This window comes from Runella salmonicolor, assembly GCF_024158025.1.
In the GTDB taxonomy this organism is placed as follows: Bacteria; Bacteroidota; Bacteroidia; order Cytophagales; family Spirosomataceae; genus Runella; species Runella salmonicolor.
This window is the reverse complement of sequence record NZ_JAMZEL010000005.1, coordinates 228,941-286,611: the sequence shown is the minus strand read 5'-3', so window position 1 is coordinate 286,611 and position 57,671 is coordinate 228,941. Positions and strand designations below refer to the sequence as shown.

45 protein-coding genes and 1 riboswitch (2 of these 46 running past the window's edge) are annotated in these 57,671 nt (G+C 44.3%); of the genes, 30 read left to right on the top strand and 15 right to left on the bottom strand.

Annotated features, from left to right (window positions below; translation table 11 throughout):
- Window positions 1-735, top strand: the final stretch of a protein-coding gene (locus tag NCI00_RS14640; protein WP_253528721.1) for a radical SAM protein. 1,332 nt of this gene lie to the left of the window's left edge; only the last 735 of its 2,067 coding nucleotides appear in the window; its start codon lies beyond the left edge, outside the window; it ends in the stop codon at window positions 733-735.
- 57 nt (window positions 736-792) lie between these two features.
- On the opposite strand, the gene NCI00_RS14635 is transcribed toward NCI00_RS14640, so the two are convergent.
- A complete protein-coding gene (locus NCI00_RS14635; protein ID WP_253528719.1) occupies window positions 793-924 on the bottom strand; it encodes a hypothetical protein in 132 nt (43 codons plus the stop codon).
- A gap of 196 nt (window positions 925-1,120) precedes the next feature.
- Between NCI00_RS14635 and NCI00_RS14630 the strand changes: the two genes are divergently transcribed.
- On the top strand, window positions 1,121-2,353 hold the full coding sequence (locus tag NCI00_RS14630; protein WP_253528716.1) for an IS256 family transposase: 1,233 nt from the start codon (window positions 1,121-1,123) through the stop codon (window positions 2,351-2,353).
- A gap of 226 nt (window positions 2,354-2,579) precedes the next feature.
- Window positions 2,580-8,045 carry an alpha-2-macroglobulin family protein gene (locus tag NCI00_RS14625; protein WP_253528938.1) on the top strand — a complete coding sequence of 1,822 codons (5,466 nt, stop codon included), beginning with the start codon at window positions 2,580-2,582 and terminating at the stop codon, window positions 8,043-8,045.
- A 44-nt stretch (window positions 8,046-8,089) separates the two neighbouring features.
- Here the strand turns inward: NCI00_RS14625 and NCI00_RS14620 are convergent, their stop codons facing one another.
- The gene (locus NCI00_RS14620) at window positions 8,090-9,559 is read right to left on the bottom strand and encodes a M20/M25/M40 family metallo-hydrolase (RefSeq protein ID WP_253528713.1); all 1,470 of its coding nucleotides are present in this window, start codon (window positions 9,557-9,559) and stop codon (window positions 8,090-8,092) included.
- 87 nt (window positions 9,560-9,646) lie between these two features.
- Complete coding sequence (locus tag NCI00_RS14615) at window positions 9,647-10,930, bottom strand: DUF2851 family protein (protein WP_253528710.1); 1,284 nt, start codon at window positions 10,928-10,930, stop codon at window positions 9,647-9,649.
- Between the two features lie 607 nt (window positions 10,931-11,537).
- Between NCI00_RS14615 and NCI00_RS14610 the strand changes: the two genes are divergently transcribed.
- The 3 genes from NCI00_RS14610 to NCI00_RS14600 all read left to right on the top strand — a co-directional run bounded on the left by NCI00_RS14610 (window position 11,538) and on the right by NCI00_RS14600 (window position 17,595).
- On the top strand, window positions 11,538-11,999 hold the full coding sequence (locus tag NCI00_RS14610) for a hypothetical protein (protein ID WP_253528709.1): 462 nt from the start codon (window positions 11,538-11,540) through the stop codon (window positions 11,997-11,999).
- A gap of 216 nt (window positions 12,000-12,215) precedes the next feature.
- The gene (locus NCI00_RS14605; RefSeq protein WP_253528708.1) at window positions 12,216-12,443 is read left to right on the top strand and encodes a T9SS type A sorting domain-containing protein; all 228 of its coding nucleotides are present in this window, start codon (window positions 12,216-12,218) and stop codon (window positions 12,441-12,443) included.
- A 169-nt stretch (window positions 12,444-12,612) separates the two neighbouring features.
- Complete coding sequence (locus tag NCI00_RS14600) at window positions 12,613-17,595, top strand: hypothetical protein (protein ID WP_253528707.1); 4,983 nt, start codon at window positions 12,613-12,615, stop codon at window positions 17,593-17,595.
- 257 nt (window positions 17,596-17,852) lie between these two features.
- Here NCI00_RS14600 and NCI00_RS14595 read toward each other — a convergent pair whose 3' ends face one another.
- The gene (locus NCI00_RS14595) at window positions 17,853-19,178 is read right to left on the bottom strand and encodes an Nramp family divalent metal transporter (protein ID WP_253528706.1); all 1,326 of its coding nucleotides are present in this window, start codon (window positions 19,176-19,178) and stop codon (window positions 17,853-17,855) included.
- A gap of 285 nt (window positions 19,179-19,463) precedes the next feature.
- On the opposite strand from NCI00_RS14595, the gene NCI00_RS14590 reads away from it, so the two are divergent.
- From NCI00_RS14590 to NCI00_RS14570, 5 genes are all read left to right on the top strand, one after another.
- The gene (locus tag NCI00_RS14590; RefSeq protein WP_253528705.1) at window positions 19,464-20,117 is read left to right on the top strand and encodes a metal-dependent transcriptional regulator; all 654 of its coding nucleotides are present in this window, start codon (window positions 19,464-19,466) and stop codon (window positions 20,115-20,117) included.
- A gap of 92 nt (window positions 20,118-20,209) precedes the next feature.
- On the top strand, window positions 20,210-21,232 hold the full coding sequence (gene hemE / locus NCI00_RS14585; RefSeq protein ID WP_253528702.1) for a uroporphyrinogen decarboxylase: 1,023 nt from the start codon (window positions 20,210-20,212) through the stop codon (window positions 21,230-21,232).
- 19 nt (window positions 21,233-21,251) lie between these two features.
- Window positions 21,252-22,514 (top strand): glycosyltransferase family protein, encoded by a 1,263-nt coding sequence (locus tag NCI00_RS14580; RefSeq protein ID WP_253528699.1) that lies wholly within the window; start codon window positions 21,252-21,254, stop codon window positions 22,512-22,514.
- On the top strand, window positions 22,487-23,275 hold the full coding sequence (locus tag NCI00_RS14575; RefSeq protein ID WP_253528698.1) for a polyprenol monophosphomannose synthase: 789 nt from the start codon (window positions 22,487-22,489) through the stop codon (window positions 23,273-23,275). The genes NCI00_RS14580 and NCI00_RS14575 overlap by 28 nt, the downstream gene beginning before the upstream one ends.
- Before the next feature lie 168 nt (window positions 23,276-23,443).
- Window positions 23,444-23,983 carry a YceI family protein gene (locus tag NCI00_RS14570; RefSeq protein WP_114464061.1) on the top strand — a complete coding sequence of 180 codons (540 nt, stop codon included), beginning with the start codon at window positions 23,444-23,446 and terminating at the stop codon, window positions 23,981-23,983.
- A 78-nt stretch (window positions 23,984-24,061) separates the two neighbouring features.
- On the opposite strand, the gene NCI00_RS14565 is transcribed toward NCI00_RS14570, so the two are convergent.
- From NCI00_RS14565 to NCI00_RS14550, 4 genes are all read right to left on the bottom strand, one after another.
- On the bottom strand, window positions 24,062-25,090 hold the full coding sequence (locus NCI00_RS14565) for a lytic transglycosylase domain-containing protein (protein WP_253528695.1): 1,029 nt from the start codon (window positions 25,088-25,090) through the stop codon (window positions 24,062-24,064).
- Window positions 25,091-25,432: 342 nt separating this feature from the next.
- Entirely contained in the window at window positions 25,433-26,923 is a 1,491-nt protein-coding gene (locus NCI00_RS14560; RefSeq protein WP_253528692.1) for a GH3 auxin-responsive promoter family protein, read from the bottom strand.
- 145 nt (window positions 26,924-27,068) lie between these two features.
- Entirely contained in the window at window positions 27,069-29,540 is a 2,472-nt protein-coding gene (locus tag NCI00_RS14555) for an OmpA family protein (RefSeq protein WP_253528689.1), read from the bottom strand.
- Window positions 29,541-29,603: 63 nt separating this feature from the next.
- Window positions 29,604-31,928, bottom strand: a complete 2,325-nt coding sequence (locus NCI00_RS14550; RefSeq protein ID WP_253528687.1) for a T9SS type B sorting domain-containing protein — start codon at window positions 31,926-31,928, stop codon at window positions 29,604-29,606.
- Window positions 31,929-32,075: 147 nt separating this feature from the next.
- On the opposite strand from NCI00_RS14550, the gene NCI00_RS14545 reads away from it, so the two are divergent.
- The 11 genes from NCI00_RS14545 (at window position 32,076) to NCI00_RS14490 (ending at window position 44,203) form a co-directional block, all read left to right on the top strand.
- On the top strand, window positions 32,076-32,903 hold the full coding sequence (locus NCI00_RS14545) for an SDR family oxidoreductase (protein WP_253528684.1): 828 nt from the start codon (window positions 32,076-32,078) through the stop codon (window positions 32,901-32,903).
- 462 nt (window positions 32,904-33,365) lie between these two features.
- Window positions 33,366-34,199 carry a MotA/TolQ/ExbB proton channel family protein gene (locus tag NCI00_RS14540; RefSeq protein WP_166556505.1) on the top strand — a complete coding sequence of 278 codons (834 nt, stop codon included), beginning with the start codon at window positions 33,366-33,368 and terminating at the stop codon, window positions 34,197-34,199.
- A gap of 104 nt (window positions 34,200-34,303) precedes the next feature.
- Window positions 34,304-34,930 carry an ExbD/TolR family protein gene (locus NCI00_RS14535; RefSeq protein WP_166556506.1) on the top strand — a complete coding sequence of 209 codons (627 nt, stop codon included), beginning with the start codon at window positions 34,304-34,306 and terminating at the stop codon, window positions 34,928-34,930.
- Between the two features lie 33 nt (window positions 34,931-34,963).
- Entirely contained in the window at window positions 34,964-35,533 is a 570-nt protein-coding gene (locus NCI00_RS14530; protein WP_253528682.1) for an ExbD/TolR family protein, read from the top strand.
- Window positions 35,534-35,570: 37 nt separating this feature from the next.
- A complete protein-coding gene (locus NCI00_RS14525; protein ID WP_253528680.1) occupies window positions 35,571-36,398 on the top strand; it encodes an energy transducer TonB in 828 nt (275 codons plus the stop codon).
- Window positions 36,399-36,566: 168 nt separating this feature from the next.
- Window positions 36,567-37,538: a PstS family phosphate ABC transporter substrate-binding protein gene (locus tag NCI00_RS14520; RefSeq protein WP_256498259.1), complete on the top strand. Its 972-nt coding sequence runs from the start codon at window positions 36,567-36,569 to the stop codon at window positions 37,536-37,538.
- Between the two features lie 97 nt (window positions 37,539-37,635).
- Window positions 37,636-39,396, top strand: coding sequence for a tetratricopeptide repeat protein (locus NCI00_RS14515; protein ID WP_253528676.1), 1,761 nt, complete (start codon window positions 37,636-37,638; stop codon window positions 39,394-39,396).
- Window positions 39,397-39,783: 387 nt separating this feature from the next.
- Window positions 39,784-41,199, top strand: coding sequence for a BatD family protein (locus NCI00_RS14505; RefSeq protein ID WP_253528675.1), 1,416 nt, complete (start codon window positions 39,784-39,786; stop codon window positions 41,197-41,199).
- On the top strand, window positions 41,199-42,281 hold the full coding sequence (gene aroC / locus NCI00_RS14500) for a chorismate synthase (protein ID WP_166556513.1): 1,083 nt from the start codon (window positions 41,199-41,201) through the stop codon (window positions 42,279-42,281). The genes NCI00_RS14505 and aroC overlap by 1 nt, the downstream gene beginning before the upstream one ends.
- A 56-nt stretch (window positions 42,282-42,337) precedes the next feature.
- Entirely contained in the window at window positions 42,338-43,465 is a 1,128-nt protein-coding gene (gene dnaN / locus NCI00_RS14495) for a DNA polymerase III subunit beta (protein WP_114067936.1), read from the top strand.
- A gap of 75 nt (window positions 43,466-43,540) precedes the next feature.
- Window positions 43,541-44,203 (top strand): TVP38/TMEM64 family protein, encoded by a 663-nt coding sequence (locus tag NCI00_RS14490; protein ID WP_253528674.1) that lies wholly within the window; start codon window positions 43,541-43,543, stop codon window positions 44,201-44,203.
- Window positions 44,204-44,244: 41 nt separating this feature from the next.
- Here the strand turns inward: NCI00_RS14490 and NCI00_RS14485 are convergent, their stop codons facing one another.
- Together NCI00_RS14485 and ggt are read right to left on the bottom strand one after the other, a co-directional pair.
- On the bottom strand, window positions 44,245-45,006 hold the full coding sequence (locus NCI00_RS14485; RefSeq protein ID WP_253528673.1) for an alpha/beta fold hydrolase: 762 nt from the start codon (window positions 45,004-45,006) through the stop codon (window positions 44,245-44,247).
- 9 nt (window positions 45,007-45,015) lie between these two features.
- Window positions 45,016-46,773 carry a gamma-glutamyltransferase gene (gene ggt, locus NCI00_RS14480; protein WP_253528672.1) on the bottom strand — a complete coding sequence of 586 codons (1,758 nt, stop codon included), beginning with the start codon at window positions 46,771-46,773 and terminating at the stop codon, window positions 45,016-45,018.
- A 104-nt stretch (window positions 46,774-46,877) separates the two neighbouring features.
- On the opposite strand from ggt, the gene NCI00_RS14475 reads away from it, so the two are divergent.
- Window positions 46,878-47,369: a hypothetical protein gene (locus NCI00_RS14475; RefSeq protein WP_114464089.1), complete on the top strand. Its 492-nt coding sequence runs from the start codon at window positions 46,878-46,880 to the stop codon at window positions 47,367-47,369.
- Window positions 47,370-47,372: 3 nt separating this feature from the next.
- On the opposite strand, the gene NCI00_RS14470 is transcribed toward NCI00_RS14475, so the two are convergent.
- A complete protein-coding gene (locus NCI00_RS14470) occupies window positions 47,373-48,131 on the bottom strand; it encodes an NUDIX hydrolase (protein ID WP_114067932.1) in 759 nt (252 codons plus the stop codon).
- A 217-nt stretch (window positions 48,132-48,348) separates the two neighbouring features.
- Here NCI00_RS14470 and NCI00_RS14465 point away from each other — a divergent pair, with 217 nt between their 5' ends.
- Together NCI00_RS14465 and NCI00_RS14460 are read left to right on the top strand one after the other, a co-directional pair.
- Window positions 48,349-49,038, top strand: coding sequence for a MotA/TolQ/ExbB proton channel family protein (locus NCI00_RS14465; protein WP_114067931.1), 690 nt, complete (start codon window positions 48,349-48,351; stop codon window positions 49,036-49,038).
- Window positions 49,039-49,068: 30 nt separating this feature from the next.
- Window positions 49,069-49,461, top strand: coding sequence for an ExbD/TolR family protein (locus NCI00_RS14460; RefSeq protein ID WP_114067930.1), 393 nt, complete (start codon window positions 49,069-49,071; stop codon window positions 49,459-49,461).
- Between the two features lie 80 nt (window positions 49,462-49,541).
- On the opposite strand, the gene NCI00_RS14455 is transcribed toward NCI00_RS14460, so the two are convergent.
- On the bottom strand, window positions 49,542-50,090 hold the full coding sequence (locus NCI00_RS14455) for a hypothetical protein (RefSeq protein ID WP_253528671.1): 549 nt from the start codon (window positions 50,088-50,090) through the stop codon (window positions 49,542-49,544).
- A 1-nt stretch (window position 50,091) separates the two neighbouring features.
- Entirely contained in the window at window positions 50,092-50,451 is a 360-nt protein-coding gene (locus NCI00_RS14450; protein WP_253528670.1) for a DUF4296 domain-containing protein, read from the bottom strand.
- Window positions 50,452-50,495: 44 nt separating this feature from the next.
- On the opposite strand from NCI00_RS14450, the gene NCI00_RS14445 reads away from it, so the two are divergent.
- The 4 genes from NCI00_RS14445 to NCI00_RS14430 all read left to right on the top strand — a co-directional run bounded on the left by NCI00_RS14445 (window position 50,496) and on the right by NCI00_RS14430 (window position 55,413).
- Window positions 50,496-51,365, top strand: a complete 870-nt coding sequence (locus tag NCI00_RS14445) for a DUF58 domain-containing protein (RefSeq protein WP_253528669.1) — start codon at window positions 50,496-50,498, stop codon at window positions 51,363-51,365.
- 65 nt (window positions 51,366-51,430) lie between these two features.
- Window positions 51,431-52,159: a sulfite exporter TauE/SafE family protein gene (locus NCI00_RS14440; RefSeq protein WP_310586775.1), complete on the top strand. Its 729-nt coding sequence runs from the start codon at window positions 51,431-51,433 to the stop codon at window positions 52,157-52,159.
- Window positions 52,160-52,184: 25 nt separating this feature from the next.
- Entirely contained in the window at window positions 52,185-52,793 is a 609-nt protein-coding gene (locus NCI00_RS14435; protein WP_253528667.1) for a phosphatase PAP2 family protein, read from the top strand.
- A gap of 64 nt (window positions 52,794-52,857) precedes the next feature.
- Window positions 52,858-52,954: riboswitch (TPP riboswitch) on the top strand.
- On the top strand, window positions 52,945-55,413 hold the full coding sequence (locus tag NCI00_RS14430) for a TonB-dependent receptor (RefSeq protein ID WP_253528666.1): 2,469 nt from the start codon (window positions 52,945-52,947) through the stop codon (window positions 55,411-55,413). Its footprint overlaps the riboswitch before it by 10 nt.
- A gap of 83 nt (window positions 55,414-55,496) precedes the next feature.
- On the opposite strand, the gene NCI00_RS14425 is transcribed toward NCI00_RS14430, so the two are convergent.
- Together NCI00_RS14425 and NCI00_RS14420 are read right to left on the bottom strand one after the other, a co-directional pair.
- A complete protein-coding gene (locus NCI00_RS14425) occupies window positions 55,497-56,420 on the bottom strand; it encodes a sugar phosphate isomerase/epimerase family protein (RefSeq protein WP_253528665.1) in 924 nt (307 codons plus the stop codon).
- Window positions 56,421-56,547: 127 nt separating this feature from the next.
- Window positions 56,548-57,114: a hypothetical protein gene (locus NCI00_RS14420; protein WP_114463325.1), complete on the bottom strand. Its 567-nt coding sequence runs from the start codon at window positions 57,112-57,114 to the stop codon at window positions 56,548-56,550.
- Between the two features lie 252 nt (window positions 57,115-57,366).
- On the opposite strand from NCI00_RS14420, the gene NCI00_RS14415 reads away from it, so the two are divergent.
- On the top strand, window positions 57,367-57,671 hold the start of the coding sequence (locus NCI00_RS14415) for an NADH-quinone oxidoreductase subunit D (protein WP_253528664.1). The gene runs 916 nt beyond the window's last position; 305 of the gene's 1,221 nt are visible here — the first part of the coding sequence; its start codon is at window positions 57,367-57,369; its stop codon lies beyond the right edge, outside the window.

Here is a 57,671-nt window from a genome sequence, read left to right as displayed (position 1 = left end):
TCGAATTATATACTTTACAACTTTCAAGATAAGCCCGAAGACCTATATGAGAGGCTGAAAATTAATGTAGAGTTATGTAAGGAACTTGATATTGCCATTTTTTCATTCCCAATGAAGTATATACCTTTGTTTGGAGAAGAAGCAAAACATAGGGAGTTTACAGGAACTCACTGGAATAAAAAGTACATTAGAGCAATACAATCAATCCTTAATGTGACCAAAGGAATCGTAGCTCCTGCTAATAAGAATGAAAAAACCTCCTTTTTTGAGGCAGCATTTGGAAAGAATTTAGAGGAGTTTTTTGAAATACTTTATATGCCGGAAACTTATATTGTTTACCGCTATGATTTTAGGGATGATGATAAAATTGGCTATACCCCTGTTTGGAAAAATGAATATCAAGATTTAAAAACTAACTACCCTGAAGAATGGGAATTAGCAAAAAAAATCATTCACGATAGTAAATTTACAGAAGAGATTATTGGTGATACTCCCTTAACTCCACGGGTAAAACATTTTTTAAGGCATTATACTATTCCAAGAGGGAGTATAGAGCGGAGTGATACCGCATACCAAAAATTAAAAGCTAAATATGACAAATTGATAAAAGAAGATCAATTTATTGATTTGACTTTGACGTATGATTTTGAAACTTCTAATGTAAGGAGGCTCTTTAAATCAACTTCTATACGCTCTCGTAAAGTTGATAAATTGGCTATCTCAAGTCATTTATAGGGAATATTTTGCAGAAAAGAGCTCTAAGCCGCCAAATAAAAGGGCGGCTCTCTTTTTTTATCGCAACAGCAACCGCTCCAAGCCCTCGCGGTACAGTTCTCCAATCGGCACATTTCCTTTGGTCAAAGTGAGTTGATGGCGCTCTATTTTCTGAATGGACTCAATCGCAACAATGAACGATTTGTGCACGCGGGTAAATATAAGGAGGATGATGCAAATCAAAAACAACCCAATGAAGCCTGAAAATAAAGGTGGCAAACACCCTGAATGACGTGGCGTAAAGGTACAGACGGCAGGATGGAGCGGGTTTACAGGCCGCCAAGAGAGTATTCACCAAACTGTGTCAGTAAAGTCAAATTCATAACTTTACACAAACGACACAAACATGCAAAACGACTCGTTCGATTATGAGAGTTTCAAGCAGGAAGCTTTGAAGGAACTCTATGCAGGCAAGCCTTTAATGGGCGAGAATGGTATTTTCACTCCTTTATTAAAACACTTTCTGGAAGCTACTCTTCAAGGTGAGTTAGATACTCATTTACGTGAAGAACAGGCTAAATCCAATTCCAACCGTAGGAATGGAAGCGGTAAAAAGCAGGTACGCAGTAGCATGGGCAAATTCGACTTGGAAACACCTCGCGACCGAGCCGGTAGCTATGAGCCAATCATCGTCCCCAAACGTCAAACGGTTTTAACGGATCAGTTAGAATCAAAGATCATTTCTATGTATGGCCGCGGGATGAGCTATTCGGATATTTCAGGTCATTTACAGGAACTCTATGGATTCAGTCTGTCCGCAGGAGAATTGAGCAGTATAACCGACAGAATATTGCCTGTTTTGAAAGAGTGGCAAAATCGCCCTTTATACAGTGTTTATGTGGCTTTTTGGTTAGATGCCATGTACTATAAGGTGAGACTGGACGGCAGCAAAGTAGTCACTCGGGTTTTATACAGTGTAATTGGCTTGAACTTACATGGAAAGAAAGCAGTTTTAGGTATTTATCTCTCAGAAAGTGAAGGTGCTAAGTTTTGGCTATCGGTTTTACAGGACCTCAAACAACGTGGTGTAGAAGATGTACTTTTTGCCTGTGTGGATGGTCTAAAAGGATTTCCGGAGGCAATTCAAACGGTCTTCCCTCAGAGCTTGGTTCAGTTGTGTGTCGTGCATCAGATTCGTTACGCACTGAGACTGATTCCCGATAAAAATGTCAAGGAGTTTATGGTCGACTTAAAGGCTGTTTATCAGGCTTCTAATCTCAAGACAGCCGAAGACAACTTATTAATCCTTGAAGAAAAGTGGGGAAAAATCTATCCGCAAGCAGTTGGTACATGGACCAATAATTGGGTTAATATTTCAACGTTTTTTGACTATTCGGAGCCTATTCGTAAACTCATTTACACGACCAATACCATTGAGTCGTATCACCGAAATATTCGTAAATTTACTAAAACAAAGGCGGCCTTTACTTCAGACAATGCCTTATTGAAATTGGCCTTCTTAGCCATCCAAAACATGGAAAAAATCTGGAATAAGGCCACCTTTAATTGGAAATCTATTTTATCTGAATTGTTGATTACATTTGGTGATAGAATTCAGATTGACAAACTCGAAAATTAACTACTGACACAGTTCAGTGAACACTCTCGCCGCCAAATAAATGGGAAATTCTTTTGTTGTTTTGTGATAACAATTTCCCGTACTTTTAGCGTTAATACGCTTAAATTCTAAACCTCTCACCCTAATGAGCTCCCTGTTTAACAGTTGCTTCCAAGCCTTCTTTTTATCCCTGAAAGGGTCTAAAAGCAGTTTTTTTCAGAATGACAAAGATACTTATCGTCCTAAAATGAAATTTGTTCGTCTTTCTCTTTTTACGCTTCTCTTTTCCACACTTTTCTTCACACAATGTGGAAAACTCAACGAAATTCGGGTGGTGGGGCGAAATTTTGAGGATGAGATCAATCTGGCCCAAAATCTGGTTTTTACGTTCAACAAAGACATTGTTCCCGAATCGGAACTGAACAGTTGGGAGTCGACCAAATTTGTGGAATTTATCCCTGCCGTGGCGGGGAAATTTAAGTGGACCGCGCCCAACGAACTGATCTTTTCGCCCGCAAGCGGCTTTGAGCCCGCCACCGAATACCGCGCTGAACTGAGCAAAGAGCTGGCGAAGAAAACCATTGAAAAACGATACGACGTCTCGGGTGAAGAAATCGAATTTCATACGCCATATCTCCAACTCACCGACGCCGAAACCTACTGGACCAAATCGCGCGAAACGGGCAAAGCTTTGGCCAAAGCCAAACTGCATTTCAACTACGCCGTCAATGGGAGCGACGTAGGCGGAAAATTGAAGGTAAAAAGTGAGGAGAAAGCACTTAGCTCCTCCATTACGCAATCGCAAACTTCGGAGGCCGTTACGGTTTCGTTGACTGATGCCGCTGCTGATAAAAACGAGCAACCGCTGGAAGTGTCGGTCGAAAAAGGATTGAAAGTGCCCAATACCGCATATACCAGCAAAGAAGATATTACGCTCTCTGGCACGATTCCGTCAGCCACGACCCTCGAAGTAAAAGAGGTAAAAACGGGTTTTGAGAACAACCAGGGCATGGTGCGCGTCGTGACCACGCAGGAACTCCAAAATGTGGATTTGTCGACTTTTTATACCATTCAGCCCGCTGTACAAACTAAGGCTGAACTGACGGAAAATGGTTTTATCATTCGGGGAGATTTTAATGAAACGGATACGTACGTAATGACCCTCACCGACCAAGTGAAAGGCGTTTTGGGGGCGAATTTAGAAGAAGTGGTTAGTAAAGACCTGTTCTTTGGCATGATGCCGGCAAGCATTGCATTTGCCAATAAAAAAGCGGTGTATCTGTCGTCCAAAGGCGCGCGCAACGTGGGGGTGCAAATTGTGAACGTGCCTAAAGTTCAGGTAAAAATTGCCAAGATTTATGAAAATAATATTTTACAGTACCTGCGAAATAATCGTTATGAAGAATACGGCTACTTGGGCGGCGACGACAATTGGGGGCCTACGGGTGCGTATAATTATCAGGAGGATGACAACCAATCTTACAGCGACCTAATTGTCGACAAAACCGTTGAGACAGATAACCTGCCCAAAGTCAAAGGTGTTTCGGCGCTCAATCTGGGCTTGCCAGATGCGCCCAATGCTTTTCGTGGAATTTATCTGGTGAGCGTGCAGTCGAAAGATGAGCAATACCAACGCGCCAATAAATTGGTGTCATTGTCGGATATTGGGTTGATTGCGAAGCAGGGAAAGGATGAACTATGGGTATTCGCCAATTCCATCAAAACCGCCGAGCCATTAGATAAGCTAGAAATTAGCCTTATTTCTTCCAATAACCAAACGGTGTTGACAGGAAAGACCGACAATAAAGGCGTGGTTAAGTTTGAAAAATTATCGGAAAAAGCCCCCAATTTTTCCATCGCGATGGTCGTGGCTCACAGCGGTGAAGCCCAAAGTCGCGATGCTGATTTTAATTATCTCCTTCTGGAAGATACGCAGGTTGAAACGTCGCGTTTTGAAGTGGAGGGTAAGCGCGACAATAATTCGGGTTTTGAAGCTTTTATCTACGGCGACCGCGATATTTATCGCCCTGGCGAGACGGTTCACTTCAATACCGTGGTGCGTCAACAAAACTGGAAAAGTGTGGGGGAGGTGCCGCTGAAAATTAAAGTGCTGCTACCCAACGGAAAAGAACTCAAAACTTATCGCGTAACGACCAACGGAGAAGGTGCGGTAGAAACTTCTTTGTTACTCGACAAAGCCGCCGTGACGGGTGGCTACAGCGTGGAAGTATACAACGCAAACGAGGTGTTGCTGGCTTCTAAAAAGCTCAATATTGAGGAATTTATGCCCGACCGCATCAAGGTAGATGCCAAAACCAATCAGGAATTTTACCAAACAGGCCAAACCATTACGCTCAACGCGACGGCGCTCAACCTATTTGGGCCGCCCGCGTCGGGGCGTAATTATGAAATGGAGTTTTCGCTCAAGCGCAAAGCATTCTTTGCCGCCAATTACAAAGACTACATTTTCGACATGCCCGACAACGCCGTTAAATTTGAAAATGTACTGCGACAGGGCGTGACCGATGATAATGGATTAGCGAAAGAAGCATTTCCACTCCCTGCCGAATACAAGGATTTGGGGGTATTAGAAGGAAAAATTTACGTGACGGTTTTTGACGAAACGGGGCGCCCCGTCAACCGTCTCAAGCGCTTTGATGTGTTTACGCAGGAGGTTTTTTACGGGGTAAAAATGGCCGATAACTACGTGGGGCTTAATGCGCCCGTGCCTATTGGATTGGTGGCAGTCGATAAGGATGGCAAGCCCAAAGCAACGGCGCAGGCGCAAGTAGAGGTGATTCGCATGGACTACCAGACGGTGGTGGAAAAACAAAATGATCAATTGCGTTATTCTTCTAAAAAACGCGAAAAAGTAGTGTATTCCAACGTTGTGAATTTCAAAAACGGTTTGGCGGAAGTTCGTTACGTACCTACGGTATCGGGCGAATATGAAGTGCGGATACGGCGTACGAGTGGGGTGGTGGGGACACCGACCACGGGGTATTCGGTGGTCAATTTTTACGCTTACGGCTGGGGAAGTACTTCAGCCTCGTCGTTTGAAGTGAGCAATGAAGGCGAAGTGCTGATGGAGTTTGACAAACCAAGTTATAAAGTAGGTGACAAAGCCACGGTTTTGTTCAAAACACCGTTTGTGGGCAAATTGCTGGTGACGGTCGAACGCAATAAAATACTGGAACACACCTATTTAACGACCGATAACAAATCTGCCGAATTCAGTTTCTCCGTGGGCAGCAATCATTTGCCGAATGTCTTTATTTCCGCAACTTTGATTCGACCGTTGGACAACTCTAACCTGCCGCTGACCGTAGCGCACGGGTTTGCCTCGGTCAAAGTCGAAGATGAAGATACGAAATTGCCCGTGGAGATTGTTGCCGTGGAAAAATCCCGTTCTAAAACCAAGCAAAAGATTCGTATCAAAACGGCTCGCAATGCGCAGGTGACCGTGGCGGTGGTGGATGAAGGGATTTTGCAAATCAAGAATTTTCAAACGCCAGATATTCATGGGTTCTTTTACCAAAAACGTGCCTTGGAGGTTAGTAGCCACGATTTGTACCCATTTCTGTTTCCCGAACTTTCACTGGCTTCCATCAGCAGCGTGGGGGGAGATGGTTATGATTTAGAAAAACGCATCAATCCACTTTCCAACGGACGGGTCAATTTGGTGGCCTACTGGTCTGGTCAACTGGACGCAGGTATGGACGGGGAAGCTGAATTTGAAGTCGATATTCCACAGTTTTCGGGGGATCTGCGCATCATGGCCGTGGCCTATAAAGACAATGGTTTTGGTTCGGGCAACAAAAACATGAAAGTGGCAGACCCCATCGTGATCAGTACTGCTTTGCCGCGCTTTTTGAGTCCAGATGATGAACTGATTGTTCCCGTCAACGTAACCAACACTGAAAAAACGGCGGCCAACGTGCAGGTAAGCCTGAGTGTAAACGGTCAGCTTCAGAATCTGCAAGCCAAAAGTCAAACGCTGAGCATTGCACCCGAAAAAGAAAGTCGTACTTCATTTGTGGTAAAAGCTGCACAAGTAATGGGCACGGGTAGTGTGACTGTGACGGTCAACAACGGTAAAGAAAAATTTGTCGAAAAAACCGAATTGACCATACGTCCTGCCACTTCATTGCTTAAAACATCACAATCAGGCGTGATAGCAGGTGGGAGTGCAGGAACTGTTGATTTAAGTGGAAATGGCTTTATTCCTTCAACGGTCAGCAGTAAGTTGGTGGTGAGTCGTTCGCCGATGGTGCAATACGCCAAAGCCTTGGATTATCTGTTGGGCTATCCACACGGTTGTATTGAGCAAACAATCTCCAAAGCATTCCCCCAACTGTATTTTGCCGACATCGCCAAGTCGATTGCGCCAAAGACCTACGTGGTCAAAAGCGGAGAGAGTGATTTTAATCCCACTTTCAACGTACAGGCGGCCATTCAAAAAATAGAAAGTATGCAGTTGCCGAGCGGTGCGGTGAGCTACTGGCCCGCAAGCACCGAAGAGTCTGCTTGGGGAACAGCTTACGCTACTCATTTTCTCATCGAAGCTCAACGGGCTGGATTTGAAATCAATCAATCGGCTTTGGGGCGCATGTTGGATTATTTGACCGTTAAAACGGGCTCACCCGCTACCGAGTATGATTACACCTACGACGAAGCAAGTGGCTACACGCAGGTGACGATTGCGAGTCGTTCGTCGCTGTACTCGCTTTATGCCTTGGCGCTGGGCGGAAAAGCCAACCGTGCTTCTATGAATTATTACAAACAAAATCAGCAGTTGTTGACATCAGATACGCGCTATCTGCTGGCGGCGACTTTTAAGCAGATTGGGGATGAGCGCAGCTACGTTGCTTTGTTGCCAGCCACTTTGGCCGAGACCCGCTCTGCGCGCCAACTAAGCGGCAGTTTTGCGTCGCCTATTCGGAATTTGGCGTTGACGCTGAATACGTTGATTGAAACTGACGCGAGTAACCTGCAAATTCCGACGTTGGCGCGTCGCCTGTCGCAGGCGCTCAATTCGACCGCCTACCTCAACACGCAAGAGGCTGCGTTCTCGTTTTTGGCACTGGGCAAACTGGCTAAGAAAAATGCGGGCTCGACGGTAACGGCTAAGTTGGCAGCAGGCAGTAAGCAGTTGGCGGCATTTGATGGAAAAGATTTGGTAGTAAAATCACAAATCGCAAACCGTAAATTACAAATTACAGCTTCCGGCAAGGGTTCTCTTTATTGGTTTGCGCAAAGCGAAGGACTGAGCGCCACGGGTGCGTATGTAGAAGAGGATGCAGGGTTGCGGGTACGCAAGCAGTTTTTGAGCCGCAACGGCCAACCTTTGAGTACGTTCCGTCAAAATGATTTAGTGGTGGTGAAAATCACGCTGACGAGTACCGATGGCTCGCCCGTGGAAAATGTGGTGGTAACGGATTTGCTTCCCGCAGCCTTTGAAATTGAAAATCCGCGCCTGACCGAACCGCGTGACATGCCGTGGATTAAAGCGCCGAGCATCCCAAATCATTTCGATATTCGCGACGACCGCATCAATTATTATACTACAGCCGATAACGCCCCGAAGACGTTTTATTACATGGTGCGGGTGATTACCAAAGGTACATTTACGCTCGGCCCCGTTTCGGCCGATGCGATGTATTCGGCCGATTTCAGAAGCTATTCGGGAGGTGGGAAGGTAAAAGTGGATTGAGGTTATTACGGGACGTCATTAGGGCGTCCCGAAAATAAATGATGTTAATTATCGTTCCATTTCCAGTCTTTTCCCAAAATCAATTCTTTTTTAAGGCCTTGAGCTACGAGCAAATCGCGGGTTTTGTTGCTGTCCAATTTTTTGGCAGGAAGAGCGTCGGCGTTGGCGAGGGCGTAGAGCAACATGGCCGAAAAACGCACACCATTGGTCATTTCTTCTCGATTGACGAGGTTGAAGTTGTCGCAGTCGGCGTGGTAGCAGCCGAAAACATTAGGCGCTAAACGACCCGCAGGGGCGCCCGTTGGAATGCCCTCCAACATGAAAGGCTGATGGTCTGAATGCAGTGCCGCACGACTGCCGACCAAGTTGGCAAAGTTTGCGTCTACTTTCTTTATTTGTTCGCCAACGGCCTGAAAAAAAGGAACTAACTCATCACGTCCACCTACGTTCATGCCCTGTACATTGTTGGTCATGTCGAGGTTCATCATGAATTTTACCTTGTCAATCTGCTTATTTTTTACGAGTTCTTTCACCACCTGACGCGAGCCCAATAACCCTTGCTCTTCACCCATGAAAAGTACAAAATCAATGGTTCGTTTTGGCTTTAATTTAAGGGCTTTAAAGGCACGGGCTATGTCCATAATTGTAAAGGAACCAAGGCCATTATCGGTAGCACCCGTGGCCAAATCCCACGAATCCAGATGCCCTCCGATGATGATACGCTCTTCGGTTTTTCCGGGCAAAGTAGCAATGATATTGCGGGCTTTGATTTTTTTACTGACGTTGCGCATGTCCACAATGGCGTGCAAATCCGTGTCTACTTTTATCCAATTCCTGATTTCTTCGCCGCTTTCTTTCGAAATATTCACGGCAGGAATGGAAATCAGTGAGCCAGTCACGGAGGCGGTTCCCGTTAGGAGTACATTGCCTGGCACTTGATTGACCGTGATAATCGCCGTAGCGCCGTATTGAATGGCCAAGGCCGTTTTTTCGGAGCGGTGTAGATTCTTTTGACCCGGCTTTCCATTGACCAAGCCAATGTTTGCCATCGCGATATTGCCCTTAATCTGCTCTTTTACCGCCTCAAAGTCTTCTTCTAAGCCGTTGCCAACATCAATAATGGCACCATTGACCCGCGCCTGCACGGGCGAGTGCGCCAAGGCCACGACGGGTACACTGCGAAAATTATCGCTTTTATTGGGGACAACTTCCAGCGTAACGGTGTCGCGCATCCATGATTCTACTTCAAACGGTTGGTATTTTACATCCGTATAACCGTACTTTTTGAACAGATTAAAAGCATATTGTTCCGCTTTGGCACCGTTGACACTGCCCGTCAGTCGGTGGCCGATAGTAGATACCGCATGGCCTAAAGTTTCGTACGCTCGGCTGTTTTTAAGGACATCTTCGTTGATTTTTTGGAAGGAAGAAACGAATTCATTGTCGCCTCGGAAAGCCAACAAAGCGACCAACAAAAGGCTTACTGAAGAAGCAGATAAAACTTGACGATACATACGGGGTTGTGGAAGCGTTAAGAACTTATAAAAATACAAAAAAGCAGACATTATCGTTTCGTCGTGCCAAAAGTAATTATCAAACGGTTAGGTATGGCGCAAAAGGGATGTGCCAATCGTGCAATTTAAACACTGTTTGGGCTGGCAAAAATGCGTGTAAAGTTCAATAACCCCTTGCGAATCAAATGCCGTCTTCGTGGTTTGTTTCAACGTGGTCCAGATCTCCGTTATGTGGTTTTTTTCGGTAGGGAGTTGTTCTAAAAAGTCCATCGCTTTATCCAGAAAAACGCGATTGTCGCGGGCTTCCGAATAAGCCACTAAAAGCGGAATGACGGTATTAATGACGATATTTTCAACCGATGATTTGCCCAATAGGGCTACTTTTGCCGATGCCTCTTTCTGAAACAAATAATGTTTTTGCCAATAAGCGGATTGCTCAACGCGTAGCAACCGACTCAATTGTTCAACGTTTTCGGCATGAATGAACAACGAAAAAAAACTTGTTTGCTGCTGAATCAGGGTGGCTAATTGGGCAAGGCGCACCGTTGGAAAATTGGCGGGACGCAGACGTAAAAATTTCCATTCGTGTAGGCGGAGTTGTTGGGAATTCAGGCCATACTTGGCCGCTAAAAAAGTATATTCACGTTCTAGCGTAAGGGAATAATCGTCAGAACCTTGCGCGTTGGTAAGCAGCCCCGATTGGCCCAACAGCATCGCTTCCAGTTGGGTACGATTGTCGCGGTGCTTTTGCAAGAATTTGAGGGGGAGTCCCTGCGCCAATCTAAGCATCGGCTCGGCGTTGATTTTAAAGCCAAAGTTTTGGGCCAACAACTGATAAGTGGTTTCCTCCCAATCTTGCTGATTTCGCACCAGCATTTCATGTACCGTGGCGGCTTTGCGTTGTAGGCGTTGGAGGAGGGCGCGGTCGAGCATGGAGCGTTTTTGGAGTTCGGGTACGTGTTCAAATTGACCCGCACACGGAATCACCTCGTGGTTATCGATGAGCGAATGGTATTTTTGAAGCAATGCCAAGGAAGTCAGCGGTTTGAGCGCGAGTGTAGGCACCAACGAGCCATCGGGGCGGGCAATGACGGCGTCGTTTTCCCAGACCACGTGCAGGATCACGCTGTCGTAGGCGCGGTCGTGCGTGTGGGTATGTCGGTGCCAATCGGAGCTTCGCAGGTGCATTTCGATGTTGCCCACCCATTCCAATCCGTCGATGAGCACCCGCCCATTCAGAAAATCGGGCCCTGCATTGGTATTGCGCAGCCCCACGGCCAAAATCTGAAGCGCCTCACCCGTAACGGTTTGCAGGTTGTTTTTTTGGAAATACTGAAATTGCCACAGGAAATACAGAAAATCTTCAGACATGGGCGTTGATTCAAATAGGGAAAATGTGAAAGCAGGGCAGTTTTTTGACGGAAAATTGGGTAAAAAGTATCATTGCTTTTTGTGACAGAAAACAAAAAAGACATGGCTCAAGACGGTAAAGAATAAAAATTTTAGATGATTTTTTTGACGTATAATAATTAGCGTTAAGGAGGCGCTCGGGTATATTTTTTGCTTAGTTATCTGTTGAGTTTACCCGTAGTTTGGTAGGATTCACCAGACTTTGTGGTGATTTCGCGGTGCTTTTGTATCCCTTTTTGGCTTTATGCTTATGGATGATTTATCAAGAGCACGCGCTTTGGACTTTTCTGAGTAGTTATTGACTTTGGTTTGTTGGCGAGGTATGTTTGGCAAGCGATTTTTTGATGACAGCCATAAAAATGATTGGAATTCTGGTATTGCTATCGTTTCCGCCCTTGGTGGTGTTCTCATCGCCACCGCTTTTTTGAATTTACTCCTCGTTTGAAACGCTCTGTTTTTTGATGAACCAATAGTTATTTTTTCACCCTCAAACCATCACATTTATGGAGTCATTAAAAATGTTTTTTTTCAGGCTATCGACCGTTTTATTACTTAAACCATTAAAAACATGAACCATCAAGAAAGAAAATCAAGCCCTTGGAGACTTTGGACTTGTTACGCCGCCGCCGTGCTGCTGATGAGCGTGAGTTGTAAGAAGGAAGAGCCCAACCCCTTAGACGAAGGGGTTGTTTCCTGTGCCGCAGGTGATTTATATGATTGGGTATTGATTACCAAGTTTGAAAACGAACCCGCAGACGTAAGCCGAAGTGCTTTGCTGTTTAAGCGTGGTTTCAGCGTAGGGGGAGGATACAGCCCGGACCCTCCTCAGCATAGTATTTTTGTATGCGGGTTGAGTGGCGTCAAAGTGGAAGGTTTAGAACAGACCTATATTTTTACCAATGAATACATGCAAAACCCGCGCTACCTCTACCGGGTGTGGGGACGTATCTTTTGGGCACGAGGTATTGGGGGATTTACTGGTATTCCAGTATTAGCTACTCAAATTGATAAAGTTGAAAGAATTCCATAAACCATTTTTAAACAAATACGGCAATGAAAAAGATAGTACTGTTAATTCTTTTAATCTATGGGGGGGGGGCGACTAACAGCGCAAACGAACGGCGTTTCGAAGTACCAGCCCAAATACCTGCGTGAGGACAACGCAGCATTAAAAAAGATATAAGCAATCTATGTAGTCTAATTATTTTATAGAGAATTTATTTTGAAAGAGTGCCACCGCTTTTTAATGTATAACGAAAAGGTAACGCTGCGGTATTATTTGGAGAAAGGGCAAAAAGCGAGGCTGCGATTTAGCAATCTCACCGGCAGTGTCATTACGCAGAAGACTTTGGTAGGAGAAGGAGGCTGGCAGCAGGACCAAACAGATTTGTCCCACCAGCCCAATGGGGCGTATCTGCTGAGGTTTGAGGCAGACAAACGAACCATAACCCGCAAGTTTATGATTGTAAAATAAAAGTAGGAAATTGTTTTCTGAGCAGTGGCACTAGCGTTCACTTTGGCTATACTGCCGCTTTTTGCTAATTTTGAAGGGTGTCGTCGAAAAAAAAGCGCAAATACCAGCCTTGGTAAAATGATTGGGACTCCTCAAACGTTACTTTAGAGTGTTAGCAAAAAGCCTGTATATGAAACAGTTTCAATATATATTTTTCGTCTCGGTGCTGTTGGTTGGGGTGCGTGTGCAAGCCCAAGTTGTAAAGCTCTCAGAAGACCCCGCGCAGTTCGTTGCCGATGCGCAAAAAATGATGGCGATGAGTGGCAGTCCAGCCTATGTCAAAGCGGCTAAGAACCTAGAAACGCTGTGGTTAGACAGTCGTTTGACGCAAAACCACCAAAAAAGTATCATTGCGCTCTCGCGGCGCATGGTGGCCAAAGGCTACAAACCCGCTATGCCGCACTTTGAGCAGTTTTTTAGTGGCATCAATGCGGCGTTTAACGGAACCTACGCTAACCCCGCCGAAATCGATAATTACCTGACCGTGGCTACGCAAGTGGTAGAAACCTATGATACAAAAAGCGCGCTTAAATATTTCGAAACGGCGCGAAACCTATTCGAAAATCGCCTGATTTATCTCTCAAATTTTAACCGTTTGTTTGCCTTCGAGGGTACGTTCAACTTTCGCTTTGTAGATGCGGCTGCCGATGCCGCCAAAGCCACCGACCCGACCAAACCTGCCGCTGCCAATGACGGATGGGGAAGTGTGACTGCCGATTCGACGGGGTTGCTCAGCAGCGCCACCGCTTACGAAAAAAAGCCTTTGCCCACCGTGACGGGAGCGCTTGTTGAATTTAAAAATGTAAACTTAGTCATGACCACGGCCAATGACTCCGTTCCCATCACCCAAACCAACGGGCAGTTGGCGGTCAAAGAAGGAATTTGGCTCGGAAAAGGCGGGAAAATGACCTGGGAGATGGCGGGCACGCCCGATGTCTACGTTACATTTGGTGGTTATAGTTTTAACGTAGGTCTACCAAAACTCATTACCGACGACGCGAAGCTGAACTATACGGCCAAGCTTGCCCAACCCGTTGATGGACTTTTTGAGTACGAAAGCAAGCGGCGGCCCAAGGGGCAGCCGTCGCCGTATCCACGGTTTGTGTCTTATCAGAACGACGCGCAGTTGAAAGGATTGAGCAAAAATATGCGCTACAAAGGCGGCGTGTCGTTGGTAGGTTTGAAACTGTCGAGCGGTTCGTTAAGCCAGGAGCCTTCAACGCTGATTATCAGCAATGGCAACAAAACAGCGTTTAAATCAACGAGCCGTCGGTTCGAATTTGCCGACTCCCTCATTACGTCGCCGTTGGCAAGTTTTGCAACCTATTTGGGCGATAAAGATTCTTTGTATCACCCCGTCATTCGACTTTCTTACAACGATTCTGAAGGACTGGTGAAGGTTCAAAAAGCCGAGCGAACGGGGTATCAAAATACCCCTTTTACCGATTCGTACCATAAAATGTACATCGACGCCGAAATGGTACGCTGGAGTTTTGTGAAAAATGAAATTGAGTTTTCGGTCATTGCGGGAAAAAATGTCGTTCCTGTCCGTTTTGAATCTTTTAGTTTTTTCAAGCCAGAGCGTTTTCGGGCCATGAGCGAGCAATACGGTTTTCATCCGTTGCTGATGGTGGCCAACTATATTTCTAAACAAAAAACACCGACCTTTTTTGCCGAAGATGTCGCACTGTTTTATAAACGTGACCCCGCGGCGCTGCGTACGGCCTTTAGTCAGTTGAATGTCGATGGGTACTTGGCCATTGAGCCCAAGACGGGACTGTACCGAATGGCCAGCAAAGGGCTTTTGTACGTGTTGGCCAATAACAAACAAACCGACTTTGACAATTTTCTGGTGTCGTCGCTCTATCCCGCCAACAGTACCACTGCCAATGCTTCTATTGACCTTAAAGACAATGTGTTAACCATTCGGGGGGTTGATAAATTTACCATTAGTGATTCCCTGAAAATCGTGGCTATTCCGTCAGACAAGCAAATCAAAGTCTACAAGAATCGGGATTTTATGATGAATGGCTTGCTGATGTCAGCCAACTTTAGGTTCAATGGGCGCGATTTGATGTTTAATTACGACAAGTTTTTTGTAGACCTGAACAAAATTGACAAGATTACGTATATCCCCAAAGAAGCCTACGATAAAGGAAGTTCGACCGAAGTGGGCGGCGATATTGTCTACGAAAAATCAGGGAGAATCTATCTAAACGACCCCGGAAATAAATCAGGGGGTAAGAAAAACTCGGTCTTTCCGCGCCTGAGTGTGCCCGAAGGAATGACGGTTTATTTTGACCAACCCGATCGGGGAGAGCTCATCTACGATAAAAAAGTATTTTTCAAGATACCCTCATTGGATTATGACAGCCTCGGTACGCAGGACATTGTGTTTATCGGGACTTTTAATTCGGGGGGGATTTTCCCGCCGTTTCAGGCACAACTGCGCTCCATGCCCGACAATTCCTTAGGATTTAACTATACGCCTCCCGCGGCTGGTTATAAAGTGTACGGGTCCAATACCACCGTAAAGTTTACAAAAGAACTGGTAATGGATAAGCAAGGGTTGCGCTCGCAGGGCGAAATTGCCCACTTGAGTGCGCGCATTCCGACCCAAGCCATGTTGTTTATGCCTGATTCATTGATTGCCAGCGGAGCGGAGGCAGAAATCAAGGAAGCGACCATTGGCAAAGCCTATTTTCCGAAAGTAGAGCTGCGCAATTATAGCCTACGCTGGATGCCAAAAGCCGATAGTATGTCGCTGACTACCAAGGGAAATACCTTTAATTTTTATAACGCTACCACCAAGCTAGACGGGCGTATTGTGCTGCGCTCTACGGGATTATACGGCAAGGGCCTTCTACGTCGCGATGACTCCGAGCTCACTTCTCAGGATATTAAATTTAACAAAGAAGGGTTTTTGGCGGGAGAGTCGCAGTATAAAATTATCTCCGCTACCAACGCCACCCGGCCAGTGTTGTTAGGGCAAAATGTAGACATTGATTTCAACATCGTGAAAGGATTGGTGGGGATTGCTACGAACAAAAATTCGTTGGAAAACACATCAATGGAATTTCCGTTTGCCGCGTATCGAACGTCTATCAACCGCGCGCAATGGAATATTAATGCCAAAACCATTGCGATGAAAGGCGATGTGGCTACGTCGACCTTTACAGCGACCGCACCCGAACAAGAAGGTTTGACCTTCAACGGCTCGTCGGCATTGTATGAGATTGAAAAAATGACGCTCAACATCGGAGGGGTTCCGTTTATCAAAGCCGCTGATGCCAAGGTGCTACCTGACAAGGGTTTGGTGGTGGTGCGTCGCAACGGAGAAATGACACCGTTTAAAAACGCACGTTTGGTTCTTGATACATTGAATGAATACCACCGCCTGAAAAACGGAAATATTCAGATTGTGTCCCGCACTAAATTCTCGGGCGATGCCACCTACTTATATGCCACGGTAACCAATGACACCATTCCCGTAAAAATGGGCAATTTTGATTTGCGTCAGATTGCCACGGCGTCGGCCTCAACCAGTACCCGCGCTCCACAAAGCAAAACAAAGGTATTTTCGACCGTTGCCCGGGCAGAGATTGTGGAGGCCGATAATTTTGTGGTGGGACCGAGGTTGCAGTACAAAGGTGGTATGACAATGTTGGCTCCCGAACCAAACCTGCAATTTGACGGCTACATCAAGCCCATCATAAAAAAACGACCCGATTTGGTTGCATCTTGGATTCCGTTCAAAGAAACACCGACCAAAGATGTGGCGTTGAAAGTAACCCCCTCTCTCAAAAACGAGTCTGATTTGCCGATTTCGGTCGGATTACACTATCGTGCGGGGGCTGATGGGTTATACAGTACGTTCTTATCGCCCAAAGAAGCCCGCAATGACCAGACTATTTTTGAAGCACATGGTTTGTTACGTTTTGATGCAAAGAGCAAATTATTTAAAATCATTCCCGAGACCAAATCAGCGGATGAGCTAGTGGATGAGGAAAATGCGTACACCTTCAACGATGCCAAAGGCACCATCAGTTATGTGGGAAAACTTAACTTGATTAACGAACGAGGCGAGAAAGAAGGAGAAGAGATGATTTTGGCGTCGGGAAGTGTGCAAACAAACATTGACAGTACTTCGTATCGTTTTAATACCCTGCTTTCGATGAATTTCCCCGCCAATCGGGAGATTATCACCAAAGCCGCAGAGAATATTGTTCAAACGAATTTGGATGAACAAAACAGCGACTCCGCAGAACCTGATTTTGAACGTTTAGGAGCAAAATTAACCGCCTTAATCGGTCGAAAAGCCACCGATAGCTACATTGCTCGTACGGCGGCGGCGTATAAGCCGCTGTTTGATGCATCGCCCAAATTTAATGCATCCTTGGTACTATCAAATGTTGATTTGAGGTGGTCGGCGCCGCAAAATGCGTTTTATAGTGTGGGAAAAATCGGGGTGTCAAACCTCGGTAACACCGACATAAATGCGGAGTTGGAAGGGATGGTTGAAATCCGTAAAAACGCCCGGGGCGATGAAGTGAGTATCTACATTGAGTCGTCGGAAGATGTTTGGTATTACTTTGACTGGCAGCAAGGAAAACTGGCAATGGTATCGTCGGTACAGGAGGTGAATGATTTTATTACGGTCAAATCACGCGATAAAAAGGAGTCAACGGTACTGCCCATCGGGCTAGAAGAGCGCGATATGTTTGTGAGTAGGTTCATGTCAATGTACCGTCCGAGACCTAAAAAGCCTACATTGGCCAAAGATACCAAGGCACCCGCCAAGGGTACTCCTACCAAAGCCGCTCCTAGCGGCGGAACCAAAACTGCGGCCGCCGCTCCCGCCAAAACCAAAGAACCTAAAGTAGAAGAAACGGAGGCCGAAGAAGAAATAGCGGAGGAAACCGATACAAAAGTAGCCGACAAAGCAACTCCTGACAAGGGCAAGAAAGACCCAAAAACGTCAACGGCAAAGGATACGAAAACGGCGGCCAAGCCGACTGACCCGAAAGCCAAGCCAGGAACAAAAGTAGCGCAGACGCCCGCTAAAGTTCCTGCTAAGAAAAAAGAGAAGGAAGAGGAAAAAGAAGGGTTTTAGCGAAAAAAGAGTAAACAAATCGGCCAGTGATGAACCACGCTCATTACTGGCCGATTTGTTTTGTGATTCAAATGTAATACAACATCATAAAGGTGCTGAAAACGATTGAAAAAAGTAAAAAAGGCTGCTAATAGGAAAAATGATAATGTTGTTAGTGGCCCTTCAAAAAAGGAGACCAGATTTTATGAGCGCAAATATCTATGTTTATCTGGCGGTGCACAATACCGGAATTCAGGTATTTTTTAGGTAAAATACCGCTAAGTGAAAGTATCTATCAATAAATATACATTCAGTACTACAATGATGGCGGCAATTATCCAACTAACCGTCGAAAGTAAACGTGAGTTGACAAAACGACCCATCCAGTCGCGTTTGTTGGTGAAAAGAATGAGTGGAATCACGGCAAAGCTCAATTGGATGGAGAGAATAACTTGACTAAAAACAAGCAGTTCGCTCGTGCCATGTTCGCCGTATTGGATAGCAACAAACAACGCCGGAACAATCGCAATCAGCCGTGTGATGAGCTGGCGAAGCCACGGTTTCATTTGTAGATTCAAAAACCCTTCCATTACAATCTGCCCCGCCATGGTACCCGTGATGGTGGCGTTTTGTCCAGCGGCCAGCAAAGCCACGGCAAACAGCACGCTGGCCCATCGACTACCCAGAAGCGGGTCGAGGAGGTGGTGGGCGTCGGTAATGTCGGCTACTTGTTGGTTGCCTGTGGTATGAAATGTAGCCGCCGCCAAAATCAAAATGGCCGCATTAATAAAAAATGCAATGCCGAGCGACGCCGTTGAGTCGATAGTGGCATAACGGATGGCCGATTTACGTCCTTCATCCGTGCGTGCGTAGGCGCGAGTTTGGATAATGCTGGAATGTAAATATAAGTTGTGCGGCATGACCGTAGCGCCCAAAATACCAATGGCTACGTACAACATCCCTGGGTTGGTAATCACTTCTTTTTGCGGAATCAATCCACCCGCTACTTGGCTCCATTCGGGGTGAGAAACGATGACTTCGTACACAAAACACATCAATACGACGGCAATCAGCCCACCCACAATGCTTTCGATGATGCGGAACCCTTTGTTCTGAAAATATAAAATCAGCAATACATCCAAAGTAGTAATGACTACCCCCACTGATAACGGAATATGAAATAGCAGATTGAGGGCAATTGCGGAACCTAAAACTTCAGCTAAATCACAGGCTGTAATGGCTATTTCGGCCAATGCCCACAAAACGAGGGCTACTTTTTTGGGAAAATAAGCGCGGCAAGCCTGCGCCAAATCCATGCCCGTGGCAATACCCAGCTTGAGTGACAAGTGTTGTAGAAGCATGGCAAAGAGATTGGATATCAGAATAACAGACAACAGCGTATAGCCAAAGCGCGCTCCGCCTGCGATGTCGGTCGCCCAGTTTCCAGGGTCCATATATCCAACGGCAACCATTAAACCTGGCCCAACATAGGCCGACATTTTTTTCCAAAAACTGCCTTTTGTGTGTACGGCAATGCTCGCGTTGGTTTCGGAAAGGGATTGGCGGTCGAGAGGCATATTTTGGGTAGACAGTATTAGTTTCATTGTTTTTGTTCGTTTTGTGGCGGCACAGCATTTAGTACTCAAAACAGCTGTGCCACCGAGGTGTTTTTATGGCTTGTTAATAATAGGCAATACAAATATAAGGGGTTTCAAATAATTTTTTTAGATTAGTCTAAATTTTTTATTTATCGTTTCTAAATTTTTTGTCTTGATAAAAGTTGTCAAGTATTTTTCCTTGAAATTCAGGGCTTTATCAAAGATGTTGAAATATTGAGTGCAGAAAAGTGAGCTAAATTTTGTTTTTTTGTTGAAACAAACTGTAAAGTCTTGTATTCATTCACGGAAGAAAATTATCTCAAGACCATCTTTTACCTGTCAATCGGGACTCAAGAAGGTGTCTCAACCAATGCCCTCGCCGACAGTACCAATACGCGGGCGGCGTCGGTGTCAGATATGCTTAAGCGGTTGGCAGAGAAAGGATTGATTAATTATCAAAAATACCGGGGTGTCACCTTGACCGAAGAAGGTGAGCGGCTTGCGTTGTTGGTCATTCGGAAGCACCGTCTTTGGGAAGTTTTTTTGGCCGAAAAACTTCAGTTTGGTTGGGACGAAGTACACGTAATTGCCGAAGAACTGGAACATATACGCTCAGAGCGCCTGATTGAAAAACTGGACGCTTTTTTGGGGTATCCCAAGTTTGACCCCCACGGCGACCCAATCCCCAACGCTGCTGGCGAAATGCCCCGTTTTATTTACCGTAAACTCTCAGAAATTGTGGAAGGAACTACGGTGGTTATGACGGGAGTATCGGAACATTCCCCCGCGTTTTTGCAGCATTTGGATAAAGCGGGCCTCACCCTCGGTTGTCAACTGAAAGTGAACGAAATCAGCGATTTTGATAAATCAGTTAGCGTTTTGATTGACAACGCACGTACATTGTTTGTCAGTCATGAAGTTGCAAAAAACCTTTTGGTAAAATAACAGTTAAATTTTTTTGAGCTTTATTAGGCAGAGTTGTTGATATTTCTCCCCATCTCCCCAACCTACTACCAGCTTCTTTGTACATTTGCAGTATGGAATTATTACAAAATGACCTTCTCCTGCGGGCTGCGCGAGGAGAAAAAACCGAACGTGTACCTGTTTGGATGATGCGTCAGGCAGGGCGAATATTGGCCGAATACCGCGCCGTACGCGAAAAAGCCGGTAGTTTTATTCAACTTGCTACTACGCCAGAACTGGCCGCTGAAGTCACTATTCAACCCGTAGATTTGCTGGGGGTAGATGCGGCGATTATTTTTTCCGATATTTTAGTGGTGCCCGAAGCGATGGGCTTACCTTATGAAATGGAAGAAAAACGCGGGCCAGTGTTTCCGAAGGTGGTGAAAACAATGGGCGATATTGACCAATTGCGAATCGCTGACCCTGAAGCTGATTTAGGGTATGTGCTGAAGGCCATTCGTATTGTAAAAAAAGAGCTCAACGGCCGCGTGCCCTTGATTGGTTTTGCGGGTGCACCGTTTACCATCTTTTGCTACATGACGGAAGGCAAAGGTTCAAAAACGTTTTCAGTGGCCAAAAAAGCCCTTTATGCTGAGCCTGAATTTTCGCATAAATTGCTCCAAAAAATCACAGATAGCACCATTCTGTACTTAAAAGCACAAATCGCAGCGGGGGCAAATTTGGTTCAAATCTTTGACTCGTGGGCAGGAATCTTATCGCCCACGCAGTATCGAGAGTATTCGTTGCCTTATATCAAACAAATTTGTGACGCAATCACCGAAGTCCCCGTTACAGTGTTTGCCAAGGGGGCCTTTTTTGCGCGTAAAGAAATCGGCGAATTAAGCTGCGAAGTGGTAGGGCTGGACTGGAACATGGATATTGAGGAGTCGCGCCAGTTGATTCCCACCAAAACCTTACAGGGAAATCTTGACCCCTGTGTGCTTTATTCTTCTTTTAGTCAAATTGAAAAAGAAGTGCGAAAAATGCTGGATGCCTTTGGTAATCAGCGTTATATTGCTAACTTAGGCCACGGAGTATATCCGGACACCGATCCTGAAAAGGTACGTTGTTTTATTAATGCTGTAAAATCGTACTGATTCCACTTAATTAATATGCATGAATTCAGCCCTGTTTAGAAAAAATATACTTGTATTTGTAGGGTTGTTTTTGTGTTTTGAGGTAGTGGTAACCCTTCGTAACTTCTCGGTGCATTTGGGGGATTTGCAGGTCTACTATGATCTTTCCAAAAATATAATTGTGTATAGGCTAGTGCCTTACCATGATTTTAAACTGGAATACCCACCATTGGCTATTCTTACCATGCTGTTTCCCCAATTGTTGTGCCAAATTGGGGAAACAGGTTTTTATGGATTTGTCGTTTTTTTTGCGCTGCAAAATATTGTTTTCGGTTTCTATACAGGGACGATTGCTTTCAAAATAGCGAATACATTTTTAGAAGCGCCTAGAGTCCAAGAATTACGGCTGATTTATTGGGTTTTATGGGTAATCAGTTTGCCAATCTTTCTATTCAGGTATGATGCCTTTGTGGCGTTTTCTACGATTCTGGTCATTTATTACGTCGTAAAGCAGTCGCCAGCGGCTTCTGGCGTATGGCTGGCGGTTGGTATTCTTGCAAAACTATACCCAGTTATTTTTGTAGCGCCAATCGTTTTTTATTATTTTGTAAATAAGCAATACCGATTTTTAGCGCTTTTTTTAGGGGGCGTTTCGGTGATTTCGGTACTTACAATTGTTGGAATGTATTTTTGGGCGGGCGAGGATGTGTGGTCTTTCCTCAAATATCACCAATTAAGAGGTATTCAGCTTGAAAGTTTGGTAGGAGGATGGCTGGTGCTTTGGAATAAAATGGGAGGAACACCCCTGCAAACAATCGCTAATTTTGGAGCTATTCATTTGGTTACTCCCCTGACTATTCCATTGTTGAAAGTATTATCGTGGGGGTTTCCTATGGCGTATTTATTGATTTTGGGGGTAATATACGCCTTTTTTCAGAAGCAAAATCGCGTTTCTACGGAGATGTTGCTGATTGCTTTTGGAGTAGTGTTACTTTTGTTTTTAGTAAGTAATAAAGTATTTTCTCCACAATACCTGATTTGGTTTTTGCCGATTGTCCCTTTTTTGCGTCCCACGATAATTTATTGTTTTGGGGTAGCGTTTATCTTAACAATAGCGATTTACCCAGGCTCCTATCATCGCATGGTCGAAATGAAGTTGTTGTGGGTAGTAATGCTTAACGTACGAAATGGCCTGATATTTGTCATGTTGATGTTTGGTCTTTATTCGATGCCTTTTTTAAACAGATTTGATATTAATTTAAAACGAAAAAATATATGGGAATCTTCAAAGAGAATCTTGTAGTCATCCCTACCTATAATGAAATTGAAAATATTGAGGCTATTATCCGTAAGGTATTTAGTTTGTCTCTTCCTTTTGATATACTCGTTGTAGATGATGGTTCTCCTGATGGCACTGCGCTGAAAGTGAAAGAGCTTCAGCAGGAGTATTCGGGCCAATTGCACTTGCTTGAGCGCAAAGGTAAGCAGGGGCTTGGTACGGCTTATATTCACGGATTTCAGTGGGCATTTGGGGAAGGGTATCATTATTTGTTTGAAATGGACGCCGATTTTTCCCATAATCCCGACGATTTGGTTCGTTTGTATACAGCCTGTGCAAAAGATGGAAATGATGTAGCGATTGGCTCTCGTTATATCAAAGGGGTAAATGTGGTCAACTGGCCAATGGGGCGCGTTTTGATGTCTTATTTTGCGGGAGTCTATGTTCGTTTCATTACGGGGATGGAAATTATGGACCCCACAGCGGGGTTTATTTGCTATAAACGTGAAGTGTTGCAGGGGATTGGTTTAAACGATATTCGATTTGTAGGCTATGCTTTTCAAATTGAGATGAAATTTAATACGTGGAAATATGGCTATAAAATGACCGAAGTGCCGATTATTTTTACAGACCGGACCAAAGGCGTTTCTAAAATGTCTACTAAGATTTTTAAAGAAGCGGTTTTGGGGGTACTCTATTTAAAAATCAGAAGTTTTTTTAAGACTTACATTCCGCAAACAGAAGCCGAGGAAGCGCTCGCTCCCTCCGTCACAGAAATGGTATAAATAAAGACCGACGGCAGTCGTTCCTCTCCGAAGTTGCTGGTAAGTAAACGCTTACTAGCAACTTTTTTTTTGTTCAAAAAAAATATTTAAAAAATGTCTTGACATTTAATGTATATACATATAAATTTGCATCATCAATTTTGATTTACATAAAACTTACATAAGACAATGGCAACATTAAAAACTGCTTGGGTAGCTGACCCGACACACTCAGAAGTACAATTTAAAGTAAAGCACTTAGTAATTTCGACCGTAACGGGGAGCTTTAAGTCGTTTGAAGCATCTGCCGAAACGGATGGCGATAGTTTTGAAGGGGCGTCTATTAAGTTCAGTGCCGATGTCAACAGCATTGATACCAACATGGAACAGCGTGATGCTCACCTTAAAAGTGCCGATTTTTTTGATGCTGAAAATTTCCCTACGCTTTCGTTTGTATCTACCTCATTGACTAAAAAAAGTGATGATGAATACGTTTTGACGGGCGACTTGACCATGCGGGGCGTTACTAAATCGGTAACCCTTTCTGCCGAGTACGGTGGACAAATGGTTGATTTTTACGGCAATACGAAAGTGGGATTTGAAATTGCGGGTAAGGTCAACCGTAAAGAATTTGGTTTAAACTGGGCGGCTGTCACTGAAGCGGGCGGAATTGTGGTAAGCGACGAAGTAAAGCTGCACATCAATATTCAATTGATTAAGCAAGCTTAATAGAATTAGAACTTCTGGTTCAAACAAAAAGCGTCATCTCGAAGGAGATGACGCTTTTTGTTTGAATAATACAGTGTCCTAAACTAAACCGGAGTTTAATTGAGGAGTACGTGCCACTCGGCTACGCGCCTCAGCCAATAAGGCTTTCAGGTCGTTTCGTCGGCGAGTATTAACTCGGGGTGCTCTCCACCAGTACAGATTCGTTTTAGAATCAGTACTTTGGGCAAACTCCAACTCGTCGATTGGTTCAGGAGGCGTGTAACGGAAAGTCCCGTTTCGCTTAAACGACAACGAAATCAAATCGTCAAAACCTGTTAAAAGTCCTTCGTCCAAGGTAGCGGTCGTTTCTTCGGTAAGAAACTCGTTTGTCTTAGGAGACTTTACTTTTATTTTTAATGGGGCAATCAAGCCCAGTGCCAGTCCGTGTTGTCGAATAAATTTTTGGAGAGTCATTTCCTCACTAATCACCGACTTATACAGTTCAGGACGGGTAAAAAGCTCCTTAGCGGCCAAAACTCGGTATAAATAACGGCGATTTTCGGCACTGATGCGAAGGTTGTAATAACTTGTTTTGCCGCGCGCTGACAAATACCGTTTCACTTTTGTAGGACCGGCATTGTAAGCAGCTGCTACCAACGACCACGAGCCGAGCTGACGATGAAGGTCTAAAAAGTACTGACAGGCAGCGTGGGTAGATTTGACCAGATTTTCGCGTTCATCCTTGGGGCCGTCAACAATGAGGCCCATCGCGCGAGCTGTGTGGGGCATAAACTGCCAATAGCCATAAGCTCCTTTGTGGGAGATGGCCTTAGGGTTGAGCGCACTTTCTACTACACACAAGTACTTAAAATCCAGTGGAACTTGATATTGTTTTAAAATTGGGTCAATGACCTGAAAGAATTTCTGCGCTCTTGGCTTGATTTGATGCAGTGGCATACTGGCCGTGTGGAGCAAAGCAGACTGAAAATACTTGAGTACTTGGCTTTCATAAACTGGGAGTGGCTCATTACAAAAGCGAATACATGAGGATTCATTGAAGCCCTCGGCTTCAGCTCCTAAACTTGACAACAAAAGCGTTGATAGAATGATACATTGTCTTCTTTTCAAAACGATTTTTGGTTAGTGAAACATTGCTAGGTATGCCTTTTAAGAAGGGTAAAGTACCTCGCTTTTCAATAGCTGTAAAGCTACATTAACGTAAAGATACGTAAAAATTGTTCAATGTCCTAAAAATTTACCAATAGATTATCAGGCACTTGCAATATAGCGGTCTATATTTTATCGTAGTAAAATAATTATTTAACGGTAAAGATACATAGCAAAAAACGGACCAAACTTGTACTTTTTGTAAATTTGTATTGGGAAGAAATTAACAAATAATTGATGGAATAAAACAGCTAAGCCGTCGCATACGACGGCTTAGGCAATGAAGATTTAGAGAAAATTTTGTTAGCCTACGGATAGAAAATCAGCAATTTTTCGGTCATTTGCTAGGCGAGGAACTTTATTTTGTCCCCCTAATTTGCCTTGTGAGCGCATGTAGTCAATGAAGGCATTTTTTGCCAATGTTGTGATTTTTAAAGGCCGCAAAATGCTGCCCGACACGAGGTCGTCATAATAAACGTTTAACTCAGCGAGCCGGTGGTCGATGTCGAGCGAAAAACGCTCTATGTCGCTGGGTGGGGTGGCAAATTCAATGAGCCATTCGTGGTAGGGGAGTCCCTCTCTCGGGGTAACCATCGGAGCTACCGTAAACTCAACGACTTCGGTTTCGGGTTGTCGTTCCATGGCGTATTTGAGCGCTTTTTCCACTTCTTCACCAATGACGTGTTCGCCAAAAGCAGAAATAAAATGCTTGATGCGCCCCGTGACCAACAGACGATAGGGGTCTTTGGAAACAAATTTAACGGTGTCACCAATGGAATAGCCCCAAAGACCTGCGTTATTGTTGATAATGAGGGCGTAGTTTTTGCCTACTTCGATTTCTTCCAGCGACAACCGCGTTGGTTTCTCGTTGAAAAATTCTTCCGTAGGAATAAATTCGTAGAAAATACCCGTATCAGCCAGCAATAGTAGCCCTTCTGCATACTGGGAATCTTGATAGGCAATAAAACCCTCGGAGGCAGGATACATCTCAATGGAGTCTATTTTTTTTCCGATCGACTCATATAGCTTAGCCCGATAAGGTTCAAAATTGACCCCTCCATACACGAAGAGTTGAAATTCGGGAAAAACATCTTTGATGGGTTTGCCAGTTCGGGCAATGATGCGATCAAAGTACATCTGTACCCACGGGGGAATCCCCGAAATGAGCGACATGGGCTGCGAAATGGTTTCGTCAATAATCCGTTCCAATTTTTCTTCCCATTCTTCGATGCAGTTGGTTTCGTAGCTTGGCAGTTGATTGGTACGCAGATAGGCAGGAACATGATGATTAGAAATACCCGATAACCGCCCCGTGGGCACGCTTCCTTTGGTATCTAGCACGGGGCTGCCCGATAAAAAAATGAGTTTGTTATCCAAAAATGCCCCTTTGCCAGTTTCATGAATATAGTTGAGCAGTGCGTCGCGGGCGGAATTGATATGATTAGAGATAGAATCTTTGCTAATTGGGATGTATTTTGTGCCCGATGTGGTGCCCGACGTCTTAGCAAAATAGATAGGTTTTCCAGGCCATAAAATATCTTCTTTACCGTCGATTATCTGTTGAATGTATCCTTTTAAGTCTTCATAATCCCGAACGGGAACGGCCTGCTTAAAATCCTCGTATGATGCCACATCCTTAAAAAAATGATCGCGCCCAAAGGCCGTATTTGCGGCAGTTGAGACCAATTTTGTGCGCCATTGATTTTGGGTTGCTGGGGCATTATACATCCAGTTTTGCTGACTGTTAAAAATGTATTTTGCGAGCGGTTTGCTGAGAAAAGAGCGGAAGCCCATTGTTGAGTCTTTATGGTTTGGGGTCTTTGCAAAAATAAATACACGGACCGAAACCTCAAAAATAGGCGTTTTATGGATTACGCTCAATAAAAAAGAAAAAGAGGGTCCTAATCAGGGGCCCTCTTTTTAAGTTAAAAACATTTATTTATCTGATTTCTAGTACTTTAAATTCAGTGCGTCGATTTCTCTGGTACTCAGCTTCCGTACAAATAACGCCATCTACGCAACCATTGACAGGAGTGCTCTCGCCCATTCCTGTGGGTTTAAGGCGATTTCGGCTAATGCCTTTCGAAACCATGTAATCTACAACCGCTTGCGCTCTTTTTTGAGAAAGTACCCGATTGAAGTTGGCATCGCCCCGACTGTCGGTATGGGAGAGGATTTCGGCTTGGAGAGAAGGATAACGTTTCATCGTAGCAACTACCTTCTCCAATTCACGAGCCGCATCTGGACGAATTCCGTCTTTGCCTTGGTCGTAATAAATATTGTCAAGTTTGACAATATCGCCCTTTTTCAAAAGGCCAATATCTTTGGAGAGCACTTTGGGCTCCGCTTTTTTGGGAACTCGGTTGATTTTAACCGTATTTGTTCCGTAGGTATCTTTGGAATAAATCAAAGTATAATCACATCCCTCCGCAATCTCAAAGTCATAACGACCGTCGGGGCCAGTAATAGATTCGTATATTTTTTTATCACATTCGTTTCGTAGCTTGACCAAAACCCCCTCGATGGGCTGCCGGTCGGTTTCGGTGCGGACGATTCCCCTTACCCGAGAGTGCTTTAATTCAGAAACGTCGTCACCGATTGGTGTCTTGTTTGGTCCAGTTTCGGTAGTAGTCGAAGAGATAATATTGCTTGCCGTGAAAATCTCCATGCCGAGCTCTAAACGTGTTGGTTTATCGTCGGTCAAATAGCGGGTCGAAAAACCGATTGTGTTGTCCAAATAACCATTTTTAGAAATATTAAAGATAAAATCGTTGTTGGAGGCGAGGCATAAATGAGCCCAACCGTTGGCGTCTGTCTGCAACGGTTTGTCGGCTTCTGGGCTTTCTGATTTTGATTTAATGGTGATGGTGGCACTGTCGAGAGGCTGTTGGGTTTGGTTATCAAAGACCCGTACAAGCAATTCACGACATTCATAAAGGGAACTCTCACGCGTGAAGCGATAAATATCGTCATCTCCTTCGCGGCGATTACTGCTTAAATAACCTGTCGTTCGGGATGCATCAGTGATGAGCCCAAAATCGTCGGCTTTGGAGTTGATAGGCGCATCTAAATGAATCACTTCAATGACTTTTGTACCGTCTTTACTCAGTATTGCATAGTATAAATCCAGACCACCGTAGCCTCCTTTGCGGCCAGCGGTTGAGAAATACAGGTTTCCACGGGCGTCGACAAAAGGAAAGACTTCATCCTGTTTTGTATTTAGCTCTTTTCCTAAATTAATAGGGGTCGACCACTGTCCATTATTATACCTCGACACGTAGATATCTTTGCCTCCCATTCCTTGGGGCATATCTGAGACAAAATATAGTAGCGAGCCATCTTTGCTCAACGAAGGATGAGCGGTAGAATAATCGTTGCTGTTGAAGGGGAGCTCCTGCACATTGGTCCAGTCGCCATTTCCCCACTGCGCACTGTAGAGTTTGAGTTTAATACTATTATCGTCGCTTACTCCTTTTTGGCCTTCGTTAAAGTTATTTCGCGTAAAAATTATTTGGGAGCCGTCGGCCGAAAACGTGACTGGACCTTCGTGAAACCTTGTATTCAGTTCCTTACTAAACGGGACTGCCTTTCCTGATTTAGCCGTTGACTTTTGCCCTCTGGTTGATTCGTCATTCAAGCCATAGCCGCTGTAAGAGCCAAGGGTACGGGAATCATTGGAAGTACTTTTTGTGTACGAGTCACTGCCAAGCTTTCTTGGCTGAGTGGGAGTGGGTATCTGGCGTGCATCTTTTATTTCAACTTCGGTTCCATCGGCATTCAGCGTAGTCAAGGATTTGATTTCACTTTCTTTGTTGACAAAAAACAAATCTAAATATCCTTTTTCGGTAGATTCTGAAGAAACTGCCCCTGCGGCTTTCCCCGAAACAAACACTAATCCATCTTTGTAATACATGGGACTGAACTCGGCGTTGGAGGTATTGATGGAAAGGTAGTCAAGACGATACGTTATGCGCTTCTTGGTATAGTTTTCTGCTCCCTGACTTCTTTGAGTTTCAGCCAATTTACGGTTTTGATAGAGGTCGTAATATTTTTCGGATTCCTGCATTTTACCATTATTGGCAAGCGCTTTTGCAAAATTTAGATAGTGGGATGCTGGCAACTCACTAAGGGAGCCTTCGCTGAGGATGGTTTTATAAAACTCTTCCGATTTTACGTGGTCTCCTAGGTTGAAGTAAGATGAAGCTAAGTTCAATAATACTTGTTGGCGCTGGGGAATAGGTAATAGATTTTGACTCAGTATCTCCTGATATAGAGCTACTGCTTTGGCATAAGCTTGGGTGTCGAAGTGCCGGTTGGCTTGCTGTAATAACGATTCTCTCCCGGGAGTTTGTGCCAGTGTAACGGCGGAGAAAAGTAGTGCCAAACAAAGATATTTAAGTTTAATCATCATGGGTATATGCTTTTAAGTCCCTTGCATATCAGCTAATTGAGATATTGTTTTAACGTACGGGTTTTAGCGATTTATTGTTAAAAATTTCGAAAATTCCCGTCCGTCGCTTAGTCTTATAATATAGAAATAAGTACCAGTAGGGATATTATTTTGGGAATCAATACCCCCGTTCCAATCGTTTTTATAATCTTCGTTTCGGTACACTAGGCCACCCCATCGGTTATAAACTTCCAGCAAGGCGGTCAGGCCGATTGGTTTTTTTACGACAAAAAAATCGTTGATGCCATCTGAATTGGGCGAAAATCCTTCGGGAAAAAATAAGTCAAGTCCTGCATCTTTTAAGGTATTTAGCGCCACAACGGTAGGCACTGAATCGTCGGTTGGGTCTTCATTTTGATTAAGGTCAGGCCAATTTCCGTTGGTCGATTTGTCGGCACAAAAATTCCCATTGACATCCTGTGCCCTTACATAAGCGGTATTGTAAAACAAACTATCTTTTGCATTGGCAGTATTGATAACGGTTTTGATGGTTACGCTATAAGTTTGCCCTGACAACAGAGAGCCTGAATCGGGCGTCAAGAGGTTGTAATGACCATTTTGCCCTGTGTAAGCGGTGTCAATGGTAAATGCTGAAACAAAGTCAACGGCCTTTACTATTGGTTTTCCCACAATAATTGGGCCATTTTTGAAAACTTTATCTAAGCTGTCTATGAGTTCAACTCGCTTAAGTTCATTATTGCCCATGTTGACAATTTGAATAGCGTACTCAATTTCAAACAGTTGTGCCGAAAGTTGTGACCATCCTTTTACTAATTTATTGACGCCGATAATTTCTTTGGTGGACGATGGCACCGCCTTAATTTCCAATTCTTTTACATCCACACCTGCTTTACAGGGGCCTTCGCCATCAGGGTCGTCGCTAGAAAAATGAATGGATACCTTTCCTGCCTGACGGTCTTCTGGGGACGGAGTGTAAATCACCGATAGCCCAACCGACGTATTGAAGACCCCCGTGCCGTTGGTTTTCCATTGGCCAGTAGCAGCGATGCCCCCAATTTTGCCTTCCAGTGAATAATTGCCGGCTGTCGTTAGCTCGGCTTTGGCAATTGCGGCCGTTGCAGGGTTTGTACTGCAAAGTGGCAAGGCATTTTGACAGGCATTGATTATTGTTTTGACAGGGGTTGCTTCACTGTAACAACCTTCTTTGCTTCGAGCAAACAAGTAGAAGGTCCGACTTTCGGCAATGGCTCCTACTTCTGCGACCAAAGGCGAAGTGGGAGAATCGCCAGTATGGGCCTCATGGTAAACCCCTGTCACTGCTTTTACTGTAATAGCCGAAGATAAATCAACAGTTGTATAAGGGCATTCATTCCTCAATTTTGGTACGGTCAGTGGTTTGGCAGGAATTGACCCTTTGGTATATATTATAATAGGAGAAGAGAAATTGCTTTGGCAGGTGCCTTGCTCACAAACGGCTGAATATGTTGTTGTTTCGGTTGGAGAGACAGTGATGGTTTGCCCTTCCATTTTCGTGTTCCATTTGACGATTCCCGAACAGCCTTCGGCCGTAATTGTGAGACTTTCACCAACGCAAACGGCACTTTTAGTGGATGTTAAGACGGGTGGTTTGGGAGGTGCAACTTGGATAATGAGGGTACTTTTGACGGGCTCGCATCCGTCTGTTTCGCAACGGGCCCAGTATTCAGGGGTATGGTTGGGTTTGACCGTAATGGCGCTCCCCGTTTCCGTTGTTGACCATTTTATTTGCCCTGCACAGTTGCCGGTGGCCGATAAAATAGTGCTTTGTCCTTCACAAATAGTAGGTTGAGATGCCTTTAACCTTAAAGGTTCACCTCCCATAACCGCAATAATGATATCATCCGCAAAACAACTGACGCATCCTTCGGTACGACATGTAGCGGTGTATTTAGTAGTTGCTACTGGATAAATAATAATTTCTTTCCCCACCATTCCATTAGACCAAATCACCTCACCAGCGCATCCTTTCGTGGTTAATTTAACAGAATCGCCGAAACAGAGTTTGGTTTTTGTAGCCTCAACAACTGGAGTAGCGGGGGTGGAGACCGTAATGGCTAGCTCATTTGAGGCTTTGCTTTTACATGCTCCTTTTAGGCACACCGCTTGGAATGTCGTGGTTTGAGTCGGATAAACAGTGAGGGTTGCTCCCGTCTTTTTAGTTGACCATTCAACAGTTCCATCGCATCCCGTAGCCTTTAACACTACCGGTTGCCCTGCACAACTGACTTGTTTTTGACAACTGATAGTAGGCGCGGCTAAATTATCACAGTTTTCCTGCGCGGTTGCGGAGGAGTGGTAACTAAACAGGACAGCTATTACAACCAGATATGATGCCGAGCGTAATTTCATACTTTGATTTTTAGACTCAATCTAGAATTATATTTTTTCTATAATTGAGGTCACTTACCTTCGTGTAAACATTGTTTAAACTTAAATCATAAATCGTGCCAATAGTACTTTCATAATTGCGTTAAAACCCTTACTATTTACGGAAACATGAACCATTTTCAAGGAAAAACGGCCTTTATTACGGGCGCCAGCCGAGGTATTGGATTAGCAATTGGACTGCGTTTGGCGCAGGAGGGGGCCAATGTCGTCATTGCGGCCAAAACGACCGAACCCCACCCCAAGTTGCCTGGGACCATCTACACGGCAGCGGCGGAAATTGAGGCTGCCGGCGGCAAAGCCTTGCCCTTAATCGTGGATGTTCGAGAAGAGCAACAGGTATACGATGCGGTAGAAGAAGCCGTAAAGGTTTTTGGTGGAATTGATATTTTGGTCAATAACGCCAGCGCTATTCAGTTAACTCCCACCCTAATGACTGACATGAAGCGGTATGATTTAATGCATCAAATCAACACCCGAGGTACATTTCTTACGAGTAAAGCCTGTTTGCCCTATCTACTCAAAGCAGACAATCCCCATGTACTGAACCTATCGCCGCCGCTCAATATGGAGGCTCGTTGGTTTGCTCCTCATGTAGCCTATACCATGGCCAAATTCGGTATGAGCATGTGTGTCTTGGGGATGGCGGCAGAGTTTCGAAAACAAGGCGTGGCTTTCAATGCATTGTGGCCCAAAACCGCCATCGCAACGGCCGCAGTTCGTAATCTTTTGGGCGGCGAACAGTCCATTCAAAGATGTCGGAAACCAGAAATTATGGCTGATGCAGCCTATGAAATCTTGACCAAACACAGCCGCGAGTGTACAGGCAATTTTTTCATTGATGAAGAAGTTTTGCGTGAAAGTGGAATCACAAATTTCGACAAGTACAAGTACACAGAAGTGAATGACAGTGAACTGTTGCCAGATTTTTTTATTTAATTTAAACTAGTAAAGCCTCCTGTTGGGTTTGGCCCTCAAAGGAACTTTTCTGGTTTTTTTGGTGAGGAAGGAAATTTAAATAGAGTAAAATATGATTTCCAATTACTTTGGAATAAGCTTTTGAAATTGTACCTGATATTATTGTCAAACTAAGTATTTTGCTTGATAATACAGCAGTTACGTTGGAGGAGGCAATTGGTAAAACGTACTTAGAAAGATGAAATCTTTTGTTTAATGGATGGTTGAAAGAGAAAGATTTTAAAAAAGTTTAAAAAAACTAACCATCAGATTGACAGTTTTTTTTCTGAAATCTTATAGCTTTGTACCGCATTTTTTATAAGTATTTTAAGAAATCACCAACAAAAATTTTCTTGGTTAAAGCATTAACCGTTTAAAATTTTCGTTTTCTTTACAGCGCAAACACTTAAACTATTTTTCAATTAAACCCTAAAAGTAAGTCTGATGGAAAAGAAGGCTACATCTCCCGCACCGGCCAAGGCGGCCGCTCCCAAAAAATCAGCTGGTGGTCTTAACCCCATTCTGGTCATTCCTGTATTGTTGGTTATCGCTTACCTCGTTTATCAGTATATCTGCGGTGACCCTAGTCACTTTGTAGATGGAGACCACGAAAAAGGACCAAAATCTGGCGATTATTTCGGTATCGTTTATGAAGGGGGACCTATCGTACCATTGTTGTTTACCTGTTTCTTAACGGTATTAGTTTTCTCAATTGAGCGTTTCTTTATTCTTGGCCGTGCCAATGGTTCAGGTTCAATTGATGAGTTTGTTCGCAAAGTGAAAAGCCTTCTTGACAAAAATGAAATTGAAGCGGCTATCAAAGAGTGTGACAAACAAAAAGGTTCAGTTGGTAACGTTGTAAAAACAGCGCTTCACAAGTTTATCGAACTTCGTACAGAAACCGAACTGACAAAAGATCAAAAATTGGCGGCTCTTCAGAAAGAAGTTGAAGAAGCAACCAGCCTTGAGTTGCCTATGCTTGAGAAAAACTTGACCATTATCGCAACCTTGGCTTCTGTTTCTACCTTGACGGCTCTTCTTGGAACGGTATTGGGTATGATTCGTGCGTTTGCCGCTATGGGTAACACTGGTGCTCCTGATACTGGTGCTCTTGCAACAGGTATCTCGGAAGCACTTGTAAACACGGCTCTCGGTATCGGTACTGCGGCTATTGCTACAATCATGTACAGCTACTTTACAAGCCGTATTGATACGTTGACTTACAAAATTGACGAAATCGGTTTGAGCATCCAGCAAAATTTCTCAGCTCATAACTAAGAGTTGGCAGGGCAAATGTTATATATAAAAAAATTATATATAAATATTTGCTTTGTATTTGTTCGTGTTCTACATTTGTATTGTCAATTTAAAACGAAAGTAATATGCCTGCTCTAAAACCCAAGCGGAATTATCCGATGATGGACATGACGGCGATGTGTGACGTAGCCTTTCTGCTGCTGACCTTCTTTATCTTGACGGCTCAGTTCAAAGCACAAGATGCGGCAACCATCGAAACGCCCTCGTCTATATCGGCTATCAAAGTTCCCGATAAGGACATTATGATTATTAGCATAGGCAAAGACGGAAAAGTTTATTTTGGAGTGGATAATCAGCAGACGCGCCTTGCCATGCTGGATAATATCACCCAAACGGAAGGAGTACAATTTACTGATAAACAGAAAAAAGTATTTTCTCTTCAAGCTAACTTTGGTGTTCCAATCCGTTCTTTACCTCAGTGGCTTAACGTAGGTGTGACTAATCCTGATAAAATGAAGGATGTACCACAACCGGGTATTCCAACTGATTCAACCGCACAAAACGAGTTGGCTAAGTGGATTTATCAGGCACGCCGTGCCAATCCCCAACTTCGTATCGCTATCAAAGGTGATAACGTTTCTAAGTTTGCTGTATTTAAAGATGTAATGGGCTCACTACAAGCACAAAACATCAACAAGTTTAACTTGATTACAGGAACGGAGGCCCCCCCCGCTGGCTGGAAAGCAGAATAATTAACCAAACCACTATTAAAACTCTTTTAAGAAATGGCAGATATAGCACAAGGTGGTGGTGGCGGACACGGTGATAAGAAAGTCCGCAGTAAAAAAGCCTCTACACGCGTAGATATGACCCCGATGGTGGACTTGGGCTTCCTGCTCATTACGTTCTTCATCTTGGCTACTACGCTCAGCAAGCCTTCTTCGATGTCATTGGCGGTGCCTGATAAGCAAAACAAAGACACTCCTCAAGAAACAGAGCCTCTAAAAGCTTCCAAAGTATTGACTTTGTTTTTGGGTAAAGACAATACCGTATGGGCACTTGATCGGATTGCGGCTGACGACGACAAAGCCAAAACCGACTTGAAGAAAGTCTCTTTCGGTCCTGATTTGCGCACGTTGATTTTTCAATCACAAGCACAGGTAGACCGTGAACATGGAAAAGATGATAAAGGCTTAAGTCAATTTGTAGTCGTTATTAAGCCTTTAAAGAGTAGTACCTACAAAAATATGGTAGACGCTCTGGATGAGATGGCGGTAACTAGAAGTAAACGTTACGCCCTCGTAGATGCACTTACGACTGCTGAGAAAGAACTTTTAGGAGACAAAGCAGAATAATTGTATTTTATTTTATTAAAAAAAATAACCAAACGCAATGGCTGAAAATAAAGCATCCGCGGTGACCCTTGATGATATTATCTTCGAGAACCGCAATAAAGCGTATGGTGCGTATGACCTGAGAAAAGTATACCGTCCAACGCTGACTAAATCCATGTTTATTGGTATCGGTCTGTTTGTACTGGCAATGCTTTCTCCGGCCCTCATCAGTCTGATTCCGCAGAAAGAAGAAGAACAATTCATGTCGGAAATTGACTTGATGAAGATTCCGCCACCGCCAATCGACCCTAACGAGCCACCTCCGCCGCCACCTCCGCCAATTGAGGTGCCCAAAGTGGCTACCATCAAATTTCTTCCTCCTGAAGTGAAGAAAGATGAAGAAGTACCAGAAGAAACGCCACCGCCAGTGGTGGAAGAACTCGAAAAAGCAGTAGTTGCTGACAAAACACAGGAAGGTGATGAGAATGCCCAAGAGGCAATTATCGCCCCTGAAGAAACCGCTCCTGTAAAAGAAGAGGTAAAAGTTGTGGAAGCCGCTCCTGTTGAAGAACAAGTTTTCCAAGTCGTAGAGCAAAACCCAGAATTCCCAGGTGGGATGGCTGCATTAGGGCAGTATTTGCAGAAAACGCTCAAATACCCTGCTGCTGCTTCTCGTGCTAACGTATCTGGAAGAGTATTTTTAACATTCGTTGTAAATACGGATGGTAGTATTCAGGATATTGCAGTACTCAAAGGTTTGGGATTCGGCTGCGACGAAGAAGCTATGCGAGTTGTAAAAGGTATGCCTAAATGGAAGCCAGGAAAACAGTCTGGCCGTAACGTGCGGGTAAAATACAACTTACCAATCAGTTTTGTATTGGAATAAGTAGCATGAAGCGTAAACCATTTTACCGGCAACTTTCGTCGATACTTTCGATGAGTATAGGGCTGGCATATTTCGGAGGAGGCCTCTTTTTGGTGGCCTCCTCTGCTACTTTTGGGATGTTACCTTCCGGATTAATCAGGTACCTATTTGGGGGAATGCTGGTTGTGTATGGTGGATATCGATTTTATCGTGGATATGTTCAGTACCAAAATGAAGATGTTTAGAGCCTCATTATTTATACTTTCTGTACTTTGGGCAGTTTCCTGCAAGAGGCCAGAAGATTCAACGTCTCACGGCCGGGTTACTATTACTGCGGATGAGTCTCTCCAACCCATGCTTGATCAGGTGTATCAGGCTTATGAGCATACCTTTCCAGAAACGCATTTTGATGTTCGGTATCTCCCTGAACATCAAGCGGCTGCTTTTATGTTGAAAGACAGCGCTCGCCTGGCATTTGTGACCCGTGAGTTCACGTCCGAAGAACAGAAAGTTTTTAAGTCTAAAGGAATAAAATACAATCCTCAACACATTGCCACGGATGGGGTGGCTTTGTTAATAAATCGTTCTAATCCCGATACACTGATTACGCTAGAGCAAATATCAGGTATATTTAAAGGAACAGTTAAAACATGGGCACAGCTTGGAAGTGCTAGTCATGCGGAAGATATTGTTCTGGTATTTGACAATGCCAATTCGAGTAATCTTAATTTTATCATGAAAAAATTTGGACTGTCGGATGTGAAAGGACTTAATATTTTTTCGGCAGGTTCCAACAAAAAAGTCATAGAATATGTAAAGCAACACCCCAATGCTTTAGGGTTTATTGGGGTAAGTTGGATAAGCGACGGAGAGGCGCCACTTACGGCCGAACTTTCGCAAGGGCTGCGCGTAATGGGAGTGGCTGAAAAACCCAATCCTGCCAAAGAAGACTATTATCAGCCTTTTCAAGATGATTTAAAGTGGAGAAGATATCCGCTGCATCGGAAAGTGTACGTTATAAGTCGTGAGATGCACTCGGGCTTAGGGAGTGGATTGGTCAATTATATTATGCGGGATGTAGGGAGTTTAGTTATTGAAAAGTGCGGTCTTTGGCCCGCAAAACCATTTAATCGGGAAGTAATTTTAAAGAAAGAAATATAAAATTTTTCGGTTATCTAACAATTTCATAGTTTTGTTACCCGTTGTTTGAGTCATTTAAACTTTTTTTATATCACCTCCATTTTCAACCTACTGAAAGATGAACATTAGATTCAAATCGTGGTTGGTAGCGTTTGCAGCAAGTGCGTTTGTCTACAGTCAGACTTCTGCTCAAGACATCGCCACCGGTCTAAAGCAATTGGACGGCAACCAGGCTTGTTTGGCGAAAGAAACATTTGAGAAGTTGGCCACTGCCACCCCTTCTGCCGACAACCAGTTCTACTTAGGCTACTACTACCTCCGCACCAAGCAGCCTGATCTCGCAAAAGCTGCATTTGAAAAAGGCTTAGCCGCAGACCCCAAGAGCAAAGAAAACCTCAATAAGGTAGGAATGGGAGCTGTTGCTTTGGCCCAAGGTGACCGTACAGGCGCCCAAACGATTTTTGCCGAAGTGCTGAAGGCAACCAAAAACAAGAATGTAAATGTACTGCAACGTATCAGCGAAGCGTACACTGGCTATGTGGTGATAGATTCAATGAAACCTATCTACAAGACCACTGACCCAGCCAAGGCGGTCGAATTAGCTGATATTGCGATTGCATTGATGCTGAAAGGCGGAGATAAAAATCAGGAAGTTTACATGGCCAAGGGAGATGCATTTTACATTAAAGGCGAAGCAGGACCTGCGGTATCGGCTTATGAAGATGCCATTAATGTCACTCCAGGCTTAGGAAAAGCTTTCGCTAAAGTGGCTAAAATTTATTGGGGTGGCCGCAATTACGAATTGGCCCAAACCAACTTTAAAAAAGCAATTGAGGTTGACCCTAATTATGCACCTGCCAACAAAGAATACGCTGAACTGTACTTCTACGTTCGTCAATATAAGCAAGCATCTCGTTACATGGATGCTTACATAGAAAAGATTGGGGCGTGTGCTTCAGATGATGAAGTGTTGCGTAGTGCGCAGTTTAACTTCGTAGCGGAAGAGTTCTCAAAAGTAAACTCGAAAATTGCGAAAGTAATGAGCAGTGGCCGCACCAGCGATGTGTTGTATCGTATGATGGGATGGGCCGCGTATAAAGAAAATCAATATGAGAAAGCCATCGAAAACCTGAATAAGTTTTTGAAACAGGCACCACAAAAAGCAATTGATAACGATTATCGCTACCTTGGAAATGCGATGTTGCGTATTTCTCCAGCGGATACCGCTGCCGCCGTGGCGAATTTGGAGAAAGCAGCAGAAATGGACACCGTTGATAACGGTTACAAAGAAATTGCCGCGTTCTATAATGCTGCTAAGGATTATGAAAAAGCGATTGTTTACTATAAGAAAGTAATTGCTCGTGAAAAAACGCCAGGCTTGCAGGATTATGTAAACCTCTCTTTGCCTTTGTACAACGTTGCCAACAGAACCTTTGCTTCGGGACCTGACTCTCTTGCATTGCGTGAGAAAAAGCGCAACTATTTCTTGGCAGCAGATTCATTGTATATGAAAATGATTGAGCGTAAGCCAGATTATCTATACGCTCACGGCCAACGGGCAAAAGCTAATTACTTTGCCTACACCCGTGAAGAAGCGATGACAAATGGTATTGCGATTCCGCTCATGGAAAACTATATCAAGCTTGCTTCGGCAGCTCCCATGGATGATGCTATAAAGGCCAACTTCAAGCTGTTTTATCAAGTACTTGGGGCATATAGTGTGATTACGCTAAAGGATGAAGCCAAAGCGAAAGAATGGTTTACTAAATTGCTGGAAATTGATCCAAGCAATAAAGTAGCGAATGACTTCCTGAACCCGCCAGCACCAGAGCAGCCTGCTCAACCCGCAGCTAAGCCTCCAGTGAAGAAAAAAGCATAAAACATTATGCATAAAAAAAAGCCTCTCGTGTCGATTCACGAGGGGCTTTTTTGTGGCGCTTAAAAAATTAAAGAGCCAATTGTTGTCTACTAAAATACTGATTTAATACAACGTGGTATTTTTCATTAAAATGTTCATAACACCACGTTTTAAGCCGTTTTACATCTTCGGGCAATAGCACCTTCAGCGCCTTTCGTAACTCTTTTTCAAACAGCTTTTTGTCAAAACTTACTTTCACAAGCACAGTCTTAATAAACTCTAACATAGTCGCCATAGTAGATTCATAATTTTAAAGAAATGGATAAGAGGATGGACCTTTGGTAAATTAACGAACTGGGTGTAGGTATTATGTCGTACGAGTCTGTTAATTTTGCATTAAATATAACGATGAAAAAAGAAAACAGATATATACTTTTTTTGATTTTTTTTTGGACTATATCCATAGCTCAATCTCAGGTGCCTGAAAACCCCTTTGAGATTGAATTTAGCGGTACCAAAATTAACGTACAGGAGCCTTTTACCATATCAGTCAAAGTAACGGGACTGGAACAAGTACCATTGATTTCATTCCCTGACAATATCAAAAATTTTCAAAAACGAGAAAGTTCGCGGTCAAGCCTTACAAATCAGGTGGGTGGGAAAACGATTGTGACATACACCATTTCACAGAATTATTATCCGATAAAAACGGGGACTTTTACAATAGGCTCGCTTGAAATTTTAGTAAATAAGCAAATCCTGCGCTCAGAAGGGACTACTGTGACGGTTGAATCTGCCACAGAGGAAGAAACAGAAGAAATCTCTCAAGAATCGGCCGAAATAAGTGCAGAATTGGAAAAAGAGGCTTCACAAGGAGTGTTTTTGGCGGTTAGTGTAGATAAAAAGCGGGTATATGTGCAACAGGGTTTTAACTTGCGACTTTCCTTGCTCGTTTCTGAGAACAATGCCGCAGAAATGGATTTCTACGAAGTAGAAAAGCAGCTGGAAAAAGTCCTCAAACTACTCAAGCCCGCTAATTGTTGGGAAGAGAATTTCGGTATTCAGGAAATTCCTGATATTCCGATAACTATTAATGGAAAACGATTTACTGAGTATCGGATTTATCAGGCTTCCTTTTTTCCTCTAAATAACCAATCTATTAGACTTCCATCTGTGGGTTGGATGATGAAAATGATAACAAAGTCGGAAGAAGGAAAAGATGTGATAGAATTAAAAACCTATACCTCTAAACCGCTCACGATTGAAGTAATGAGTCTTCCGCCTCACCCGCTACGAAATCAGGTCATCGTTGGGAATTTTAGATTAGAAGAAAAAATTAACAGCAGCCAACTTAAGACTGGAAATAGTTATCGGTATAATTTTAGCATAGTGGGCGAAGGGAATATTCAATCTGTTCGTGAACCAACATTTACGAATATGGCATTATTTGATGTATACCCGCCTGATATAGAAAATAACATAGTGCGACAAAAAAACAGGATTGCTGGTGCAAAAACGTTTCAGTATCAGGTGATTCCAAAACAAAGTGGTAATTATTCGTTAAACAATTTGGTATTTTGGGTCTATTTTAACCCTCAGAAGCAAAAATACGATACGCTGCGTTCAACGCTGAATCTGACGATTGTTGGAGAAAATGTTCAGAATACGCAATTGTTGACTTCGGATGCCGAGTCGGTTTATACGGGTATAGAGCAATGGGACAGTATGAAACCAGTGGTTGATTACCAGACCATTATTCGCAATATTGCCAACATCTTAATTGTAATAATGTTGATTGTAATGATTTTTATGTTTAGAAAATAATGAGCAGTACGTACGGAAAAATATTTAAAATAGCCACCTTCGGCGAATCACACGGCGCGGCCATTGGGGTAGTGGTAGAAGGATGCCCTGCGGGCGTAACGTTTGATTTGGCGTTTATTCAGCAGGAATTAGATCGTCGCAAACCTGGCCAATCGCGCATTACAACCCAACGCCGCGAGGCTGATACGGTGCAGGTTTTATCAGGGGTGTTTGAAGAAAAAACAACGGGTACCCCCATCTCGATGGTGATTTGGAACGAAGACCAGCGCAGCAAGGATTATTCACACATTGCTGATCAATATCGGCCGTCACACGCGGACTTTACCTATCAAACCAAGTATGGTGTTCGGGATTATCGGGGAGGAGGGCGCAGTTCTGCCCGCGAAACGGCGGCCAGGGTGGCTGCGGGAGCCTTGGCAAAATTAGTACTTGCTGACCTCGGTGTAACGGTGCAGGGGTATGTTTCGCAGGTTGGAAAGTTGAAATTGGATAAAGAATATCACGAACTTGACCTATCGCTGACTGACTCTAACGCCGTTCGCTGCCCCGATCCAGTGATGGCGCAATCAATGTTTGACTACATTGACGCTATTCGTAAGGAAGGCGATTCCATCGGCGGTATTGTAAGCTGCGTACTTAAAGGCGTTCCAGTAGGATGGGGTGAGCCTGTATTTGATAAACTTCATGCGGAGCTTGGGAAAGCAATGCTCAGTATCAATGCTGTCAAAGGATTTGAATACGGAAGTGGGTTTGCGGGTGTGGAATTGCTAGGTTCTGAACACAACGATGCTTTTTATACCGACGAGGACGGCAGAGTACGTACCCGTACCAATCATTCAGGAGGGATTCAGGGCGGAATTTCCAACGGTGAAGATATTTTCTTTAACGTGGCTTTTAAGCCCGTAGCGACCATCATGCAGGAGCAAGAAAGTGTCAACCGTGAAGGGGAGAAAATTTTGGTACAGGGCAAGGGAAGGCACGACCCGTGCGTGTTGCCAAGAGCCGTCCCAATCGTGGAAGCAATGGCCGCGCTGGTCTTGGTAGATTTCTACCTGAGAGATAGGACAATCCGGCATAAATAGTTTGACTTTAGCCGTATCTTTGCTAAATTTGTTAATAAATAAATATTTTCCTAGCTATGAAATTTACTGTATCGTCGTCGGTTTTGCTTAAACAACTCGCAGCGATTAACGGCGTCGTTTCCACCAATCCGATTGTTCCTATTCTTGAAAATTTTCTGTTTCAGCTAGATAACAACCTGCTTACTGTTACAGCATCTGATTTACAGACGGTGATGGTAACAGAATTGCCAGTGGAGTCATCTGATAAAGGAGCGATTGCGATTCCCGCCAAACTGCTTTTAGATACCCTGCGCGGCTTGCCAGAGCAGCCGATTACGCTCAACATAGACGGTGATACCTTTGGCATTGAAATTATCTCTGACAATGGCCGTTATAAACTTTCGGGAGAGAACCCCATCGACTTTCCGAAGATACCTTCGGTCAATCGGGCGTTCTCGGTTGAGTTATCGTCTCATGCCCTTTCAAATGCCATTGCCAATACGCTATTTGCGACCAGTACCGACGAGTTGCGTCCTGCCATGACAGGGGTGTTTTTGCAACTCGGCGCTGATTACGCCACGTTTGTGGCTACCGACGGCCACCGGCTCATTCGATATCGTCGATATGATGTCAAGTCGTTGGTCGATACTACCATGATTATTCCACGGAAAGCGTTGAATCTGTTGAAGACTTCGCTCCCCTCGGAGAGCGTACCCGTCAAAGCCGAGTTCAGCCAAGCCAACGCCTTTTTTAGTTTTGCCAATATTCGCATGATTTGCCGGTTGATTGACGAGCGCTTTCCTGACTATGAAAACGCGATTCCCACTAATAATCCAAACGTGTTGACCATCAGTCGGGGTGAGGTACTGAATTCATTGCGTCGTATTTCGATTTACTCAAACCGGACTACGCACCAAATTCGGTTGAAACTCACACCACCAAACCAACTTGTCATTTCGGCCGAAGATTTAGATTATTCTAATGAAGCCAATGAGCGCCTGTTGTGTGAATATAATGGCGATGAAATGGAGATTGGATTCAACGCCAAGTTTTTAATTGAAATGCTGAATAACTTAGACACAAGTACGTTGTCATTTGAGTTGTCGGCACCTAACCGTGCAGGGCTTGTGGTACCGTTAGAAAAAGAAGATGATGAGGATATTCTGATGCTGGTCATGCCAGTGATGTTGAATACCTATGCTTAATCAATAAGGATAAAAGTTGAAGGTTAGAAAACACCGGGGCTTTCTAACCTTCAACTTTTCAGTAGCTTACGGGCCATGTCGACGCAAAAAACACCTTTACTGCCGAGTCTCTCGGCTTTTTTTTTAACGGTATTACCCTTCATCACGAGTTCGATATTAGGGGCTTGGATTATCAGAAATGAAGCGCTTATTGAGCGTTTTAATCTACAAGATTGGGTAATTGTGTGCGTTGTATGTGCATTGGCGTGTGCATTGGCATTGATTCCGCCTACTTTGCTGGCTTTTGCTTTTGGGTATTTTCTGGGATGGTGGGCATTGGTTCCGTTGATTTTGCTCAATCTCGCGGCCATTGCCCTCGTGTACGAGATCACCAAACGTTTGAATGGTGAGATGCTACTGCGTTATCTTTCGCATTTCCCGCGGGTAGTTTCGATGCTGAATCGTATTCAGAAAGATGAATTACAATTCGTTTTTTTTACCAAACTCTCCCCTGTTGTTCCGTTCGCATTGACCAATCTTATATTTTCGCTATTGAAAATACGCTTTTCCAACGTCATTTTGGGCGGTTTCCTTGGCATGATTCCACGTACGGCGTTGGCAGTTTGGGTCGGACTTGAAGCAAAAGGATTACGTCAATTGATTGAAAATCCCAACGAAAATATAACCAGCCGGGTGGTAGTGATCATTCTAGTGATTGTCTCTGTGATTGGCCTTACCCGAGTATTTGTGAAGCGGTAGCCTTAAAATGTTTACGGGCTTTGAGTCGTAAAAGTAGGGTTTTAAACAAACCACTCCGCTACTTTTTCAATCAAACGGTGATGCCCCGTTTTAAGAATAATTGGCGCTGAATTTGGCAGGCGTTTCATTAAAGGCTGCACATAAGAAGCGGGTAATACCGCATCAAACCGCCCTAAAAATAGCTTTAAATCAATTTTATATTTGAGAATGATACTTGCTACTGCGGGAATATCAGGCTGGATGGTGCTAAAACCTACCCATGAGCGGTAAATGCGCTCGCGCTGGGTGGCAGTGGCAAGCGTGGACTGGGCAAATTTTACCGCGCTCTTCTCCACCAATCCTAATTTCTGAAATGGGTAAGCCAACTTCTTAAAGTGCTCGACATTCCCAACAACGAATTTAAAGAGTTTTTTTGTTAGCCAAAATCGCGTAGCCAACCGATACCACGGGCTTTCGGTAATTCCATCGGGAGCCAACAGCCAGCAGGAGATAATCTGGTTGGGGAATAGCTGTAGCGTAGCCAAGGCAAATTTTCCTCCCATGCTGAACCCGACAATCGAAAAAGTTTGCAGGTGATTTTCGGCCAAAAAGACCTCTAGGGTGTCTTGCCACTCCGCCATGGACAGTTTTTCGGTGTCCATGGCGGGGCTTTTTCCGTGAAATGGTAAATCAAAAAGGTAAAATGTGTACTGTTTCTTCAAGACATTGACCAAGGGCAAAAAACAGCGATGGTCTTGTCCAATGCCATGAAATGCCAAAAGAGGCCGTGGGCCTTCGCCATAGGTTTGATAATGGAGGCGCATTTGAAGGATTTAGTAGCCAACACTCGTATCGTCACCTCGGGGGTCAGAGCCACCTTCGAGACGACCGTCGGGCAGCACCAAAATGCAGTCCATGCGTCCGATGGTATTGCGTTGCATTTCAAGAATGTATGATTTTGAGAGCAATCGTTGCAGAACGCCTTCCGTAAAAGCACCGTTTTCAAAAGTGGTTTTATCGGGAAGCCACTGATGGTGAAATTTATACGCATTTACGGCCTGTTGCATGGTCATGCCGTGCTCTACCACGTTTAGGATGGTTTGAAAGACCGACGTGATGATGGTTGACCCGCCGGGCGTTCCGACAACCATGTATAATTTTTTATCTTTTTCGAGAATCGTGGGGGTCATGGAGGATAACATTCGTTTGCCAGGAGCAATGGCGTTGGCTTTGTTGCCAATCAATCCAAACATGTTAGGAACGCCTGGTTTGATGCTGAAATCGTCCATTTCATTGTTCATAAAAAAGCCCGCTCCTTTGACAATCACGCGGCTGCCGTAGCCTCCGTTGAGGGTTGTCGTCACCGAAACAGCATTGCCTTCGCGGTCTACAATCGAAAAATGTGTCGTTTCCATGCTTTCATAACCCGAAATATCACCGCCTTTGATGGCCTTGCTATCGGTTGCTTTGGCAAAATCAAAATCTTTCCAGCGATTTTTCAGGTAGTTGGAAGCGATGAGTTGTTTGATGGGTACTTTCACAAAATCAGGGTCGCCCAAAAACTTGGCACGGTCGGCATAAACGCGACGCTCGGCCTCAATCATGACCTGAACGGTAGAGTCTGAATGCCAACCCCAACGTTTGAGAGGATAAGGTTCAACCAGTTTCATCAATTGCAATAAAGCCACGCCACCACTCGAAACGGGCGGCATCGTAATAAGTTTGTAGTCTTTGTACTTGCCAACGAGTGGCTTACGCCAAACGGCTCGGTATTGCTTTAAGTCTTCGGCCGAAATAAAACCTTTGCCACGCTGCATTTCGGCCACGAGCAAATCTGCCGTTTCACCTTCATAAAAACCCGCCCTGCCGTGTTCCTGAATACGCCGTAACGTTTTCCCCAAATCTGCTTGGATGAGGGTATCACCCGCTTGCCAATCGCGGCCATCCTTGCGCCGAAAATACGTGGTGTCGGCGTTGATTTTTAACAAATCACCTTTGATGCGGTTGAGACCAGTCGCTTCTTTGGTGGTAAGAATGACGCCCTTTTCCGCCAAATCAATGGCGGGTTGTAGTAAGGTAGCCCAAGAAAGTTTTGAGAATTTTTCGTGGATTTGCACCATGCCGTCTACCGAGCCCGGAACCCCGCTTGCGAGGTGGCCCGTCATGCTTAATCCAGGGATTACGTTGCCTTGGGCATCCAAATACATGTCTTTATGGCCTTGGATGGGCGCTTTTTCGCGAAAATCAAGGGTGTAGTTTTTGCCTTTTTTGGAACGATAGACAAAAAAGCCGCCCCCGCCAATGTTACCTGCTGAGGGGTGTACCACCGCCAATGCAAACTGAACGGCCACGGCCGCATCGGCAGCGGAGCCTCCCTTTTTTAAAATTTCGGTTCCCACTCGTGAGGCTTCTGGATGAGCCGTAGCGACCATGCCATTGGAAGCAATAACTCCCTGACGGTCTGAATAAAATGGTTTTTGGTTGGGGTCGTCGGTGAGAAACTGGTAAAAACCTTTGTTTTCTTTTACTTCTTGACCAAAAGCAGAAAAGCCGATACATACGGCCAGTACGTTGATGAAAAATTTGTTCATAAAGTGGGCATTGGAAAGTTTACGCTTTCAATTTACAAAAAGTCTTTCATTTTGCTTCCATAACAAAAGTTTTAGAAATTGCAGCCCATAAAATCATGACCAACATGGATAATTTTGACGATGACGATGACGAGGATTTTGGATTTAACGAAGAGGATTTCAATTCGGAAGAATCGAGGCGAGAATTTCAGCGGGAAAATGAGCGGGTAGACAATCTGCCGATTATGAAAAAAGCGCGGGAGATTTTCGATATTGTGGATTCGCTCGTCGAATTAATTGACGACGATGATGCGTTTATCGCTCATTACCGCAGTATGTTGTTTGAAGATGCGAGCATCATTTGTGCCAAAATTGCGGGGGCAGAAGGGGGAGATTTGTACAGCCTGCGTATGGAAAATGCGGTATTAATCAAAATCCATGCGCGCAACCTGCTGGCTCAGACTTCGGGCTTGAAAATGCTTGGTTTTAAAGACGTGCGTTATCTTCAAGTGCTTCGCGACGCCATCGAGGAGTTTCGACTGCTATTTCTTGAGTGGGTTGAGGGTTTTGACAAAACAAACGATATGTCTGATAATTGGGGTAACCTGTTTCGTTAGCGTTTATATTTCAAACAAAAATCCTTTGGAGACTAGCTCTTGGTAACGTTTTTCGTCAAACTGAAAAAAATACGCTCCTCGTCGTGACGTGCCTTTTTGCTTTTCTTTGAGTTTGACCAACAAATTCATGTTTAGGATTTTTTTGCTGAAATTACGCTTGTCGAGCGGACGTCCTAGAATGGATTCGTACAGATTTCGCAACTCCAACATGGTGAATTTTTCGGGCAAAAGTTCAAAGCCAATGGGTTGGTAGCGCACTTTTCGGCGGAGCTGTTCCAGGGCTTTCTCAAACATCGTAAAGTGGTCATACACCAATTCCAACTGAAGTACCTTCGAAATCGGTTGCCACGTAGCACCGTATTCGTGGGAGAGTTGATTGAGGGTGGGTTCTACTTCGATAAGGGCGTAGTAGCAGGTAGTGATGACCCGGTCGGTAGGAACCCGATACACATCTCCAAACGTATATACCTGCTCCATGTACACATCCTGAAGGCCCGTAAGTTTTACCACGGTTTTGCGCGCTGCGTCGTCGATGCTTTCTTCGGGATGCACAAAACCACCCAAAAGCGCCCAATGTCCAACCAAGGGTTCGTAGGGAAAACGGTGCAATAAAAGATGGAGTTCGGTGCCGTAAAATCCAAAAATAACGCAGTCGACAGAGTTAAGTAGACCAGTTTCTTCTTTGTGATAGTGTGGGGTGGGATGTCCGGTAAAACGAACAAACGGCCTGTTTTTTTGATTGATGGTCGAAGGTTCGCTCATCCTTAATGTGGTTTTTTTTATATTGAACAAAAAAGGCAATAGAAGATGAAAAATACCAATGTGTTACCACATTTTTCGTTTATAATGTCGTTTCTACTTGTCGTGTATCTCAACAGGTATTTTTGACCGTAACGGTTAGAAATTCGTATATTTGGCCCTTATAAACAATATTCCTTTAATCCATTCCGTTTTTGACACAGCAAAAACCAAACCAGTAATGATTTTACTCCAAGCGCAAACTGCCGTTGACTCCGTAGCTACCTCTGCTACTTCTGCCCAAGGAATCTCGTTATTCGATTTATTATTAAAAGGAGGCTGGGTGATGATTCCCCTCCTGATTATGTTCTTCCTGACGCTTTTTTTGATTTTTGAACGTTGGTTGGCCATCAATTCCAACGGCAAACTCGAAGAGAGTTTTATTGATAACATGAAAGATTTTGTGCAGCAAGGAAATATCAAATCTGCCGAATCATTGTGTCGTAATCAACGCTCTGCCGCGGGACGAATTTTTGAAAAAGCCGTTGGGCGTATTGGCTATTCCATCAAAGACATTGAAAGTACCATCGAAAACGCCAGCCATATTGAAATTTCACGCATGGAAAGCAACCTTGCCTACCTTGGGGTGATTGCGGGTATTGCGCCGATGTTGGGTTTCGTAGGAACAATCTCAGGGATTATTAACATCTTTTATAGCATTTCGTTGTCCAATGATTTTGACATCAGCACCATTGCGAGCGGGATGTACGAGAAAATGGTGACTTCTGGCGCGGGTCTGATTGTGGGTTTGGTTGCGTATATGGGCTATCACTTGTTGAACATGAAGATTGACCGCATTGCGCTAAAACTTCAGGCCGGGGCGTTTGATTTTATTGACGTTTTACAGAAACCCATTACGAGTCGTTCATGATAGATAATGCATGACCGAAATGACTAAACTATGAAAATCCGCCGTAAAGCCAGATTCGCCCCCGAAGTGTTCACCCAATCGCTGAACGACATCATGTTCTTCTTGATGTTGTTCTTCCTGATTATTTCGACGATGGTGAACCCCAATGTGATTAAGTTGATGCTCCCAAAGGCATCGGCTACCCAACAAATGCAGAAAAAGCAGACTACCCTCTCGGTAGATGCAGAAAAAAATTATTTTCTTGACCGTGAGCCATTGCCTAAAGAGCAGCTGGAAAGTGTTTTAGCGTCTACTTTTGCGGGAGTTGAGGAAAAGACAATCATTCTTCAGGTAGACCAAAGTATTTCCGTACAAGATTTAATAGACGTGCTGGCGGTAGGAGCCAAGCTTGATATTAAGATGGTGATGGCGGTGAAGAAATAGCCTTGAAGACTAATAAAGACTTGATTATCTTTTAGTTGAATTATAAAAAAAGGAGCTTGTGAATCTCACAAGCTCCTTTTTTATGGCCAATTTTTGGGAATATCTAATTGGCGGGCGTAGTTTTTGGGACAATGGCTGTGAACATACTTCAGCAGTTGTTGCATGTCTCTTTCAAAATCTACGTAGTAATCTGGGTTAAATTTTGCCAACTTTTTCAGCACGCTGTCGGTTCGCTTGGCAATGTATTCGGCGCAAGAATCGCTTTTGCTGTTATGAGTCAGGAGGAGCGAAGACTGCTGTTCAAAAAAAGTTAAAAGAAGGTAAATGGTTAATTCAATTTCGCCGTATTTATCCTTGGTGATTTTTAGGTGTTGACTGATATCCCCCGACAGGTTTCGCATGTCCATCATCATCCAGCCGGGCGTATTGTGGGTCATTTGGGCGCTTTTCAGAATTCGTCGTTTGATGTCGTCGCGACGGCTCTGAACGGTGTCGCCCATTTCAATAAGTTCAAATTCAAGCCGTTGCACAAGGTTGTCGTCTTTTCCAATCAATCGAAGAAGAAGTTTGTCTTTTTCTTTTTGTGGCATTTGGACGATGGCCTTTTTTAGTTCTTCTGGAATAGTCATCTTACAAACCTTTGTAATTTTTTTTCTTTTGGCGTATTTCCAAATCTTTCACCACGGTGTCATAAATACGCTCCATAAAAACAGGGTTGGTGGAATAAAATTGATAGCTACGATTGTAAGTTGCCGAATCGACACCGTATTTTTTAAACACCTTAGCCTTCATGTACTCAGTAACAATCGTGGAAGAATCGAGTGATGTCATTCCTAGCCTGCTCACTCTTGCTTCGATAATGTGAATATCGGTTAAAATTTGCGCCATTTTGGCTTCGGGTACGGTGCCCGCAGGGATTTCGGGTTCATCCTGACAGCCATAGAGTAACAAAGTAAAGACGGAAAAATAAAGGAGGGTACGGCGTATCATGACTGAATTTTGTATTTTTGAGGTACTGAGCTACAAAAATACGCATGATTGAGCAATTTATTACAAAGATTCGTCAGTACGAGATTCGGATTCGAAAAGCCGTCAATGCCGACATGCGCGGTAGCTTTCGGTCGGTTTTTAAAGGCTCGGGGGTAGAGTTTGCGGATTTGCGCGAATACCAATACGGCGACGACGTGCGTACCATCGACTGGAACGTATCGGCCAAAGGCCACGGAACGTTCGTGAAGATTTTTAGGGAAGAGAAAGAGCAAACGGTGTTTTTTATTTTAGACGTGAGCGGCTCTCAACAAGTGGGTCATGTCAATCATTCAAAATTGGATACCGCCAAAGAAATCTGTGGCGTGCTGGCTTTATCGGCGATTCAGGAAGCAAGTCATGTGGGTTTGCTATGTTTTTCGGACCAAAAAGAAAAATACATTCGGCCCTCCAACGGCATGAAACACGGCTACGAGGTGATTACTGAATTGTACAAACTCAAACCTGTCTCCTCTAAAACCAACTTAGCAGAAGGCATACTTTTTACCCTCAACGTACTCAAACGCCGCAGCGTAGTGATTTTTATTTCAGACTTTATCGATAAAAACTACGAGCACAATCTGCGGGCCTTGGCGCGTAAGCACGATTTGGTCATGGTGCACTTGCTCGACAAACGAGAAACTGATTTGCCGCGTTTGGGCATTATTCCGATGGTAGATCCTGAATCTAACCGAACCGTTTGGGTGAATGCCTCTTCTCCGTGGTTTCGCAAACGGGTACGGGAGGATTTTGCGCAGGTGGGAAAAAAAATCGAACAATTTGCCCGCCAAAACGACATCAATTACGTAGCTATTGATTCCCAACAAGACTATGTTGAGCCATTGGTTAAACTCTTTCGCATACGTCGCAAAAAGTAGGATGGGGTGATGGGTTGCTAAGAATCAGAAAGCGTTATATATTTGAGGGAATAACGAATTTCTGAATGATGCAAGAGTATTGGCAACCGCTGTTGATTGGTATCATGGCTTTTTTGTACGCTTCCGTTGGGCATGGCGGGGCGAGCGGGTATTTGGCGCTGATGGCTATTTTTGGTACTTCTCCTGCTTTGATGAAATCTTCGGCTTTGATTCTCAACGTATTTGTTTCTCTCGTTGCGTTCATTCAATATTACCGAGCGGGGCATTTTCGGTGGAATTTATTCTGGCCTTTTGCCCTTGCGAGCATTCCCCTTTCCTACATTGGTGCTACGCTGCCGATTACAGATTCACTTTATAAAAAATTATTGGCCGTAGCTTTGGCCATTGCCATTGCGAGGATGCTCTTTCAACCCGTGGAAAAAGCCGAAAATAAACCTGTGCCTTTGATGGGTGCATTGGCAATTGGGGCGGTCATTGGGCTATTGTCGGGGATGCTGGGCATTGGCGGGGGTATTGTTTTGAGTCCAGTCATTTTGTTGTTGGGCTGGGGACGGGTGAAAGAAACGGCCGCAGTTTCGGCTTTGTTTATCTTTGTTAATTCCATGTCGGGGTTGTACGGGTTGTTTCAAAAAGGATTTGAACCCAATGGTCAGCTAACTTCTTGGCTAGTAGCGGCTTTGGTAGGTGGGTTTGTTGGGGCTTATCAGGGAAGTTTTAAGTTTAACCTGCAAACATTGCGTTATATTTTGGCTTCGGTATTGTTGATTGCGGTAGCAAAACTATATTTGACCTAACTTCTCGCCTACAATCGTTTTGTCAGTGAAAAAATACCTTCTCTTTTTGTGTTTATTTTCGTGGAAAATAAACGCCCAAAATTTAGATACCCGCCTGCTGCAAGACGTGTATGGCTCCATCCAACCGACCGATGTAAGTACGGCAAAGTTCATTTCATCCACGGCTAAGCCGTTGAGTTTGGTGCTTCCAGCGGGTTTGTTGATTGCGGGTTTTTCAACCAAAAATAAGACCTTGCAACAGCAGGGCTGGCAGGCTTTGGGCGGGTTTGTTATTGGGACGGGTATCACACAAGTGACCAAACGAATTGTCTTGAGAGACAGGCCTTTTATTGAGCATCCTACGCTTTTTGCGGCGCGGGTAGAAGGTGAAGAGTCGCACTATTCATTTCCGTCGGGGCATACCACGGTGGCGTTTTCAACGGCTACGACGTTGGCCATCAATTATCGTAAATGGTACGTCATTGTGCCAGCTTATGCGTGGGCAGGAGCGGTTGGGTATTCACGAATGCGCTTGGGCGTGCATTATCCGAGTGATATTTTGGCGGGTGCCGTCGCGGGGGCGGCAAGTGCGTGGCTTTCGTACAAAATTCAGCAGAAATGGTTGAACAGAAAGATGCGAAAAACACCCAACTAAAAACATATTTGCATTTTTCTAAGTTATCCTCTTACCTTTGCGGTCAGTTCTGACGCGCAGAATTTTTTACAAAACGGGGTGCCCTAACATGACGGGCTGAGATTATACCCTTACCACCTGAACCGGGTAATGCCGGCGGAGGGAATTAAAAATGCTAAAGTTTACATCTTGGTTTTTGGCCGTGGCAACGGGAGTGTTGCTGTACGTGCCTGCACTTGCCCAACTATCTGTGTCGGGCAAAATCGTTGACGCCGAAGACGGCAAACCACTGCCGGGGGCAACCATCCGAGCTGGAAGTTTTCGGGGAACGGTGACAAACGAAAAAGGCGAATTCTCGCTAAAAAATCTTCCTAAAGACACTGATTTACTGGAGTTTTCGTACGTTGGCTATGAGAACCAGAAAATGGTGTTGGCTTCCCTTCAAAGTTCGAATTCAAACGTAGAAATTAAATTAGTCCGCAGTTCTTTCTCGGCCGACGAAGTAGTCATCAACGCTACGCGAGCCAATCAAAATTCTGGGGTGGCGTTTACCAATGTCGGAAAACTTGAATTGAGTAAGCAGAATTTAGGGCAAGACCTGCCCGTATTGCTCAATTTTACGCCCTCACTCGTCACTACCTCTGATGCGGGAGCGGGGGTTGGGTACACGGGATTACGTATTCGTGGCACAGATGCCACGCGTATCAACGTGACCATCAACGGAATTCCTTACAACGACGCCGAAAGTCAGGGAACGTTTTGGGTAAATATGCCCGATTTTAGCTCGTCGGTCAGCAGCGTGCAGATTCAGCGTGGGGTGGGGACTTCTACCAACGGAGCGGCCGCATTTGGGGCTACGGTCAACATCAACACCAACGAATTCAGAAAAGAAGCCTACGCCGAAATCAACAATTCGGTGGGTTCTTTCAAAACCCGTAAGCATACCGTTATGGCGGGTACGGGTTTGTTGAACAATAAATTTACGTTGGACGCTCGTTTATCAAAAATCACCTCCGACGGCTTCATTGACCGCGCTAAGTCGGATTTGGGGTCGTTTTATGTCTCTGGGGCTTATTTTGGAAAGAAAAGCTCGGTGCGTTTGAACGTGTTTTCGGGGAAAGAAATAACGTATCAGGCATGGGAAGGAACCCCAGAAGCGCGAATTAAAGGCGACCGAGAAGGAATGTTGGCTTACATCGACCGCAACGGCCTGAATGAGCGTGATGCCCAAAATCTCTTAAATTCCGATAGTCGGACGTACAATCTTTATTTGTACGATAACCAAGTAGATAACTATCAGCAAGACCATTATCAACTGGTTTCGTCGCATACGCTCAGCAAAAACTGGACGTTTAACCTTAATGGATTTTTGGTGAAAGGCCGTGGGTATTATGAGCAATACCGCGACAACGATAGGCTCAGAAACTATAAATTACCCTCAGTAATTGTGGGCGGAGACACCATTACGCGCAGCGATTTGATTCGCCGTCGGTGGTTGGATAATTCTTTCTACGGGACTACGTTTTCGTTGGATTATAACAGCTTTCAAAAGCTCACCGCCAACATCGGCGGAGGATGGAATCAATACGATGGTAACCACTTTGGGGAAGTGATTTGGGCGCGCTTTGCGAGCAATAGTAGCATTCGTCAGCGGTATTATCAAAACGTTGGAATGAAAACGGATTTCAATCTTTACGGTAAGGTGTATTATCAACTCACTGACAAACTGAATGTGTTTGCCGATGCCCAAGTCAGAAAAATCGGTTATTTTGTAAAAGGCGACGACAACCAGCAACGGCAGCAATCGCATGATGTCAATTATACTTTTTTCAATCCTAAAGCAGGTTTAACCTATCAGGTGTCAGAAAGTAGCGCGGCTTTTGCCTCTTTTAGCTTGGCGCACCGCGAACCAAACCGTGATGATTTTACGGAATCTACGCGTCAGATTCAGCCCCAACCCGAGGTATTGCGTGACTTAGAGTTTGGCTATCGTTTCCAAAAAGGCCGCGTCGCGGCGTCTGTTGGTGGGTACTATATGAATTACAAGAACCAATTGGTGGTATCGGGGCAGTTGAACGACGTTGGAAATCCCATTAAAATCAATGTGCCAGAAAGCTACCGCGCGGGAATTGAATTGGAGTTTGGGGCGCAGTTGAGCAAACAATGGAAATGGAATGCCAACGCGACGTTCAGCCAAAATAAAATCAAGAATTTTACGGAATATATTGTCAATTACGACGATGAAAATGGCGGTTATCAAACCACAAACCACGGAAATTCAAGCATTGCGCTATCGCCTAATGTGATTGTAGGAAGCCAACTTATTTACACGCCCATGAAGAACCTAGAAGTGGCGTTGTTGACCAAATACGTAGGGAAACAATACTTAGACAATACTTCCAACGAAGGCCGTAAATTGGACGCGTATTTTACCAATGACCTTCGGGTGATTTATCGCATTAAGCTTAAATGGATGAATGAAATCACGGTAAGTGCCTTGGCCAACAACATTTTCAATGAGTTGTACGAATCCAACGGATACACCTACAGCTATATTTTCGGTGGTCAGACTACCACCGAAAATTTCTACTACCCGCAGGCTGGGCGTAATTTTCTGGTAAGTGTGGGTTTGAAGTTTTAAGAGAAAGAAATATTGACACAATTTAACGTCGGCGAGGTTTCAAACCTCGCCGACGTTGGTTCATCAATCTCGCCGACGTTGGTTTACAGCCAGCCCGCAAAAACTTGTTTTGCGTAGACCAAATCGCGTTGGTGCGCTTCTACGGCTTTTACGGTATTGGGCGATTGGCCTTCCAGACATTGCTCCAATACAAGCAATGGCGTTACTTTCAGCGCTTGCAGCTCACGTACCAGACGTGGATAGTCAATGTCGCCTTCACCAAAAATTTCTCCCCAAACGTTGCCGACAGATTGGCGTATGTGCAATTCTACTACGCGCTTGCCGTACATTTTTACTACATCAAAGAGGGCCACTTGTGAGTTACCTGCGCCTCTGTAAACCCAGTGTACATCTAGACAGAAACCTACATTTTTTGGGTCGGTATTTTGAAGCATGTGGTGAAACTCGCGGGCACCAGCGCGCAGCTCCACATCGTGGGTATGATAGGCGAGAGTTACGCTGCGTTTGCGAAGTTCGCTACCTAAAAACTCCAGATTTTTGGCTTGCTCAATCAGTTGAGAGTCATTCTTAATGTCGCTGCTACCCCATTTCAACGGGCTGGGGTTGGAAACCAATATTTTCAGTCCTAGAGGTTGCGCTGCTTCAGCAATGGCCAATGCCGTTTCGATAGAACGTTTCCCCTCCGTGGGGTCGTGCAAGACACTGCCTACGTAAGCCGAAGGCATGGTCAAATTGTATTTTTTGAGCAACGGAGCCAGCCTTTTTACCTCTTCTACGTTAGAGAAACTGGGCTCGTAAGCCGTTAGTCCTGATTTGACGTATTCGGCCAAAGACGCATCCAAATCGGCGTTCCAATCGCGTTTGTCGCGGTTATAAAATGTAATCCACGCATATTGGTTGGAAGAAATAGGGCTCGCTTTGGAAGCAAAAGTAGCGGCCGAGTTGGTCAATAAGACCGCACTGCTGGCGGCAAGGGTTTCTATAAAATGACGACGATTGTAATGCATGTGCGTATTTTTAAGAAAAAGGCCTACATGCACCTAAACTTACTTTAGAATGCTACAAAGAAGCTGTTTCCATTGGCCATAGCTGTTGTTAATGTATCAAAAATTGAAGTGTATTTTTTGAGTAAATTTACATTAATCGCCTTATAATCAAACTTTTGACTAGTTCATAAAAAGGTTGTGGTTGCATGGTACGCCAGTTTTCCAAGTGGAGTGTGCCGCCAAAATTGAGATAGTAATCTAAACGATAGCGCTTCCATTCCCGCTCGATGTGGTCGCGGGAGCCAACCACGGCAATCCATCCGTCTTCAATTTCTTCAAACCACTCGGCATAATACTCGTCGTCGGAGCCGTGGAAATTAAGAATATTTTCGCCAATCAAAATAAATTGGCTGATACCTTCGGCCAATAAATGGTCAATGACATTACGCTTGAAATACATGATGTCGTTGTGGAGGGTATCGTTCCATTCGCCAAACAACTCAATGACCGCAAACGTCTTTTTATAGTCGGCAAAAAGAATTTTCACGTAGAGTGTTTCAGAGTCGATGTCATCCCAAAGAGGATGAATATAATAGCCGTAAATGTCGTGTTCGTATTGATTCATGTTATAGTCGCGGCCATAAAAAGGGGATTTACGGTCTTCAGCGGCTACATAGTGTTTTTCCCAATTATAAAAAGGCTCAATTTCATGCATAGTTCACCACGGTCAAAGCTCAGGTGGGCAATCCCACAAATAATAACAAATATACAATCTGAGAAGGAATGGATAACTGAGAGAAGGGCTTATTTATTTCGAAGTCAGTTGCTATAAAAAAAAGCGTAGACACTTACTTTGGGAGACATTGTTTTTCTGTTAATAGTCAAAAGCAAGTTAAAAAATTGGACCTGTTCTTGGGTAAAATCTATTACTTTTGGTTTATCAAAGCAGTTTGAATTGTTTTTTGAGATGCCTACTGATTCTATTCAATATACGTACAGTCCCGAACATTTACAGGTTTCGGAACCTGGTAAATATACCTCCGAGCATCTTCGTACGGAAGAAATGGTCATTAATATTGGCCCGCAACACCCGTCTACCCACGGCGTGCTGCGACTGGAGGTTGTGTCGGATGGAGAAATCATTGTCGATGTGGTGCCGCATATTGGGTACCTGCACCGTTGTTTCGAAAAACACGCGGAGTCGTTGCCGTTCAATCAAATCATTCCTTACGTAGACCGTATGGACTATGTAGCGGCCATGAACTCCGAGCA

Coding starts and splice junctions, on each gene's coding strand:
- NCI00_RS14630 (WP_253528716.1), top strand. CDS start 1,121: ATGCAAAACGACTCGTTCGATTATGAGAGTTTCAAGCAGGAAGCTTTG.
- NCI00_RS14625 (WP_253528938.1), top strand. CDS start 2,580: ATGAAATTTGTTCGTCTTTCTCTTTTTACGCTTCTCTTTTCCACACTT.
- NCI00_RS14620 (WP_253528713.1), bottom strand. CDS start 9,559: ATGTATCGTCAAGTTTTATCTGCTTCTTCAGTAAGCCTTTTGTTGGTC.
- NCI00_RS14615 (WP_253528710.1), bottom strand. CDS start 10,930: ATGTCTGAAGATTTTCTGTATTTCCTGTGGCAATTTCAGTATTTCCAA.
- NCI00_RS14610 (WP_253528709.1), top strand. CDS start 11,538: ATGAACCATCAAGAAAGAAAATCAAGCCCTTGGAGACTTTGGACTTGT.
- NCI00_RS14605 (WP_253528708.1), top strand. CDS start 12,216: ATGTATAACGAAAAGGTAACGCTGCGGTATTATTTGGAGAAAGGGCAA.
- NCI00_RS14600 (WP_253528707.1), top strand. CDS start 12,613: ATGAAACAGTTTCAATATATATTTTTCGTCTCGGTGCTGTTGGTTGGG.
- NCI00_RS14595 (WP_253528706.1), bottom strand. CDS start 19,178: ATGAAACTAATACTGTCTACCCAAAATATGCCTCTCGACCGCCAATCC.
- hemE (WP_253528702.1), top strand. CDS start 20,210: ATGGAATTATTACAAAATGACCTTCTCCTGCGGGCTGCGCGAGGAGAA.
- NCI00_RS14580 (WP_253528699.1), top strand. CDS start 21,252: ATGAATTCAGCCCTGTTTAGAAAAAATATACTTGTATTTGTAGGGTTG.
- NCI00_RS14575 (WP_253528698.1), top strand. CDS start 22,487: ATGGGAATCTTCAAAGAGAATCTTGTAGTCATCCCTACCTATAATGAA.
- NCI00_RS14570 (WP_114464061.1), top strand. CDS start 23,444: ATGGCAACATTAAAAACTGCTTGGGTAGCTGACCCGACACACTCAGAA.
- NCI00_RS14560 (WP_253528692.1), bottom strand. CDS start 26,923: ATGGGCTTCCGCTCTTTTCTCAGCAAACCGCTCGCAAAATACATTTTT.
- NCI00_RS14555 (WP_253528689.1), bottom strand. CDS start 29,540: ATGATGATTAAACTTAAATATCTTTGTTTGGCACTACTTTTCTCCGCC.
- NCI00_RS14550 (WP_253528687.1), bottom strand. CDS start 31,928: ATGAAATTACGCTCGGCATCATATCTGGTTGTAATAGCTGTCCTGTTT.
- NCI00_RS14545 (WP_253528684.1), top strand. CDS start 32,076: ATGAACCATTTTCAAGGAAAAACGGCCTTTATTACGGGCGCCAGCCGA.
- NCI00_RS14540 (WP_166556505.1), top strand. CDS start 33,366: ATGGAAAAGAAGGCTACATCTCCCGCACCGGCCAAGGCGGCCGCTCCC.
- NCI00_RS14535 (WP_166556506.1), top strand. CDS start 34,304: ATGCCTGCTCTAAAACCCAAGCGGAATTATCCGATGATGGACATGACG.
- NCI00_RS14530 (WP_253528682.1), top strand. CDS start 34,964: ATGGCAGATATAGCACAAGGTGGTGGTGGCGGACACGGTGATAAGAAA.
- NCI00_RS14525 (WP_253528680.1), top strand. CDS start 35,571: ATGGCTGAAAATAAAGCATCCGCGGTGACCCTTGATGATATTATCTTC.
- NCI00_RS14520 (WP_256498259.1), top strand. CDS start 36,567: ATGGTGGATATCGATTTTATCGTGGATATGTTCAGTACCAAAATGAAG.
- NCI00_RS14515 (WP_253528676.1), top strand. CDS start 37,636: ATGAACATTAGATTCAAATCGTGGTTGGTAGCGTTTGCAGCAAGTGCG.
- NCI00_RS14505 (WP_253528675.1), top strand. CDS start 39,784: ATGAAAAAAGAAAACAGATATATACTTTTTTTGATTTTTTTTTGGACT.
- aroC (WP_166556513.1), top strand. CDS start 41,199: ATGAGCAGTACGTACGGAAAAATATTTAAAATAGCCACCTTCGGCGAA.
- dnaN (WP_114067936.1), top strand. CDS start 42,338: ATGAAATTTACTGTATCGTCGTCGGTTTTGCTTAAACAACTCGCAGCG.
- NCI00_RS14490 (WP_253528674.1), top strand. CDS start 43,541: ATGTCGACGCAAAAAACACCTTTACTGCCGAGTCTCTCGGCTTTTTTT.
- NCI00_RS14485 (WP_253528673.1), bottom strand. CDS start 45,006: ATGCGCCTCCATTATCAAACCTATGGCGAAGGCCCACGGCCTCTTTTG.
- ggt (WP_253528672.1), bottom strand. CDS start 46,773: ATGAACAAATTTTTCATCAACGTACTGGCCGTATGTATCGGCTTTTCT.
- NCI00_RS14475 (WP_114464089.1), top strand. CDS start 46,878: ATGGATAATTTTGACGATGACGATGACGAGGATTTTGGATTTAACGAA.
- NCI00_RS14470 (WP_114067932.1), bottom strand. CDS start 48,131: ATGAGCGAACCTTCGACCATCAATCAAAAAAACAGGCCGTTTGTTCGT.
- NCI00_RS14465 (WP_114067931.1), top strand. CDS start 48,349: ATGATTTTACTCCAAGCGCAAACTGCCGTTGACTCCGTAGCTACCTCT.
- NCI00_RS14460 (WP_114067930.1), top strand. CDS start 49,069: ATGAAAATCCGCCGTAAAGCCAGATTCGCCCCCGAAGTGTTCACCCAA.
- NCI00_RS14455 (WP_253528671.1), bottom strand. CDS start 50,090: ATGACTATTCCAGAAGAACTAAAAAAGGCCATCGTCCAAATGCCACAA.
- NCI00_RS14450 (WP_253528670.1), bottom strand. CDS start 50,451: ATGATACGCCGTACCCTCCTTTATTTTTCCGTCTTTACTTTGTTACTC.
- NCI00_RS14445 (WP_253528669.1), top strand. CDS start 50,496: ATGATTGAGCAATTTATTACAAAGATTCGTCAGTACGAGATTCGGATT.
- NCI00_RS14440 (WP_310586775.1), top strand. CDS start 51,431: ATGATGCAAGAGTATTGGCAACCGCTGTTGATTGGTATCATGGCTTTT.
- NCI00_RS14430 (WP_253528666.1), top strand. CDS start 52,945: ATGCTAAAGTTTACATCTTGGTTTTTGGCCGTGGCAACGGGAGTGTTG.
- NCI00_RS14425 (WP_253528665.1), bottom strand. CDS start 56,420: ATGCATTACAATCGTCGTCATTTTATAGAAACCCTTGCCGCCAGCAGT.
- NCI00_RS14420 (WP_114463325.1), bottom strand. CDS start 57,114: ATGCATGAAATTGAGCCTTTTTATAATTGGGAAAAACACTATGTAGCC.